At 40.7% G+C, this 57,671-nt stretch carries 43 protein-coding genes, 2 tRNA genes and 3 rRNA genes (2 of these 48 cut by a window edge); 31 read left to right on the top strand and 17 right to left on the bottom strand.

Translation table 11 applies throughout. The features are described from left to right. The 5 genes from ilvD to OM33_RS01695 form a co-directional block, all read left to right on the top strand. Nucleotides 1-1,105 carry the 3' portion of a dihydroxy-acid dehydratase gene (gene ilvD, locus OM33_RS01715; protein WP_038637922.1) on the top strand. It extends 752 nt beyond the left edge of the window, so the window shows 1,105 of its 1,857 coding nt (coding positions 753-1,857); its start codon lies beyond the left edge, outside the window; the stop codon is at nt 1,103-1,105. Then, nucleotides 1,105-2,652, top strand: coding sequence for a threonine ammonia-lyase, biosynthetic (ilvA, locus tag OM33_RS01710; RefSeq protein ID WP_038637919.1), 1,548 nt, complete (start codon nt 1,105-1,107; stop codon nt 2,650-2,652). The genes ilvD and ilvA overlap by 1 nt, the downstream gene beginning before the upstream one ends. Nucleotides 2,653-2,757: 105 nt before the next feature. Further along, on the top strand, nt 2,758-3,933 hold the full coding sequence (locus tag OM33_RS01705; RefSeq protein ID WP_038637916.1) for a methyltransferase: 1,176 nt from the start codon (nt 2,758-2,760) through the stop codon (nt 3,931-3,933). A gap of 23 nt (nt 3,934-3,956) precedes the next feature. Continuing rightward, nucleotides 3,957-4,607, top strand: coding sequence for a carbonate dehydratase (gene can, locus OM33_RS01700; protein WP_038637912.1), 651 nt, complete (start codon nt 3,957-3,959; stop codon nt 4,605-4,607). Then, nucleotides 4,558-5,331, top strand: coding sequence for a substrate-binding periplasmic protein (locus OM33_RS01695; RefSeq protein WP_052140858.1), 774 nt, complete (start codon nt 4,558-4,560; stop codon nt 5,329-5,331). The genes can and OM33_RS01695 overlap by 50 nt, the downstream gene beginning before the upstream one ends. Nucleotides 5,332-5,339: 8 nt before the next feature. On the opposite strand, the gene ubiK is transcribed toward OM33_RS01695, so the two are convergent. Further along, on the bottom strand, nt 5,340-5,600 hold the full coding sequence (gene ubiK, locus OM33_RS01690; RefSeq protein WP_038637909.1) for a ubiquinone biosynthesis accessory factor UbiK: 261 nt from the start codon (nt 5,598-5,600) through the stop codon (nt 5,340-5,342). 129 nt (nt 5,601-5,729) lie between these two features. On the opposite strand from ubiK, the gene rep reads away from it, so the two are divergent. Continuing rightward, on the top strand, nt 5,730-7,742 hold the full coding sequence (rep, locus tag OM33_RS01685; RefSeq protein WP_038637906.1) for a DNA helicase Rep: 2,013 nt from the start codon (nt 5,730-5,732) through the stop codon (nt 7,740-7,742). Nucleotide 7,743: 1 nt separating this feature from the next. Here rep and OM33_RS01680 read toward each other — a convergent pair whose 3' ends face one another. From OM33_RS01680 to elbB, 3 genes are all read right to left on the bottom strand, one after another. Continuing rightward, entirely contained in the window at nt 7,744-10,257 is a 2,514-nt protein-coding gene (locus OM33_RS01680) for a sensor domain-containing diguanylate cyclase (RefSeq protein WP_038637902.1), read from the bottom strand. Nucleotides 10,258-10,526: 269 nt separating this feature from the next. Continuing rightward, on the bottom strand, nt 10,527-10,922 hold the full coding sequence (locus OM33_RS01675) for a c-type cytochrome (protein ID WP_038637898.1): 396 nt from the start codon (nt 10,920-10,922) through the stop codon (nt 10,527-10,529). 157 nt (nt 10,923-11,079) lie between these two features. Next, nucleotides 11,080-11,730 (bottom strand): isoprenoid biosynthesis glyoxalase ElbB, encoded by a 651-nt coding sequence (gene elbB / locus OM33_RS01670; RefSeq protein WP_038637896.1) that lies wholly within the window; start codon nt 11,728-11,730, stop codon nt 11,080-11,082. A gap of 496 nt (nt 11,731-12,226) precedes the next feature. Between elbB and polA the strand changes: the two genes are divergently transcribed. Further along, a complete protein-coding gene (gene polA / locus OM33_RS01665) occupies nt 12,227-14,971 on the top strand; it encodes a DNA polymerase I (protein WP_038637893.1) in 2,745 nt (914 codons plus the stop codon). A gap of 282 nt (nt 14,972-15,253) precedes the next feature. Here polA and yihA read toward each other — a convergent pair whose 3' ends face one another. After that, on the bottom strand, nt 15,254-15,904 hold the full coding sequence (gene yihA / locus OM33_RS01660) for a ribosome biogenesis GTP-binding protein YihA/YsxC (RefSeq protein WP_038637889.1): 651 nt from the start codon (nt 15,902-15,904) through the stop codon (nt 15,254-15,256). 341 nt (nt 15,905-16,245) lie between these two features. Between yihA and OM33_RS01655 the strand changes: the two genes are divergently transcribed. From OM33_RS01655 to hemN, 5 genes are all read left to right on the top strand, one after another. Continuing rightward, nucleotides 16,246-16,878: a c-type cytochrome gene (locus OM33_RS01655; RefSeq protein ID WP_038637886.1), complete on the top strand. Its 633-nt coding sequence runs from the start codon at nt 16,246-16,248 to the stop codon at nt 16,876-16,878. Between the two features lie 574 nt (nt 16,879-17,452). Then, the gene (locus tag OM33_RS01650; protein ID WP_038637883.1) at nt 17,453-18,100 is read left to right on the top strand and encodes a class I SAM-dependent methyltransferase; all 648 of its coding nucleotides are present in this window, start codon (nt 17,453-17,455) and stop codon (nt 18,098-18,100) included. A 36-nt stretch (nt 18,101-18,136) separates the two neighbouring features. Beyond that, entirely contained in the window at nt 18,137-18,718 is a 582-nt protein-coding gene (gene yihI / locus OM33_RS01645) for a Der GTPase-activating protein YihI (protein WP_038637878.1), read from the top strand. After that, complete coding sequence (locus OM33_RS01640; protein WP_038637875.1) at nt 18,718-19,221, top strand: DUF2489 domain-containing protein; 504 nt, start codon at nt 18,718-18,720, stop codon at nt 19,219-19,221. The genes yihI and OM33_RS01640 overlap by 1 nt, the downstream gene beginning before the upstream one ends. A gap of 119 nt (nt 19,222-19,340) precedes the next feature. Beyond that, nucleotides 19,341-20,711, top strand: coding sequence for an oxygen-independent coproporphyrinogen III oxidase (gene hemN, locus OM33_RS01635; RefSeq protein ID WP_038637871.1), 1,371 nt, complete (start codon nt 19,341-19,343; stop codon nt 20,709-20,711). 4 nt (nt 20,712-20,715) lie between these two features. Here hemN and OM33_RS01630 read toward each other — a convergent pair whose 3' ends face one another. From OM33_RS01630 to OM33_RS01620, 3 genes are all read right to left on the bottom strand, one after another. Then, nucleotides 20,716-21,207: a DUF1285 domain-containing protein gene (locus OM33_RS01630; protein WP_038637868.1), complete on the bottom strand. Its 492-nt coding sequence runs from the start codon at nt 21,205-21,207 to the stop codon at nt 20,716-20,718. A 29-nt stretch (nt 21,208-21,236) separates the two neighbouring features. Continuing rightward, the gene (locus OM33_RS01625; RefSeq protein ID WP_038637863.1) at nt 21,237-21,806 is read right to left on the bottom strand and encodes a YceI family protein; all 570 of its coding nucleotides are present in this window, start codon (nt 21,804-21,806) and stop codon (nt 21,237-21,239) included. A 73-nt stretch (nt 21,807-21,879) separates the two neighbouring features. Beyond that, nucleotides 21,880-22,344, bottom strand: coding sequence for a DUF721 domain-containing protein (locus OM33_RS01620; RefSeq protein WP_038637860.1), 465 nt, complete (start codon nt 22,342-22,344; stop codon nt 21,880-21,882). Between the two features lie 348 nt (nt 22,345-22,692). Between OM33_RS01620 and secA the strand changes: the two genes are divergently transcribed. From secA to OM33_RS01565, 11 genes are all read left to right on the top strand, one after another. Continuing rightward, nucleotides 22,693-25,404: a preprotein translocase subunit SecA gene (secA, locus tag OM33_RS01615; RefSeq protein WP_038637857.1), complete on the top strand. Its 2,712-nt coding sequence runs from the start codon at nt 22,693-22,695 to the stop codon at nt 25,402-25,404. Between the two features lie 66 nt (nt 25,405-25,470). Further along, a complete protein-coding gene (gene mutT / locus OM33_RS01610) occupies nt 25,471-25,860 on the top strand; it encodes an 8-oxo-dGTP diphosphatase MutT (RefSeq protein ID WP_038637853.1) in 390 nt (129 codons plus the stop codon). A gap of 143 nt (nt 25,861-26,003) precedes the next feature. Continuing rightward, nucleotides 26,004-27,692: a gamma-glutamyltransferase gene (gene ggt / locus OM33_RS01605; protein ID WP_407681044.1), complete on the top strand. Its 1,689-nt coding sequence runs from the start codon at nt 26,004-26,006 to the stop codon at nt 27,690-27,692. 204 nt (nt 27,693-27,896) lie between these two features. Continuing rightward, the gene (locus OM33_RS01600) at nt 27,897-30,482 is read left to right on the top strand and encodes a family 20 glycosylhydrolase (RefSeq protein WP_038637850.1); all 2,586 of its coding nucleotides are present in this window, start codon (nt 27,897-27,899) and stop codon (nt 30,480-30,482) included. Between the two features lie 314 nt (nt 30,483-30,796). After that, nucleotides 30,797-32,098, top strand: coding sequence for an N-acetylglucosamine MFS transporter NagP (nagP, locus tag OM33_RS01595; RefSeq protein ID WP_038637847.1), 1,302 nt, complete (start codon nt 30,797-30,799; stop codon nt 32,096-32,098). Nucleotides 32,099-32,661: 563 nt separating this feature from the next. Continuing rightward, nucleotides 32,662-34,194 (top strand): 16S ribosomal RNA (locus OM33_RS01590). A gap of 76 nt (nt 34,195-34,270) precedes the next feature. Further along, nucleotides 34,271-34,347: transfer RNA gene (locus OM33_RS01585), tRNA-Ile, on the top strand. A gap of 46 nt (nt 34,348-34,393) precedes the next feature. Next, nucleotides 34,394-34,469, top strand: a tRNA-Ala gene (locus OM33_RS01580). Between the two features lie 277 nt (nt 34,470-34,746). Beyond that, a 23S ribosomal RNA gene (locus tag OM33_RS01575) occupies nt 34,747-37,627 on the top strand. A gap of 136 nt (nt 37,628-37,763) precedes the next feature. Beyond that, nucleotides 37,764-37,878 (top strand): 5S ribosomal RNA (gene rrf, locus OM33_RS01570). Together the 16S, 23S and 5S rRNA genes with 2 tRNA genes alongside form the textbook arrangement of a ribosomal RNA operon. A 715-nt stretch (nt 37,879-38,593) precedes the next feature. After that, nucleotides 38,594-39,319, top strand: a complete 726-nt coding sequence (locus OM33_RS01565; protein ID WP_038637844.1) for a substrate-binding periplasmic protein — start codon at nt 38,594-38,596, stop codon at nt 39,317-39,319. Between the two features lie 33 nt (nt 39,320-39,352). Here OM33_RS01565 and OM33_RS01560 read toward each other — a convergent pair whose 3' ends face one another. Next, nucleotides 39,353-41,386, bottom strand: a complete 2,034-nt coding sequence (locus tag OM33_RS01560; protein WP_038637841.1) for a methyl-accepting chemotaxis protein — start codon at nt 41,384-41,386, stop codon at nt 39,353-39,355. A gap of 167 nt (nt 41,387-41,553) precedes the next feature. Here OM33_RS01560 and OM33_RS01555 point away from each other — a divergent pair, with 167 nt between their 5' ends. Next, entirely contained in the window at nt 41,554-42,288 is a 735-nt protein-coding gene (locus OM33_RS01555; protein ID WP_199922480.1) for an NAD(P)H-binding protein, read from the top strand. A 17-nt stretch (nt 42,289-42,305) separates the two neighbouring features. On the opposite strand, the gene hutC is transcribed toward OM33_RS01555, so the two are convergent. Beyond that, nucleotides 42,306-43,013 (bottom strand): histidine utilization repressor, encoded by a 708-nt coding sequence (hutC, locus tag OM33_RS01550; RefSeq protein WP_038637835.1) that lies wholly within the window; start codon nt 43,011-43,013, stop codon nt 42,306-42,308. A gap of 169 nt (nt 43,014-43,182) precedes the next feature. On the opposite strand from hutC, the gene hutI reads away from it, so the two are divergent. Together hutI and OM33_RS01540 are read left to right on the top strand one after the other, a co-directional pair. After that, the gene (gene hutI / locus OM33_RS01545) at nt 43,183-44,436 is read left to right on the top strand and encodes an imidazolonepropionase (protein WP_038637832.1); all 1,254 of its coding nucleotides are present in this window, start codon (nt 43,183-43,185) and stop codon (nt 44,434-44,436) included. Between the two features lie 24 nt (nt 44,437-44,460). Next, the gene (locus OM33_RS01540; protein ID WP_052140857.1) at nt 44,461-46,260 is read left to right on the top strand and encodes an EAL domain-containing protein; all 1,800 of its coding nucleotides are present in this window, start codon (nt 44,461-44,463) and stop codon (nt 46,258-46,260) included. A gap of 16 nt (nt 46,261-46,276) precedes the next feature. On the opposite strand, the gene OM33_RS01535 is transcribed toward OM33_RS01540, so the two are convergent. Then, the gene (locus OM33_RS01535; RefSeq protein ID WP_038637830.1) at nt 46,277-47,329 is read right to left on the bottom strand and encodes a formimidoylglutamase; all 1,053 of its coding nucleotides are present in this window, start codon (nt 47,327-47,329) and stop codon (nt 46,277-46,279) included. Continuing rightward, the gene (gene rraA / locus OM33_RS01530) at nt 47,319-47,816 is read right to left on the bottom strand and encodes a ribonuclease E activity regulator RraA (RefSeq protein ID WP_038637828.1); all 498 of its coding nucleotides are present in this window, start codon (nt 47,814-47,816) and stop codon (nt 47,319-47,321) included. The genes OM33_RS01535 and rraA overlap by 11 nt, the downstream gene beginning before the upstream one ends. Before the next feature lie 204 nt (nt 47,817-48,020). Between rraA and OM33_RS01525 the strand changes: the two genes are divergently transcribed. The 3 genes from OM33_RS01525 (at nt 48,021) to OM33_RS01515 (ending at nt 51,532) form a co-directional block, all read left to right on the top strand. Further along, the gene (locus OM33_RS01525) at nt 48,021-48,527 is read left to right on the top strand and encodes a phosphatase PAP2 family protein (protein ID WP_038637826.1); all 507 of its coding nucleotides are present in this window, start codon (nt 48,021-48,023) and stop codon (nt 48,525-48,527) included. Continuing rightward, nucleotides 48,527-49,579 carry an MJ1255/VC2487 family glycosyltransferase gene (locus OM33_RS01520; RefSeq protein WP_038637822.1) on the top strand — a complete coding sequence of 351 codons (1,053 nt, stop codon included), beginning with the start codon at nt 48,527-48,529 and terminating at the stop codon, nt 49,577-49,579. Before OM33_RS01525 ends, OM33_RS01520 begins: the two co-directional genes overlap by 1 nt. Before the next feature lie 72 nt (nt 49,580-49,651). Further along, the gene (locus tag OM33_RS01515; protein ID WP_038637819.1) at nt 49,652-51,532 is read left to right on the top strand and encodes a methyl-accepting chemotaxis protein; all 1,881 of its coding nucleotides are present in this window, start codon (nt 49,652-49,654) and stop codon (nt 51,530-51,532) included. On the opposite strand, the gene OM33_RS01510 is transcribed toward OM33_RS01515, so the two are convergent. The 5 genes from OM33_RS01510 to priA form a co-directional block, all read right to left on the bottom strand. Then, nucleotides 51,522-51,890: a gamma-butyrobetaine hydroxylase-like domain-containing protein gene (locus OM33_RS01510; RefSeq protein WP_038637817.1), complete on the bottom strand. Its 369-nt coding sequence runs from the start codon at nt 51,888-51,890 to the stop codon at nt 51,522-51,524. The genes OM33_RS01515 and OM33_RS01510 overlap by 11 nt on opposite strands. A gap of 61 nt (nt 51,891-51,951) precedes the next feature. After that, entirely contained in the window at nt 51,952-53,280 is a 1,329-nt protein-coding gene (gene hslU, locus OM33_RS01505; RefSeq protein ID WP_038637814.1) for an HslU--HslV peptidase ATPase subunit, read from the bottom strand. Nucleotides 53,281-53,286: 6 nt separating this feature from the next. Continuing rightward, a complete protein-coding gene (hslV, locus tag OM33_RS01500; RefSeq protein ID WP_038637811.1) occupies nt 53,287-53,808 on the bottom strand; it encodes an ATP-dependent protease subunit HslV in 522 nt (173 codons plus the stop codon). Between the two features lie 137 nt (nt 53,809-53,945). Next, complete coding sequence (locus tag OM33_RS01495; RefSeq protein WP_038637809.1) at nt 53,946-54,467, bottom strand: SPOR domain-containing protein; 522 nt, start codon at nt 54,465-54,467, stop codon at nt 53,946-53,948. 14 nt (nt 54,468-54,481) lie between these two features. After that, a complete protein-coding gene (priA, locus tag OM33_RS01490) occupies nt 54,482-56,650 on the bottom strand; it encodes a primosomal protein N' (protein WP_038637805.1) in 2,169 nt (722 codons plus the stop codon). Between the two features lie 216 nt (nt 56,651-56,866). On the opposite strand from priA, the gene rpmE reads away from it, so the two are divergent. Both rpmE and OM33_RS01480 read left to right on the top strand, forming a co-directional pair. Continuing rightward, a complete protein-coding gene (gene rpmE, locus OM33_RS01485; protein WP_038637802.1) occupies nt 56,867-57,082 on the top strand; it encodes a 50S ribosomal protein L31 in 216 nt (71 codons plus the stop codon). 398 nt (nt 57,083-57,480) lie between these two features. Further along, nucleotides 57,481-57,671: the 5' portion of a malic enzyme-like NAD(P)-binding protein gene (locus OM33_RS01480; RefSeq protein ID WP_038637799.1), read on the top strand. The gene runs 1,051 nt beyond the window's last position; only the first 191 of its 1,242 coding nucleotides appear in the window; the start codon lies at nt 57,481-57,483; the stop codon falls past the right edge of the window.

Genomic DNA, 57,671 nt, shown 5'->3' with positions numbered 1-57,671 from the left:
TGATTCAGTATTACCGCGCAACATCGCTGATCGCAGCGCGTTTATGAATGCTATGACTTTAGATATTGCAATGGGCGGTTCATCAAATACTGTGTTACACATTATTGGCGCAGCACAAGAGGCGGGCGTTGATTTTGATATGACTCATATTGATCAGCTGTCACGCCAAACACCTTTCTTATGTAAAGTAGCGCCAGCAACACCTGAATATCATATTGAAGATGTACACCGTGCAGGTGGTATCATGGGTATTCTTAATGAGCTTGGTAAAGCAGGCAAATTAGAACTCAATGCAGGCCATGTGGCTGGTGGCACTTTAGGCGAACTAATTGAAAAGTGGGATGCCACTAACCCTGACAATAGCGCCGCGCAAAAATTCTATAAAGCGGGCCCTGCCGGTATTCGTACCACCAAGGCGATGAGCCAAGAAACGCGTTGGCCTGAACTCGACCTAGACCGTGAAAATGGCTGTATTCGCAGCGTCGAACATGCGTTTAGTCAAGATGGTGGTTTAGCGGTACTTTACGGCAACCTTGCGCCAGACGGTTGTATTGTTAAAACTGCAGGTGTTGCTGATGGCATGTTGGTTTTTAAAGGGACTGCGAAAGTATTCGAATCTCAAGATGACGCAGTGGATGGCATCTTAGGCGGCCAAATTGAAAAAGGGGATGTGGTTATCATCCGCTACGAAGGACCAAAGGGTGGCCCTGGTATGCAAGAAATGTTGTATCCAACAAGTTACCTAAAGTCGATGGGCTTAGATAAAGACTGTGCCCTATTAACGGATGGTCGCTTTTCTGGTGGTACATCGGGTTTATCAATTGGTCACGCTTCGCCAGAAGCCGCTAGCCAAGGTGCAATCGCGTTGGTTGAAAACGGCGATGAAATCGTCATTGATATCACCAAACGTAGCATTGATATGGTGTTAAGTGATGAAGAACTCGCTGCACGCCATGAAAAGCAATTAGCTCGCGGTAAAGATGCTTATAAACCTGTAGATCGCGTTCGCAGTGTAACGCCTGCATTAAAAGCTTATGCATTACTCGCAACCAGTGCTGATAAAGGTGCGGTACGTGACCTTAAAAAGTTAGAGGAGCTCAGTTAATGGTCTCCCAAGAGCTCGATTATTTTCGCGCTATTATCCAGGCCAATATGGAGCCCTTGGCAAAAGTAACAGAGGTTAGCCCTGTTACCAGCCTTGAACAGAAACTTGGCAATCATATTTGGCTAAAGCGTGAAGATCAGCAGCCGGTATATTCGTTTAAATTACGCGGTGCGTATAACAAATTGAAGCAGTTACCAAAAGGCGCTCAAGTAGTTACCGCATCGGCGGGTAATCATGCACAAGGTGTGGCGCTTAGTGCCAGTCACCTTGGTCATACAGCACGTATTGTAATGCCAGTGACTACACCGGAAATCAAAGTAAATGCGGTGCGCAATTTAGGTGGTGAAGTGATTTTACATGGCCATCACTTTGATGCAGCGAATAGCTATGCATTAGAAATTGCTGAAAAAGAAGGTGCGGTGTTTGTGCCTCCTTTTGATGATAAAGATGTGATCATCGGGCAAGGTACTATTGCACGCGAACTAATGCAGCAGTTGCCATTACTCGATGCGGTATTTATTCCGGTTGGAGGCGGTGGCTTATTGGCAGGCATGTCAATTTACTTAAAATCACTGCGCCCAGATATAAAAGTGATCGGTGTTGAAGCAGAAGATAGTGCCTGTTTAAAAGCTGCAATGGAAGCAGGTGAACCGGTTGAACTTGAGCGCGTAGGCAGTTTTGCTGATGGTGTTGCGGTTAAAATTATTGGTAAAGAGACCTTTCGCTTAGCACAAAAATACTGTGATGATGTTATTACTGTTTCGAGTGATGAAATTTGCGCCGCGATGCAGGACATTTTTGTCTCAACCCGCGCTGTTGCTGAACCATCTGGTGGTTTGTCATTGGCAGGGTTGAAAAAATGGGTGTCACAAACGGGCGCTAAAGGTAAAAACCTCGCAGCTATATTATCAGGTGCAAACCTTAACTTCGACAGATTGCGTTATGTCGCTGAGCGCACTGCGCTAGGTGAGCATAATGAAGCACTTTTAGCGGTGACTATCAAAGAAGAAAAAGGTAGCTTTAAGAGTTTCTGCAAGGCATTAAACGGCCGTTCAATTACAGAGTTTAACTATCGTTACACAGGCCCTGGTGATGCTGAAATCTTTGTCGGTGTGGGTTTACGTAATGGTGAAACAGAACTTGCGAGTTTAAAGCAGGAGTTAAGTGATAAAGGTTATAGCTTTGTTGATATGACCAATAACGAGTTGGCAAAACTGCATGTGCGTTATATGGTTGGCGGTAAACCGGGTGAGCAGCTATCAGAGCGTTTATTCCGTTTTGAGTTTCCTGAATACCCCGGAGCGCTCGAGCGCTTTCTTGATACTTTGGGTGCAAACTGGAATATCAGCTTATTCCACTATCGTAATCATGGTGCTGCAACCGGTAATGTTCTTGCTGCATTTGAAGTGCCTGAGCAAGATAACGCTGCCTTTAGTGAGCATTTACAGCGCTTAGCTTACGCTTATCAAGAGGAAACCAATAATCCGTGTTACCAGCAGTTTTTGTCGAGTAAGGCACATAACCTTGCGCAAGTAGCAAATAGCTAACCAAATAAAGCTTATAAATGCCTCGATCATTGGGGCATTTTCTATTCTGAACATCACAGCAAGATTTGCTATCATAGCGCTATTCAAATTTAGCCTGTGTTGAAAATGTCTCACACCGCACTTTTTACCGCAATCGATACACTATTAACTAAAACACAAGCCTATTGGCAATGTGTGGCATTTGCCTCGCGCGAAATACCTTGGCCGCATTTAACTGAAACCCTGCTGGCGTTATCTGATGACAATGTTGAAAAGCTTGAAAGCAATCAAGTTGAGTTACAGCGGTACTTGGCTAACCTTATTTCTGAGCTAGATAATGTTGAACGCTTGTTGCAACTGCCAAGGGCAAATAAGCAAACAGTTCAGTTTCCGTTTTGGCTTACCAATGGCATTAAAGGCAGTAAAATTGCTCAGTTAGAAAGCTTTGTGATGCAAACAGCAGAGCAAGACTTACCGCTGCTGGAGTGGTGCGCAGGTAAAGGGCATTTAGGGCGGTTATATCACTTTGCCCACAAGGTGCCAGTACAGAGCGTAGAAATACAGCCTCAGCTGGTGGCTGAAGGGCAGCAGTTAGCAAAGCAATTTGACTTGGATATTAAACTTGCTGAATTAGATGTTTTATCCGAACGTGCGGCAGATTATCTACACAAAGAGCAACACGCAGTGGCACTTCATGCCTGTGGTGGGCTGCACCAAGCACTGATTAAACATGGTGTTGCCAAAGGCACTAAATTAATGAGTATTTCACCATGTTGTTATCACTTATTTCAGCAATCTGAACACTATGTTGCAATGAGTGAGATTGCCATGAAATCTCAGGTTGCTTTTACTGCCAGTGATTTAAAACTTGCCTTGCAAGAAACGGTTACGTCAGGCAAGCGTATTTCACGTTTGCGTGAAATCGAGACAGTATGGCGTTTAGCATTTGATTGTTTGCTTGATGATATCATCGAAAAGGACAGTTATTTACCCGTACCATCAGCTAAAAAAGCGCTATTTAGTGGTGAATTTAGTGATTTTTGTAGTTGGGCTGCTAAGCAAAAAAACATCTCTTTGCCAGAGCAAATAGATTACGAATATTACCTCGAACAGGGCCGATTACGACGTCAAATTACGCAGCGCATAGAATTAGTGCGCCATGGTTTTAGGCGTTTGATTGAGCTTTGGTTAGTACTCGATCGTGTTTTATATTTGGAGCAATTTGGCTACCGCGTTACACTCAGCGAGTTTTGTGAAAAACACATCACACCAAGAAATATATTAATTCAAGCAACTGTCTAACAACTATCAGGAACGCAATACTGATGAATAAACTCGCGCATCTTTTTGTTAAGAATCGCTCGTGGGCAAAAGAAACGACGGATAAAGATCCCGAGTTCTTTAAAATCCTGTCAATGCAGCAAAACCCAGAGTATTTATGGATTGGCTGTGCAGACTCGAGAGTCCCTGCTAATGAAATAGTGGGCTTATTGCCTGGTGAATTATTCGTTCACAGAAATGTAGCAAATATGGTGGTACACACTGATCATAACTGTCTCTCTGTACTACAATATGCAGTAGAGGTTCTTAAAGTAAAACATATAATGGTGGTAGGACACTATGGATGTGGTGGTGTAAAAGCTGCTCTGGATGGCGTTAGATTAGGGTTAATCGACAATTGGTTAAGGCATGTAGTTGATGCGCGCGACAAGTATGAGTTAGAGCTTAATAACACCAGTTGCGCCCAACAAAAATTTGATCGATTATGTGAAATCAACGTAATTGAACAAGTTAAAAATGTGTGCCAAACAAATATTGTAATGGATGCATGGGAGCGAAACCAAGAGCTAGAAGTCCATGGCTGGATTTATGGGTTGGCAGATGGCCATATTAGAGATTTAGAAACCAGCATTAGTGGGGCGAACAATGTGGCAAAAATTTATAACAGTGCCATTCAAGGTGTGTTTAGTCGTTAGTCTTTGCCTAACGTTTTTTAGCGTTAATTTACTGGCTGATACTGATAAAGAAGATGCATTATCCAGCACGCTTAGTCTGCGTTTTGCGGTACCTAACTTTCCCCCTTACATTTATTTGGATGAAAATAAAAAGCTTACTGGGCAGGGTATCGAGCGTGTAACAAAAGTGCTTGATAGTATGAAGCTCAACTACGAATTTGAGCTGGTGGCCAATTACGGCATTGCAATTACTGAACTACGCAGTGGAAATATAGACGGCTTCTTTTTAGCAACACAAAACCAATATCGCGATCGCATTGCTAAAATTAGTGATGCGGTTCTTATCAACAACTGGAGTTGGTTTTATAAAGATAAAAATCAAGTTGATTTAAGTGCCCCGCAATTCAAAACCCAGGCGAAAATAGGCACCTTGTTAAATACCAACACGCAAGTGTGGTTGCAAGACAATAATTACGCCATCACGACACTTAGCAATGATGTTGAAACCTTGGTCGAAATGTTGTTGGCAGATAGACTTGATGCTGTTTTTTTGTCAGAAAGTGTATTTCTACATGCACTTACCAACCACGCGAATGAAAATACTGAAATTGCGAGTAAAACTGAGGCTAGCAGAGACTTTTCTGTTTACTTCTCTAATGACTTTATTGCTGAACATCGCTGGTTTTTAGATGCCTTCAACAGTGAACTTGCAAAATTAAAAGCACAAGAAAAAGAAGCTTTATAGCTTCTTTTTTATTCTGCGTCTTTTTCGGCTAATTTTGCTTCCAGTGCAGCAACGCGTTGCTCTAAGATTGCTAGCTTCTCACGTGTTCTTAATAAAACTTGGCTCTGAACTTCAAAATCTTCACGACTGACAAAGTCCATTTCGCTTAATTTATTTTGAATTGCTTGCTTGGTTTTACCTTCAATTGTGTCTGCAAGGTTTTTTACACCTTGTGGCATATTTTCAGTAATTTGCTTGGCTATTTCTTCAAGTTTTGCTGGGTTAATCATAGTTAAAATCTATTATTAAAAACTATATCTAGTTTAACGCATCATGGCTTGGCAGCAAAGACAATCCTTGCGCCTTGCAATGCGGCATTTTAAAATCCATTTTTTGTTGTGTTAACACAAGCGAATTGAATGAAACTAAACCCGAAACAAGATGAAGCGGTTAAATACATTAGTGGCCCTTGCTTAGTGCTTGCTGGAGCAGGCTCAGGTAAAACCCGTGTAATTACAAATAAAATTGCTTATTTAGTGCAAAAATGCGAATACAAAGCGCGTAATATCGCCGCCGTTACCTTTACTAATAAAGCGGCTAAAGAAATGCGCGAACGTGTGGCACAAACATTGGGTAAGCAAGAAGCGAAAGGCTTATGGGTGTCAACGTTTCATACCTTGGGCTTAGAAATTATAAAAAAAGAGCTTAAGACGCTTGGTTTTAAACCAGGCTTTTCACTTTTTGATGATCAAGACACAAACCAGCTACTTGCTGAACTGACAGAGCCTGAATTAAAAGGTGATAAAGATTTGCTCAATTTGTTAAAAATGCAAATCTCCAATTGGAAGAACGATCTTATTGTACCTAAGCAAGCGATAGCTGAGGCTCGTGAGCAACAAAAAGTGTTATTTGCTCAGCTTTATGCTCGTTTTCAAAATCAATTACGCGCTTACAATGCACTCGATTTTGACGACTTAATAATGATCCCTACGTTACTGCTCGCTGCCAACCCAGATGTACGCGATCGTTGGCAAGATCGTTTTCGTTATTTATTAGTTGATGAATATCAAGATACCAACACTAGTCAGTATCAATTGGTTAAGTTATTAGTCGGCGAACGAGCACGATTCACTGTGGTAGGGGATGATGACCAAAGTATTTATTCTTGGCGCGGGGCAAAGCCGCAAAACCTCGTGTTATTGAGTAAAGATTTTCCCGGGTTACGTTTAATTAAGCTTGAACAAAACTATCGAAGTGCTGGCCGAATTCTTAAATCTGCCAATATTCTTATTGCTAATAATCCGCATGTATTCGATAAAAAGCTATTCAGTGAATTAGCATACGGCGAACAAATAAAGGTTATTGCTACAAAAGATGAAGAGCATGAAGCTGAACGCGTCGTTGCAGAGATTATTTCGCACAAATTTATGAAGCGTACTAGCTTTAAAGACTATGCTATTTTGTACCGAGGTAATCATCAAGCAAGAGTGTTTGAAAAAGCACTGATGGGCAGCCATATTCCTTACAAGATTAGCGGCGGAATGTCGTTTTTCTCACGTGCAGAAATTAAAGATATCATGGCTTATTTGAGGCTGCTGGTGAACCAAGATGACGATAATGCCTTTTTACGTATAGTAAATACACCGCGAAGAGAAATTGGTCCGGTTACGTTAGAGAAGTTAGGCTCACTGGCCAATGAAAAGCACATTAGTTTGTTTGCTGCGTGTTTTGAGCCCGAGCTCTCATCGCGCTTAACCGGGCGAGGTTATAACGCACTTATGGGGTTTGCCCGTTGGGTTGTTGAATTGTCAGATCGTGCAACTCGCGGCGATACCCTAGAAGCCGTAAAAGACATGGTACGAGAGATTAATTACGAAGACTATTTGTATGAATCGTCACCTAGTGCCAAAGCGGCTGAAATGCGTATGAAAAATGTGTCTGAACTATATCGCTGGATCACGGATATGTTGGTTGGCAGCAGTGAGAACCCACCGCTTACGTTACCTGAAGTAGTAATGAAATTGACTTTACGCGACATGCTTGAGCGCAACGAAGAAGAAGATGAGTCTGATGCAGTACAATTACTGACACTGCATGCTTCTAAAGGTCTCGAGTATCCATATGTCTTTATGGTGGGAATGGAAGAAGGTTTATTGCCACACCAAACGAGCATTGATGAAGATAATGTCGACGAAGAAAGGCGTTTGGCATATGTTGGTATTACACGTGCACAGCAAGAGTTGATTTTGACTTACGCCAAAGAGCGGAGAATGTTTGGCGAGACAATTAGTCCAGAATTGAGTCGATTTGTTGCCGAGATGCCACAGGACGACCTCGCTTACGAAATGCGAAAACAACCGCAAAACCAACAACAGCGTATGGAAAAAGGACAGGCGCGAGTTGCTAATCTACGAGCAATGCTAAAAAAGTAAGTTATTGCTTCGCCGATCTACTGCGTGGCTCTTGGTTTGCTTCGGATGCCAAAAGCTGCTCAGTTTCTTGCGTTAATGGGCTTAAAAATAAATTAACCCCAAGTTTCTTCAGTGAGGACTGGAAATTTACAATTGCAGGCCCTGTAGCAACAATATTGCAGGCTGTATTTTGGGTTAGTGCAAGCAGTGCAGCCAGTTGTTGTTGCGCAAGTTTTTCGTTCACTAATTTACGACAGAAATTTAAATCTAATAAAAGGTAGTCAAATTCAACACAGGTTAGTTTTACGAGATCGATTTGTTGGCGAGCGACATCCATTACGCCAATTTTAAAACCATCTTGTTTCAACTTTTTCAAATTTTCAATTTGCTTAGTAGAGAGCTCTGCTAAATTGTTGTCGTTAATCAGCCAGCAGATATTGTGATTTGATTTTGCTAATTGAACGTGAAAGCGTTCAAAGTCTTGAGCCAATATAGCAGTGTGTAACTGCAAATAAACAGGCTCATTTTGCATAACATGTGAGAGGACTCGATTTATCAAGAAATCGCAGTAGTCTATTGCTGGATGCTGTTCTTGAAGTAATTGGTGAAGCGCGATTTTTGCACCTGATTCAAGCGTAATATAGGGATTGATATAGGTTGCGATACCTTGCTCAAGCTGTAAATCAATGGCCTTTGATTTAACAAAACTCAGCTGACCTGCATTGATTAGATCAGAACATATGAAACTATTTTTTGTGATGTGCTCAGGTGAAGCAAGTTTGATTGTACCTTTACCTGATTTTTTTGCTTGGTACATGGCACTATCCGCGTCACGAATAATCTCATCTGTGCTGTCATAAGTCTTATTACTGTATGCAATACCGATACTTGCACCACTTTTAATACATTGTTCGTTAATGCAAAACGGTTTATTCATAATTTTGATAATACGTTTTGCGATTTGTTTTGCTTCATCTTTGTGTTGAAGGTGCGTTAATAAAATTACAAACTCATCACCACCGAAACGCGCTAATAAATCATGTTCACGTATACATGTGGAAAATTCATTGGCGGTTGATTTTAAAAATTTATCCCCAGCATGATGGCCAAGTGTGTCGTTAATATCTTTAAAATTATCCAAGTCGATAAACATCACAGCAAAACAATGGGATTTGTCGCGTTTGTGACGTTGCAATGTTTTATCTAGCTGAGAAATAAATAAACTGCGATTCGCAAGACCAGTCAGATTATCATGATGGGCATCATGAAATAATTGGCGCTCAATTTTTTTTCGTTCTTCAATTTGTAGCTGCAAGTGAATATTGGCTTGTTGTAGCTCAGCCGTTTTCTCTTTAACTCTTTGCTCTAATTGATTATCAGCTAACTGTTTAACAACGACATTTGAAATTTGTTCTGATACAAATGAAATGAGCTCGATATCGGACTGTTTATAGTGGTATTCGCTATTAAATGCTTGGCATGCAAGTACACCGATTACTTGTTGCCTGTGATAAAGCGGCACACCTACCCAAGACGTTGGTAAAGGTGAACTATTAAACTTTGCCGGTAATTCGATATTCCCCTTTGCTACTTCGTTTAAGATCCGGTTTTGATCAAACAACTCGGTGGTACCTGATCGGATAACAAACTCTGTTAACCCTTTTGAAAAAGTGCGCGGTTGATAATCAACAGACATTTCATCCACGGCATACGGACAGCTAATCATATTTTCGCTGTGATCATACAGCGCAATGAAAAGGTTTTTTGCAAATACTTCCTCATCAATAATACTATGAACTAGTTTAAAAAAATCTTGGTTATTCAGACTTTTAGTTGCGAGTTTAGAAATCGCGTACAAAATATTTTGTTTGCGAATGGTTTCTTGATTTCGTGCTACTTCCAAGCGTAACTGCTCTGTACGATCTAAGACTTGTTGTGCCATATATTGGCGTTTTTTAACGCGCTCAACTGCGGTACTAAAATAAAAGGCAACGGTTTCAAATAAGGCAATTTGGCTGTCATTAAATGGTTGATGCACGTCATAGCTTTGAGTTGCCATCACCCCTATTACTTGCCCATCGTGATGAATGGGCACTCCCAGCCAATATTCACAAGGCGTGCCCATTACTCGGCAAATACCTTTTATTTCACATTCGGCAATTTGTTGTTTGTTAAACAACTTAGCTACACCTGTTTTAAATACAAGTCCAGTTAGCGAGTTATCTAACATACCTGTTTGTTGCGCTTGAATAGGAAGATCAATGCCATCAACTTCATCAACAAAGTAGGTTAATTCTAGCTCACCAATATCGGGGTTGAACAAAACGACATAAAAGTTGCGACAGGGAAGACTGCTCTCGAGAATTTGTTGAATTGCAGGATAAAGTAGGGTGAGCTCGGATACTTTGCTCGCTTGCTCAGACAGCTGTAACAAAGCCGTTTGTGTTTGCAAAGACGTTTGGTATTTTTTCACTAAGTGTTTTAGGCGCTTAATTTTTCTTTGATCTTGGCCGTAATTAGTGTGAGCATCTTCCATTGCAATTTCTTATTATTAGTTATTGTGTAACTGGTGTCAGCTAATAATGCTAAAGCTAACTTTGGTTATTTTTTAACCTTTATTTTTTCATCTTTCAATGTAAATAGCAATCTTGTTGTTGATTTAGGTAAACTTGCAAGTTGCTGAAATATATAATTTAATTTTTGGTTTTATATTCCTTTTTTATCTAACAAACAAGATTATTGTTATATCAGTTAGCACCACTAAAAAAGCCGCTCAATGAAGCGGCTTTTTAAAGTGAAATAAGACTAGTTGCCTTTCATCATAAATTCGATAGCATCTTTAATTTCTTCATCAGAACAGTTCATACATGTACCGCGTGGTGGCATTGCATTAAAACCATTGATTGCATGATCCATTAAAACATCCATACCTTTAGCTAAACGTGTGTCCCAGTCAGCTTTAGTTTTTGGTGCACCTAGAGCGCCGGTACCGTGACAACCGAAACAACTTGCTTGATACACTTGTTGTCCTGTGCGAGGGCCGGTTGGTTCAGCAACAACTGGTTCCGCACCTGCTAAATAAACAGTGCCAACTGGTGCGATACGCTTTTTAATCGCTTCTTCAGTTAACGAGTTATCAAAAGGTGCTGCAACTGCAACAGTTGCACTCATCATTAGTAATGCTGCTGTTAATTTTTTCATTTTTTACTTGCTCACAAATTGAGGTGATCAATCACAATAGACGGAAATTAGCACAATTATAACGTCAGATGGCAATTTATAAAATGGTTAGTTATGGCTAATTAGTCTTAAAATATTAAAAAGTTGCGCTAGCGCAACTTTTTCGTCGTAACAAAAGTTAGCTCATTTTAATCAGTTTTGCGATTGCCTTTTCAATGCCACCGGCTGCTTCACTAATATTTTTTGCAAGCATATAGGCCGGAGTGCTAATTACTTTTGCTTTCTCATCTATCACAATATCAGCGACATCACAGTTTTGATGAGTTGCCCCAAGAATTGTCACTGCAGCAGCAGTGTCTTCATCGTTACCTATGGTTGCTAGCGTGCCTTTTGCATATATTTGTGGAATAAGTGCTGGCGCAATACAAATATAAGCCGCAGGTTTTTGTGCATCAGCAAAAGCGCGGCAAGCATTTGCAACATCCTCATTTATATCGCACTCTGCTCCTTTAAAAGCAAAATCACATAAATTTTTTGCTGCACCGAAACCACCAGGCAATGCCAGTGCATCAAAGTCTTGCACATTAAGTTCATTCAGATCTCTGATATCGCCACGAGCAATGCGTGCTGCTTCAATAAGTACATTGCGCTGTTCTGACATTTCTTCACCTGTTATGTGATTCACAACATGATGTTGACTTATATTCGGAGCAAAGCATTGGTAACTAGCACCATTTAATTCAATATGCAGCAGCGTGAGTACCGCTTCATGTATTTCAGCGCCATCAAAAACACCACATCCACTTAAAATTACGGCTACTTTTTTCATTCTTTAATTAGCTCCTAATCAATAATTCTATCGTTGCTATATTCTAGCTATAAAGAAACGATGTAAATAAAAAAAAATTATAAAAAGATCGCTAGGATCTTTGATCTTTTATTGGTAGAGTAACTGCCCTGCTAGAAATTAGGATGTTCCTTTCTAAGTTTTAAGGATTAAAAGTTTAGCAGTTTCCACATCTTGGGAAATTAATAATAATAACAATAAGCTAGCATTTTAGCCTTGTTAACCATTTAATAAATAAGAAATTTTTTAGATTCCTTCTTTGTCTATGCAAAGTCTAGGAAGGCACCGTTACATCTTTACTAACAAACTTATCCACAACTTACCCCCCGCTTTTACTGTTTGATAATTAACCTTTCAGTTGATTGTTTACACAGAAAGTGTATTTCTCTTGCTTTATAGAGCTGAATTCTCGTTTTCTTATCGGGGATATGGCATGCTATCGGCAATTTATTATCAAATCGTTTTAAGGCGAGTGTTTATGGCTCAGGTACCTGAAAATCCGTTAATCTTGGTTGATGGTTCATCATATTTATTCCGTGCTTATCATGCTCCACCACATTTAACCAATTCAAAAGGTGAAGCTACAGGCGCTATTTATGGTGTCATTAATATGCTTAAAAGCCTTGTTAAGCAGTATTCACCAAGTCATATGGTAGTGATTTTTGATGCAAAAGGGCCAACTTTCCGCAATGAAATGTACTCTGAGTACAAAGCGAATCGCCCACCGATGCCTGACGATCTGCGTACTCAAATAGAACCAATTCATAATATTATTCGAGCAATGGGATTACCGCTAATTAGTATTCCTGGTGTAGAAGCTGATGATGTTATTGGTACGCTTGCAAAGCAGGCATCTGAACAAAAACGTCATGTGCTTATCAGCACAGGCGATAAAGATATGGCGCAGTTAGTTGATGACCATGTCACACTGATCAATACCATGACAAACACCATTTTAGATCCTGAAGGAGTCGTGGAAAAATTTGGCATTGGTCCAGAACTTATTATCGACTTTTTAGCGTTAATGGGAGATAAGGTTGATAACATCCCGGGTGTACCAGGCGTTGGTGAGAAAACCGCGCTGGCGATGCTGCAGGGCTTAGGTTCGATTGATAGCCTCTATAATAATTTAGATAAGATCGCAGAACTTGGTTTCCGTGGTTCTAAAACGATGTCTAAGAAGCTTGAAGATAACAAAGAGCAGCTTTTGCTTTCTTATGAGCTTGCGACAATCAAATTGGATGTTGAAGTTGAACAAGATCTTGAATCATTTCAGGTAGCAGAAGCGAATACTGACGAGTTAATTAAACTATACGGTGAATGTGAGTTTAAACGTTGGTTGAGTGAGTTACTTGATGGTAATACCGCGCCTGCCGCAGAAGTCGAAGCTGTGGCTCAAGCAAAGAAAATTGATGCGACTTATGAAACCATTTTAACTGAAGCACAACTTGATAGCTGGATTTCAAAGTTAGAAAAAGCTGAGTTATTCGCGTTCGATACTGAAACCACCAGTTTAGATTATATGCAAGCTGATTTAGTGGGCATGAGCTTTGCCGTTACAGAAGGCGAAGCGGCTTATTTACCATTAAAGCACGATTATTTGGGTGCACCAGTACAACTGGATTTTGATTTAGTATTTAATAAGTTGGGTCCGATCTTAGCCGATCATAACAAAGCAAAAGTAGGCCAAAACTTAAAATACGATAAAAGTGTATTAGCGCGCGCTGGCATTGAATTAAACGGTATTCGCTTCGATACTATGCTGGAATCATACGTACTAAATAGTGTTGGTACGCGTCATGATATGGACTCACTAGCACTAAAATATTTAGGTCATAAAAATATTAGCTTCGAAGAGATCGCTGGTAAAGGTAAAGCGCAGTTGACGTTTAACCAAATTGAGTTAGAAAAAGCAGCCCCATATGCGGCTGAAGATGCGGATATTACGCTGCGTTTACATAATACGCTGTGGCCAATGTTAGAAAAAGAGTCTGACTTGGTTAAGGTATTTAATACCATAGAGTTACCGCTGGTAAGTGTATTATCAAATATCGAACGCACGGGTGTTCATATTGATAGCCAAATGCTTGCAGAGCAAAGTGTTGAAATTGCTGCGCGTCTCGAAGAGTTGGAGAAAGAGGCTTACGAAATTGCAGGTGAGGAATTTAATTTAAGTTCTACTAAGCAACTTCAGGGGATTCTATTCGAAAAACTGGGTTTGCCAGTGTTAAAGAAAACACCGAAAGGGGCACCATCGACTGCTGAAGAAGTACTGCAAGAGTTAGCACATGATTACCCGCTTCCTAAGTTGATTATTGAGCACCGTGGTTTAGCAAAACTTAAGTCCACTTATACTGATAAATTACCAAAGATGGTTGATGAACTTACACAGCGTGTCCACACTTCTTATCATCAAGCGGTTACTGCGACGGGACGTTTAAGCTCTAGTGATCCTAATTTACAGAACATTCCAATTCGGAATGAAGCAGGTCGCCGAATTAGACAGGCATTTGTTGCAGCACCTGGTAAGTTAATTATGGCTGCCGATTACAGTCAAATTGAGCTGCGTATTATGGCACATTTATCTCAAGATAAAGGGTTACTCAGTGCATTTGCGGAGGGCAAAGATGTTCACAGTGCAACCGCTGCGGAAGTATTTGGTGTCCCCCTTGAAACAGTAACATCAGACATGCGACGCAAAGCAAAAGCGGTAAACTTTGGCTTAATTTATGGCATGAGTGCATTTGGTCTGTCGCGTCAGTTAGATATTCCTCGTAATGAAGCGCAACATTATATGGATACTTATTTTGAACGCTTCCCTGGTGTACTTGAGTATATGGAACGTACGCGTGAAGATGCTGCTGAAAAAGGTTATGTCAGTACCTTATTTGGTCGTCGTTTGTATCTACCTGATATCAATGCACGTAATGGTGCTCGCCGAAAAGCTGCAGAACGTGCTGCGATTAACGCGCCTATGCAAGGTACAGCGGCTGATATCATTAAGCGTGCAATGATCAATGTTTCTGGTTGGTTGAAAACGCAATCGTCAGATGATATTGAAATGATTATGCAGGTTCACGATGAACTCGTGTTTGAGATCAAGGCTGAGAAAGTAAGCGAGTTTAGCGAGAAGATATGTGCCTTAATGAGTGAAGCCGCTGAACTAGATGTACCACTATTAGTTGAGGCTGACTCAGGGGATAACTGGGAACAAGCACATTAAACTTTAACGTTTTAATATGATATTTAAATAGCCAACAATCTTTGTTGGCTATTTTTTTATATTAAATTTAGGTTTGCTTGATTTTAATGCAGTTCGTTACATTTCTTTGCATTTTGGCGCGATATAGCTTTATTTTGCGAATCTGCTTTGCTAAAGTGCGCGCCGTCCTATAAGGACATCCTGTTGATGATGTATCTCTTACGGGGTACAGCGTTTTAATAGCTTCTCCCCAGATTGCTATACCCGGTTGGTTTATGCCAACCGGTTTTTTCTAACCTTCTTTTATGACGTGGTTTCGTCATCTTCTTGTTCAGGCGCTACAGCTTCAACTTCACCTAAGTACCAAACATCCAGAGTTTTTGCGAGTTCTGGTAAACCAATGCCTTTAAGAGATGAGAATGCATGAACCGTTATTTTGTCACTTAACTCTTTTAGCTCACGACGAACTTTGAGTACTTCACTTTTGCGTTTTCCTTGCTTTAGTTTGTCCGCTTTAGTTAGCAGAGCAAGAATTTCTAAATCGCTGTCTACGGCCCAATTGATAAGGTCCATATCTAACTCTTTTAATGGATGACGGATATCCATTAAAACCACAATACCTTTCAGGCTTTCGCGTTTTTGCAGGTACTCGCCAAGAGATTTCTGCCACTTCTTTTTCATTTCTAGTGGCACTTTAGCAAAGCCGTAACCTGGAAGATCGATTAAACGCATATTCTCACCTAGTGAGAATGTATTAATCAATTGAGTACGACCAGGTGTTTTACTGGTACGTGCTAATTTTTGATCGGTTAACGCGTTTAAGGCGCTTGATTTACCTGCATTAGAACGGCCTGCAAATGCCACTTCAACACCCGTATCAGCAGGCAGTTTAGTGATATCTGGTGCACTTGTAATAAAGCTCGCTTTTGAATATTGAACCCGTGACTTTAGCAAGGTTAGCTCCTTAAAACGCTGTTAAGATTAAAGGCTAATCCCAATCGAGGGGATTTTTTGCTAGATTGCCTTTAACAAATCTTTTCTTTCTGGGCGCTTATTTTATACTAACAAGAGCTAAATAAGTAATGCTTTGTCTTTTTTAATGGGCATATTTAACCTTGAGAAAGATCAAAGAAAAGCGCCTTTCGGGAGTTTTTTAATAAAAACCCCTATATTTTATATGTTTTATAAAGGCATAAGACGTGCCAGATAAAATTTAATCGTGTAGAATATGGCTACTTTAGCTGGTATTCATTCCTGCTTGTCAGGTTTTAATAGGGTCGAAACAGAGAAATAGCATGAAAAAAATAGCTTTATCTTTAATGATGGTTGCTGGTGCGTTCAGCGTTAATCAAGCTGCTGCTTTTGAAGGCGATATAGAAGCTGGAAAAACGAAAGCTGCGACATGTGTTGCTTGTCACGGTGTAGATGGAAACAAACCACTTCCTAATCACCCTAAACTTGCAGGTCAGCACGCTCAATACTTATTCAAGCAATTAAAAGAATTTAAATTAGGCATGACTTCAGGTGGTGCTGAGGGTCGTATGGATCCGGTTATGAGTGGCATGGCGATGCCTTTATCTGAGCAAGATATGCGTGATATCTCAGCTTATTTTGCAAGCTTAAATATGGAAGCAGGCACAACACCAGAAGACGTAGTTGCTGAAGGCGGTAAACTTTACAAGGCAGGTGATGCTGAGCGTGGAATTCCGGCATGTGCAGCATGTCACGGTCCTCGCGGTAACGGTACGTCATTAGCGGGTTTCCCTAAAGTATCTTTCCAGAATGCTGATTATGTGAAAGCGCAGCTTGAAAAATTCCGCTCTGGTGAGCGCAATAATGATCTTAATGGCATGATGCGTGATCTTGCTAAAAAGTTAACAGATAAAGACATTGAGTTACTTTCTAAGTATGTATCAGGTCTTCACTAATCACATTAATTTAAAAATGTGTTGAAAAAGCAGCTTAGGCTGCTTTTTTTATATCTTGAGTTGTGGGATATATCTCACATTTGGTGTGAGAAAGTGGCTTATGTTAACTGTAAGTTAATTCGCTATTTTGTTTCTATATTATACTTAAGTATATGTTTTTTATTGTTAACAGTATTTTCAAAGAAAACTTTTTTTATTTATTTTCGTTAAATTAGTTGTAACAAATTTATTAACAAGTAAATTATTCACCTGTCGCAAGGGACAAAAAAATAATATGGAAAGCAGTAAAATACGGAAGTGCAGCGACAATTATGTGCGTAGGGGAAAGTAACCACTGGTTACATAATGGAATGCTAAGAAAGCGTTAGGAAGACCGAAAATAAAAAAAGCACGGAAGATAATAATAAAAATACGGATAGTAAAATAATAATAAAATTAGACTTGTTGGTTAAGACAGTCGAAGGGAGAAGTGTCATAGACACTCAGATTAGTAGGCGACAGAGATTTTCTGTCGCCTTTTTATTTGCTTTGAAAAAATTGCTACCATACGCTAAATCAATTTTAGACCGTACTCATGCTAGAACCTTGCCCTTTATGCCATCACCCTGATGTTTCGCTCTTTAGTCAAGATAAACGACGTGCTTACTTTCAATGTAACCATTGCCGACTTGTATTCGTTGCTCGTAGTCAGATGATCTCTTTAACCGAAGAAAAGAAAATCTATGATAGTCACCAAAATGATGTAAATGATATTGGCTATCAACAGTTTTTAAGTAGAGCACTTAATCCATTATTAGCAGTATTAGAAAAGCCGAGTGATGGTTTAGATTTCGGTTGTGGACCAGGGCCTGCACTTGCCAAAATGTTGGATGAAAAGGGTCACTCAACAGCGCTATACGATATTTTTTATTACCCTAATAAGGAAGTGTTGAGTAAGCAATATGACTTTGTCACGTGTACAGAAGTGATAGAGCATTTGGCAAAACCTGATGAAATTTGGGCGCAATTAGTGAGCTTACTTAAACCTAGCGGCGTATTGGTGGTGATGACAAAGCTTGTTATTAACCAAGAAAGATTTAAAAATTGGCATTACAAAAATGATATTACCCATATTAACTTTTTCTCGCCAGAAACCTTTCGTTATTTAGCAAAGCAGAATGGCTTATCACTGACATTTCATGGGGATGACGTGATGCTATTTAAAAAGTCAGCAATAGTGTAAAATACGCTTAGTTTTGTAAAAATTTTAGATTTAATTATGACCAGAAAGAAAAAGTCACGCAAAATCGGCACAGGCGGTAATGGTAGCTTCCGTTTGAGCAAAGAGAAACTTGCCGAATTACGCGCGTTAAAAGAGCAGCGTGTTAAAAAGCGTACTGGTAATAAAGCGGGTACGCGCAATGCACAAGATGCGCTCAACGAGCAGCAAAGCTCAGGTAAGCAACGCAAAGACACGCGCTTAGGCAGTAAAAAGCCTATAAGCCTAGTACCTGAAGTTGCGAGTACTGAGCAACAGCCTGAATTTAAGCGTCATTTAAAGCCTCAAGTAGAGTTACGTAAAGTAAATGAACCTGAATTGTCGCCAGAGCAAGAACTTGAGCAAATTGAAAATGATCAAAAACTGATGTCATTGCTTGAGCGTCAGAATGCAGGTGAAGTACTTGTTGGTAAAGATGCAAAATACTTAAACGCTAAAGTAGCGCGTCACCAAGCCTTGTGTGATTTACTGGGTATTGAAGACGAAGATGAGTTTGATGATGAAGATATGTTAGATCAATTCATGTCAAACGACCTTGCTGATGAATGGCTTAACGACGATGATGAGGAGGATTTAAAATAGTGGAACCGCTATGGGTGATTGCCATTATCCTTGCTGTGGCGATTGTAGCTGGCCTTGCTTTTTACGCTGGTAAGTTGTTATTTCAATTGAAAGTACAAAAAGAAAAGCAGCAAGCTCAATTAGAAAAGTTAAAAGCTAAGGCACTTGAACGTAACGCAAAAATTGCTGATAGCATTAATTTAATTGCGCGTGCGATGAAAGAAAAACAGTGTGAATATTCAGAAGGGTGTCTACGCATTTGGGTATTGATGTCGCAATATCAATTCTCAGAAACGGTTGATCTTGAAACTGAATATGAGCATGTATTTAAAATGTATGATGTGGTAAAAGAAATGCCTACTCATGATGCCCGCAAAAAATACAGCAAGAAAGAAATCTTTAAAATGGATAGTAAGCGTTGGCGCACTGAACAAGAGCTCGAAGAGGGCATTCTTGCTGAAGCTGCAAAACTGGAAGCTTACTTCCCCGCAGATCCAAAAACAAAACATGTTTTTGCTGGGTAACGGTCCCGTTTTTTAAATCTAATAAAGCCAGCACTCGCTGGCTTTATTGTTTTGGATCAAAACCTGATTTTACTTACTTTTGTACACTTGCTAAACCTTAATCGTGTTAGGTCTAAGTCGTGCAAAATTTCGTCGAATGGGATAATTCCCTTATAAAAAAATACAATGTGTCAGGTCCTCGTTATACTTCCTATCCAACGGCGTTGTCGTTTGAGTCTGGCTTTTCTGTTGATTCGGTAACACAGGCGATTGCCAAAAGCGATAATACGCGCTTGTCGCTGTATATTCATGTACCGTTTTGTCACCAGCTTTGCTATTACTGCGGCTGTAATAAAATAATTACTCGCCACCAACATAAAGCAGATGTCTATTTAGACTTTTTAGAGCAAGAAGCAAAGGCACAAGCGGCGCTTTATAAAGATTATAAAATTGAGCAGTTACATTTAGGTGGGGGTACTCCAACCTTTTTAACAAAGGAACAAATGAGCCGTTTAATGGCGATTGTTCAAACGCATTTCAACTTTTCAGATTCAGTGCAATCAAGCATTGAAATTGATCCTCGTTCTTTACCTGATGATATGCTTGGCCACTTACGCTCGCTTGGATTTAATCGAGTATCTTTTGGCATTCAAGACTTTAATGATGACGTGCAAAAAGCGGTAAATCGTGAACAATGTGCAGATAACGTTGCAAACCTTGTGAGTGAAGCGCGTGCCCTCGGTTTTTCATCGGTCAATGCGGATATGATTTATGGGCTTCCATTGCAAACACCTGAGAGCTTTAAAGAGAGCATGGCGCGATTAATTGCACTCTCGCCTGATCGTGTATCGGTATTTAACTATGCTCATTTACCGGATCGCTTTGCTGCACAACGTAAAATTAAAGACGAGCAATTACCAAGTCCAGATCAAAAGCTATCGATGTTTAAAAACACCTTGGCGCAAATGATGGAAGCTGGATACGTAAATATCGGTATGGATCATTTCGCTAAAAGCACTGATTCGCTCGCGATTGCACAGCAAAAAGGTAAGTTACACCGTAACTTCCAGGGTTATACAACCCATGGCGACTGTGACTTATTAGGGTTAGGAGCATCCTCTATTTCACAAGTAGGTGATAGTATCTTCCAAAATCCAAAAGATTTGAAAGACTATTATCAAACCGTTGAAGCATCAGGTGTGCCAGTTGTTAAGGGGCTTACTTTAACCAAGGATGATAAAATTCGCGCCTTTGTTATTAAAGAAATTATTTGCCACTTTAAGCTAAATTTTGCTGATGTTGAGCATAAGTTTGCAATTAACTTTGCAGATTATTTTGCTGATGAGCTCGGTGGACTTACGTGTTTTTCTGAAGATGGCATGGTCTCATTAAATGAAGAAGCACTTATTGTTGAGAACAAAGGGCGCTTGTTTATTCGTAATATATGCATGACTTTTGATGCATATTTAAAACAGCAAGCAAAACTAACACGCTTTTCTCGTGTGATTTAATAGATTAACCAATAAAGAAGTCTTGGTCGCCAGAGCATATTGCAAAGCGGCCATTTTTTTCACTCGCGATTTCAGCCCATTGATAAAATACATTGCGAGTCACTTTTGCCAAAACGCCATGGTGCAGTTGTAAATATGGCACATCATTATGCAGCTCCAGTAAGTGGTTACTACCCAGAATATACTTTCGCTCTAGATTATCACTGCAAATAATATAGCCTTCTTTTTCATACCAATGGGAAATTAAAAAAGGCGCATCTTCAACGGAGATGCGCATTTTTTCAATGGGGGTTTTTAAATAGTATTGGTTGTTTTCTTTGGTAAGTACCTGAGCAAATAATTTAACCATATTAATACGGTCGATTTTTGAACCGTTAAAATACCAATCGCCGTTTGCTTTGATCTTTATATCGATTTCGCCACAGCTAGTTGGTTGCCATGATTCAAATGGCGCAACGATTGTTTCTATTTGCTTTGTTAATTCAGATAAATCCATAGAATAACAAAAACCCTGTTTGATAAGTGCTATTGGGTGAAATGAAGTACAAAAGTGACGGGCACTGCGCGCGCAATATTTGGCAAGCCGGCTACTTTTTGTAATGCAGCAACACCAGTATCTAAATTAAAATCACTCGCGTTGATAATAATAGGTGACATTGCTGTTACTAATAATGAGTTTTTATTGGTACGTGCCGCAAATACATCTATAGCGAGTTCTTTTTTAATGCCGTTTAACGATAAGGTTGCAGGCACAGAAAATACATTACTATTGCCATCAGTAAGCTGCGCTAACTCTTTGCTTACTTTCGCTGTGAGTTTCAGTGTTGGAAATACTTTGGTATTGAATAACATGCTTTGCATGCGTTCATTACGAATTGGAATATTAGTTTCAACTGAGGTTAAATCAATTTCTACTGAAAAATTGCCATCATCAGCGATTTGACCTGACAATGTTTTAAAATGATGCACTTCGCCGATTGTGTCTTTTTTAATAGAAACAAAGCTGACTTTTGAGCTGTTGTTATGAAGTTGCCAATCAGCAGTAGCATTAAAGCAGGCCGCTAATATCGCTAAGCTAGCGAGTTGTTTAAGCATAACGCATACCTTCTAGGGTAATAAATTCAATTGCTACATAATAATAGCAACAATTCTACGCTATAAAAAACCATTATCGATCAGCGAGTTTAGCAAGTCTTTCTAGCTTTTCTTTAAGTGAATCGGGGGCGTGTTCAGCAACTTCCAGTAACGATTGTTGCGCACTTTTAGTTAAACGTTTTTTCTCAGAGTTAGGGGTTTGCTGAGTTGCTTGTTGGCTTTTTGCATTTCTTGGCGAAGTTTGAATTTTTATTTGGCAAAGTTCAGGCAAACCCAAGCGGCGAAAATCACTGAGTATACTCATCTTCATATAGTTTAAACGCATTGCAACAGCTGCTGACTGAGCATTAAGCACCAATGTGCCATCTTGATAATTTGCAATGGCGCACTTAGCTAACATATTAGCATCAAGAATTTGCTCTAGCAGTTTTTGAAGTTGCTTATTCTCTTGATTCTTATTTGAAAACTGTTGTAGCCGATTAGGAAGGTTGGTGAGGACATCCCCAAGTGGTTTAGGTGCGAACCTGTTTTTAGCCATGGTAAAAACCCTCTTTTTTCTTATTGTATTGGCCATCAAAAGTGACAGCAAGTAAAAAGCTGTAAATAAAGCTGAACAAAGGGCAAATTAAACTTGGCTCACTGGGATTAAATGAATAAAATATCGCCCTTGAAATAGACTTAATAGTCTCAATATATAGAAAAATACAGCTGTATCACTCAAGGCTATATTGCTAGTTATCTCAAATAATACTGCTTGCACAGTATGAAGGAGCCATGTTTGGTCGGGTTAACTAGCAATATCGGTGCTCTGCTGATACTGTACGCACAATTAATTTGAAAAGTGGCATGGGTTTTGTCACTAAACTAAGGTTGTAACGGTTTTATCATGATAGCTAACTTACTTACCAAAATATTTGGTAGTCGCAATGATCGAATAATTAAAAATTTACGAAAAACGGTCGCGCAAATTAATGGATTAGAACAACAGTACGAAGCGCTTTCGGATGAAGAGCTAAAAGCAATGACTGCTGAATTTCGTGAGCGTTATGATAATGGTGAAACCTTAGACTCTTTCCTTGCCGAAGCATTTGCGGTTGTTCGTGAAGCTTCTAAGCGTGTTTATGGCATGCGTCATTTCGATGTGCAGCTTATCGGTGGTATGGTTTTACACCAAGGTAAAATCTCAGAAATGCGTACAGGTGAAGGTAAAACCCTAACTGCAACCTTACCTGCCTATTTACATGGCTTAACAGGTAAAGGTGTTCATGTTATTACCGTGAATGATTACCTAGCAAAACGTGATGCTGAAACAAACCGCGAATTGTTTGAGTTCTTAGGTTTGACTGTTGGCTGCAACGTGCCAGGCATGATGCCACAACAGAAAAAAGCAGCATATGAAGCCGACATTACTTACGGTACAAATAACGAGTTTGGTTTTGACTACCTGCGCGATAATATGGCATTTACGCCAGATGAGCGTGTTCAACGTCCTTTATATTACGCAGTAGTCGATGAGGTTGACTCAATCTTAATCGATGAAGCGCGTACACCATTAATTATTTCTGGTCCTGCGGAAGATAGTTCTGAGCTTTACCAACAAATTGACAAAATGGTACCGCAGCTTGAACAGCAAGAAAAAGAAGATGAAGAAGGTGTTGAAGGTGATGGCGATTTCACAATTGATGAAAAAGCTAAGCAGGTTCACCTTACCGAGCGTGGTCAAGTTCGTGTTGAAGAAATCTTAGCAGAGCTAGGCTTAATTGAAGACGGTGATTCGCTTTATTCTGCAAATAACATCACCCTTCTAAGCCACGTTTATGCAGCACTTCGTGCTCACAAACTTTATCAAAAAGACGTAGACTACGTTGTTAAAGATGGTGAAGTAATCATTGTAGATGAGCATACAGGCCGTACAATGGAAGGTCGTCGTTGGTCTGAAGGTTTGCACCAAGCTGTAGAAGCAAAAGAAGGTGTAAATATTCAAAACGAAAACCAAACACTTGCTTCTATTACTTTCCAGAATTACTTCCGTCTTTACGATGTGCTTGCTGGTATGACAGGTACTGCCGATACGGAAGCATTTGAATTCCAGTCAATCTACGGTTTAGAGACAGTTGTTATTCCAACTAACAAACCGATGATCCGTGATGATCGTGCCGATTTGGTTTATTTAACGCAAGAAGAAAAGTACGAAGCAATCTTAGCGGATATTCGCGATTGCCAAGAGCGTGGTCAGCCAGTACTTGTTGGTACTATCTCGATTGAAAGTTCAGAATACTTATCGCAGTTTTTACGTAAAGAAAAAATTAAGCACAATGTACTTAATGCGAAATTCCACCAACAAGAAGCGGAGATTGTTGCAAACGCGGGTCTTGCGGGGGCAGTAACAATTGCAACTAACATGGCTGGTCGTGGTACTGATATCGTGTTAGGCGGTAACTGGAAGATCGAAGCTGAAAAGCTTGAAAACCCAACAGATGAGCAAATCGCAAAGCTTAAAGAAGAATGGCAAAAACGTCATGATGCAGTATTAGAAGCCGGTGGTTTACACATTATTGCGACTGAGCGTCATGAATCTCGTCGTATCGATAACCAGTTACGTGGTCGTTCTGGTCGTCAAGGTGATGCGGGTTCGAGCCGTTTCTATCTTTCAATGGAAGATGCACTGATGCGCATTTTCGCTGGCGAACGCATGATGAACATGATGCGTAAACTCGGTATGCAACGTGGTGAGGCAATTGAGCACCCGTGGGTAAACCGTGCAATTGAAAATGCTCAACGTAAAGTTGAAGCGCGTAACTTTGATATTCGTAAGCAGCTACTTGAGTACGATGATGTAGCAAACGATCAGCGTCGTGTAGTTTATACGCAGCGTAATGAGCTATTAGAAGAAGGTGATATTTCTGAAACAATCACTGCAATTCGCTCAGATGTTCTAAACGGCATTATCGACCAATATATCCCACCACAATCACTTGCTGATATGTGGGATGTCGCAGGTCTTGAAGAGCGTTTACGTGCCGATTTCCTAGTTGAAATGCCAATCCAGCAATGGCTTGATGAAGACAATAAACTTTACGAAGAAAAGCTTCGTGAGCGTATTGAAGAAGGTGTTACTGCGGCTTACAAACATAAAGAAGACCAAGTGGGTGCAGATGTGCTGCGTCACTTTGAAAAAGCGATTATGTTACAAACACTTGACCAACATTGGAAAGATCACCTTGCAGCGATGGATCACTTACGTCAAGGTATTGGTCTACGCGGTTATGCGCAGAAGAATCCAAAGCAAGAGTACAAGCGTGAATCATTCGAGCTGTTTTCTGATATGTTAGAAGCACTTAAAGTGGAAGTGGTTAGCATTCTTGCAAAAGTACAAGTACGTGCTGAAGAAGATGTTGAAGCGGTTGAAGAGCGTCGTCGTCAACAAGCTGAAAATACACCTAAGCAATATCAACATGAAGAAGCCGAGCATGTAGGTGGTGAAACACCAGAAGGTGCAGCGGTTACTGTGCGCAACGATGCAAAAGTTGGGCGCAATGAACCATGTCCATGTGGCTCAGGTAAAAAATATAAGCAATGTCACGGTAAACTTTCTTAATAGTGAGCCGTACAAAGAAAAGCGACACAGAGTGTCGCTTTTTTTATGATTTGAAGTGAGTGGAAAATGAAAAAACAAGTACATGTTGCAGTGGGTGTAATTAAAAAAGATGACTTAATTTTTATTGCTAAACGTCACGAGTTACAACATCAAGGCGGAAAATGGGAATTCCCAGGCGGTAAAGTGGAAGCAGGTGAAACAGTGACGCAAGCACTGGCAAGAGAATTAAACGAAGAAATCGGCATTGACGTAAAATCTTCAACGCCATTTTTAGAAATTCATCATGATTACCCAGATAAATCAGTGCATCTAGATATTCACTTAGTTGAGGCGTTTGATGGAGAAGCGAGGCATCTTGAAGGGCAAGATCATAAATGGGTGGCCATTAGTGATTTAAATAATTACGAATTCCCAGCTGCCAATGTAGTGATTATCGAAAAGCTGCAATCAAACTAGTCCCCAACTTGGTAGCAAAGCATCTACGACTTCGCTACCAACCTGCATTTTATCTACAGATCTTCTCTATTTACCTCGAATTATTGTTTCCTGTTCAGAAAAAGCGCTATGTTAGCTATAACCAGAACAACAGGATAATAATAATGAAATGGCTTAAACCCTCTCTACTGATTATCAGTTTGGCAATACCATCAATCGCCAGTGCATACGATCGCATTACAGGTGAAATGTTTGCCAGTCGCTCAGAAGTCTTTGCTGAAAATGGCATGGCTGCAACGTCACAACCGCTAGCAACGCAAGTTGCGCTCGATATTTTAAAAAAAGGTGGCAGTGCTGTAGATGCCGCGATTGCTGCAAATGCAGTATTGGGGTTAGTTGAGCCTACAGGTTGTGGTATTGGCGGTGATTTATATGCCATTGTGTGGCAACAAAAAGATCAAAAATTGCACGGACTTAACGCATCGGGGCGTTCGCCAGCATCGTTAACGCTTGATATGCTTAAAGCGCAAGGCAACAAAATCCCCAGTTATGGCCCTTTACCGGTTTCAGTGCCTGGTGCGGTTGACGGTTGGTTTGAATTGCACGACAAATTTGGCAAATTACCAATGACAGAGTTATTAGCCCCTGCAATTCACTATGCTGAAAATGGTTTTCCAGTATCAGAACTAATTGCTTATTACCTTGATAAAAGTGTGTCTGTACGTGGAAAGTACCCGGGCTTTAAAGAAGTATTTATGCCAAATGGCCATATGCCAAAAAAAGGTGAAATCTTTAAAAACCCTGCGCTTGGGCAAACTTACCGCAAAATAGCCAAAGGCGGTCGTGATGCATTTTATAAAGGTGATATTGCAAAAGAAATCGACCGTTATATGAAAGCTAATGGTGGTTATTTGAGTTACGACGATTTAGCGTCACATAAAAGTAACTGGGTAGAGCCAGTAAGCACTAACTATCGCGGTTATGATTTATGGGAGTTGCCACCGAATGGCCAAGGCATTGCTGCACTACAAATTTTAAACATTCTTGAGGACTATGATATTGCAAGTATGGGCTTTGATAGCCCTGAATATATTCACACTTTTGTTGAAGCGAAAAAATTAGCTTTTGCTGATCGCGCTAAATACTACGCTGACTCATCATTCAATGACATTCCAGTAAAACAATTAATTAGTAAAGAATACGCTGCAAAGCGTCGCAAGCTTATTGATGCAAATAAAGCGAGCAAGCAAGTGGATGCTGGGCCAGTTGAAGGCGATACCATTTATTTAACCACTGCTGATAAAGATGGCAACATGGTATCACTTATTCAAAGTAACTATCGCGGTATGGGTTCTGGCATGACGCCAGAAAAGTTAGGGTTTGTGTTGCAAAATCGTGGCGAGCTATTTGCCCTTGAAGAAGGCCACTTCAACGTTTATGCACCGAAGAAACGACCTTTTCATACTATTATTCCTGCCTTTGTCACCAAAGATGGCAAACCTTATATCAGCTTTGGTGTGATGGGTGGCGCTACACAACCGCAAATGCATGCGCAAATTCTAATTAATATGATTGATTTTGGTATGAATCTGCAAGAAGCAGGTGATGCACCACGCATTTTACATACTGGTTCGTCACAGCCAACCGGTGAAAAAATGACAAATGGCGGCTATGTTAGCTTGGAAGCTGGTTTTTCAGAAAAGACAAAACGTGAGCTGGTGAAAAAAGGGCATACACTTCAACATGCAGTTGGCCCCTACGGTGGTTATCAAGCGATTATGAAGCAGCTCTCAAATGGCGTTTATGTTGGCGCATCAGAGACGCGCAAGGACGGTATGGCTGCAGGCTATTAATAATTTCAACACGTTAGAGGTATTTTGTAATACCTCTAACTTACTGATATTAAATGTTTTCAGATAAAATTAAGGTTTTTTTTAAGTTGTTTTGATAGCGCTGTCATTAAATAGTCATTATGATTCCTAATAACAAAAACTAAAATTAACGCTTTCGTTGCTCTATGGTTAGAAAGCGCATAATTAACAAGTAAAGGAAGTCTTATGTATTTGAGAAAAACCATACTTGCTACAGCTTTATTGGCAACGCCCTTATTTGCTAATGCCAAGCTATCGCAATCTGACATTAAAGAATTTGCAGCACAAGCGGATCTAAAATTTGGTGTCGTTGATAATTTTCATAACAACGATGGCGGTTACATCGGTAAAATCCAACTTAAAAACACTTCAAAAGTTGCACTACCAAAAGGTGAAAGTAACTGGCAGCTGTATTTTCACAGTATTCGTAAAGTAAAAACCTCTGAAGTAAAAGGTATCGCTATTGAGCATGTAAATGGTGACTTGCATCGTTTAGTGCCGACTAAGGCATTTGCTGGTTTAGCCGTTGGTGAAACGTTAGCACTTGAGTATGAAGCAGCAGCTTATATTGTGTCTTATTCAGATGTGATGCCACGTGCGTTTATCTCACTCAATAATAAAGATGCAGAAGTATTTGCTAGTACAGATACTGAAGATTTAAAACAGTTTGTACTGCCAATTGTTGAAGAGCGCCAATTAAAGAAATTTAACACGCCAAAAGATTTAAGTGTGATTGCCGATGCACAAAACCGTCATGCACTTAATATCAAAAATGAAAAATACACGCCAAGCCAAGAAGACGCTTTAAAACGCATTATTCCTAAGCCACTTGATATTGATTTCTCTCGTGGCGAAGTAACGCTTTCGTCAGATTGGGTTGTTAGCTATCAAGGTAGTTTAAAGCAAGAAGTAACAGTACTGCTTGATGATTTATCAAAACTCTATGGCCTTAAGCTCGAGGCAAATGCAAACCATATCTCAGTTGGCAAAAAACCACATTTATCATTAAAAGTAGATAATTCAATTCAAAACGGTGACGCCGAAAGTTATCACTTAGAAATTGATAAAAACAAAATTACGGTTGTTGGCAGTGATAATGCCGGTGTGTTTTATGGTTTGCAGTCATTATTGGCACTTTTCCCAGCAGACGCCAACGGCAGTGTTGAATTACCACGTGTAGAAATTAAAGATTCGCCGCGCTTTAGCTACCGCGGTATGCATTATGACAATGCACGTAACTTCCATGGTAAAGATGCAATGTTTAAGTTGGTTGAGCAAATGGCAAAATATAAGCTCAATACATTACATTGGCATTTTTCTGATGATGAAGGTTGGCGTTTAGAGATCCCATCATTACCTGAGCTTGCAGAAATTGGTGGTGTGCGTTGTTTTGATTTATCTGAAGATTCTTGTTTATTGACTCAGTTAGGTACAGGTCCACATAAAGACGGATCAGGCAATGGTTATCTTACAAAAGATGATTTTGTTGAATTATTAAAATTTGCCGCTGCACGTCATATCAAGATCATTCCTGAGGTAGAGTCGCCAGGTCATGCGCGTGCATCGATTAAAGCAATGGAAGCGCGTTACCGTAAATTGATGAAAGCAGGCGACGAAGTGGGCGCGAAAGCATACTTACTGAGTGACCCTGAAGATAAGTCAGAATACATCACCGTTCAGAATTACACAGATAACTCTATTAATGCGTGTATGGACTCAAGTTATAACTTTATGGAGAAAGTGACGTACGAGCTTCAACAAATGTATCGTGAAGCAGGTGTACGTATAGAAAACCTGCATTTTGGTGGTGATGAAGTTGGCGCCGGTTCTTGGACTAATTCACCTGCGTGTCAAAAAATGTTTGAAGAGGCTGGTAATGGGGTTGCAGGTCCTGCCGATCTTAAGCCCTACTTTACCCAGCGCGTGGCAAAAATGCTTGCGAAACGTGGTATTGCACCAGGTGCATGGGAAGATGGCTTAATGTATGACCGCGTGAATACATTTAACCGTGAAGAATTCCCTAATCCAATATTTACAGCGAATGCTTGGGATAACATTTGGGAGTGGGGGGTTGCTGATCGTGCTTACCGTTTAGCAAATAATGACTATCAAGTTGTTTTATCACATGGTACGCACCTTTATTTTGATCACCCTTACGAAGCACACCCAGAAGAGCGTGGTTACTATTGGGCAACGCGCTTTATCAGTAATGAAAAAGCATTTGGTTATATGCCAGACAACGTATATGCCAATGCTGATTTTACCCGTACTGGTGAAGTTATCAAAAACCTAGAAGACTTAGTTGGCCGTCCATTACCTCAGCTTGAAAAGCCTGAAAACATTTTAGGTATGCAAGGACAGGTATGGTCTGAAACAATTCGTACTGAAGATCAAGTTCTGGCGATGTTATTCCCGCGAGTGTTAGCAGTAGCTGAGCGTTCATGGCATAAAGCGTCTTGGGAAGGTGAAAAACCAAACGCTGAAAAGCGTGCTAAAGATTGGATGACTTTCTCTGCTGCACTAGGTAGCAAGGAGCTTGCAAAACTAGCTAAGTCAGGTGTGAAAGCTAATCTTGATGTCCCTGGTGGTGAAGTCAATAACGGTACTCTAACAACCAGTGTTGCAACAGCTTACTTAGATGTTGAATACAGTGTTGATAAAGGTAAGTCGTGGCAAACATATCAAAAACCAGTTGTTGTGGGTAATGCCCAAGTGTGGTTAAGAAGTTCATTAAATGACCAAGTTAAGAGTCGTATTACTTCGATTAATTAACTAATTGTAATTAAAACTAAAGGGAGCATTTGCTCCCTTTTTGTTCTAATTAATTCAAAATTCAAACTGGCAATATTTATTCAATTGCATTAAAGTAAAATGACAGCGCTATCATTTTATGGCTTAGGGGAAGCGCTAACTTCCATAAATTGCCATTTAAAAAGTGATAAGCGTTAATAATAAAACCAAGAAAATAAACTGATTGCGTTAACTATCTATATAGTATGCGTCTGCATGATGTGACTACTTAACGCAAACGGTATTTTCATAGCGTAAAGCTATGACATAAGATTAACTGCAACAAGAAGAAGTTTATGGAAGCAACAGTGGAAAACGAACAAAATTCCCAGCAAAGCATCATTCTACCAATGGTACTTGCTGGCTCAATGTTTTTTATACTAGGCTGTATTACCTGGTTAAACGGTGCAATCACACCTTTCTTACAACAAATGCTTGAGCTGTCACCGCTGCAAGCTTCATTTATTATTTCATCTTTCTATATTGCAGTAACCATTGCTGGTATTCCATCGGCAATGTTAATTAAGAAAGTAGGCTATAAGAATGGCATGGCAATAGGTTGTGCAATCATGGCAAGTTCTGCGTTGTTATATATTCCGGCAGCGAAATTGCAAATGATTGAAATTTTCTTATTCGCTCAATTGCTCATTGGTGTAGGTCAAACTGTACTACAAACGGCGGTTAACCCTTATGTTGTTAAAATGGGTTCAGAAAAGTCAGCAGCTGTGCGTGTTTGTATTATGGGCTTATTAAACAAGTTTGCTGGTGTTGTTGTTCCTATTGTATTTGCAATGGTAACGGTTGCCGCAGTTGCAGGAGAGGGTGAAGTACTTTCACAAACGCAAAAAGATGTAATGGCAAATAGTTTAGTTGCACCTTATATAGCAATTGCCGGTTTAATCTTCGCGTTTGCTGCATTCGCAAAATTCTCATCATTACCTGATTTAGTATTTGAAGATGAAAACCCAAATGCAAAAGGTGAAGTGCGTGAAGCACTCAGTCATCCTCATTTAGTATTAGGTGTAATTGGTATTGCACTTTATGTAGCAGTAGAAGTAATCGCTGCAGATACCATTGGTTCATACGCACTTGCGATTGGTGTAGCTGATTACTCGATGATGACATCGTACACTATGGCATGCATGCTAGTGGGTTATGCAATTGGTATTGCACTTATCCCTAAATACATGTCACAGCAAAATGCATTGGTCATGTCGGGTATTGCAGGTTTAATTACAGTTGCTGCTGTTGTATTCGGTAGTAACGAATCAACAACTATCTCAAATATACTACTTGTTCCGTTTGGTGGTCCTGAATTACCTGATCCACTCGTGTGTATTGCGCTTTTAGGCTTTGCTAATGCAATGGTATGGCCTGCAATCTGGCCTTTAGCATTAAGTGGTTTAGGTCGACTAACGGGTACTGCATCAGGTTTACTTATTATGGGTATTGCAGGTGGTGCGCTCGGTCCATTACTTATTGGTCTAGGTAATGTAGCAGGTTTAGGTGCACAAGGTGCGTATGCATTAATGGTACCTAGTTATCTGTTTATTATCTTCTACGCAGTGAAAGGTCATAAAATGCGTAGTTGGAAATAATCAAATTTTCATTAGTATTACACTCCCTAAAACGCCAAACATCAGTTTGGCGTTTTTTTATGCGCAAATGTAGCTTTAGTGTTAATTAAAGTGGTGCTTTGAATACTTAATAATCAAACGATCAAAAAAGATCGCTTTTTTATAAAAAAGGGGTTGATCTGATTTTCGATCTGCCTATAATGCGCATCCACCGACACGGAGCACAGCAACAACAAACGCTGAGTTAAGTGGCCGGGAGTCAAACGGAAAGTTACTTTGAAAAATAAATTAATTTTCTAGTTGACTTTAAAAGTGAAGCGGTTAATATGGCGCTCCACTTCGCAGCGAGAGAGGCTGCAGCAAACACCAAGTTGTTTGCACTGTTCTTTAAAAATTTAAGCAATCATCTGTGTGGGCACTCGTACAGATTAAGTTCTAACATACGCTTTTAGCGTAACAAAATTTAGACTTAATTGAACTGAGTGACCAACAGAATAAAGAAATTTATTCAGCACAGTCAATTCGATATCTTTTGATATCAAAATCAGAATTCATTGAGTCGGACTTATGTCCAAAAACACTTTTAATTGAAGAGTTTGATCATGGCTCAGATTGAACGCTGGCGGCAGGCCTAACACATGCAAGTCGAGCGGTAACATTTCTAGCTTGCTAGAAGATGACGAGCGGCGGACGGGTGAGTAATGCTTGGGAACATGCCTTTAGGTGGGGGACAACCATTGGAAACGATGGCTAATACCGCATAATGTCTACGGACCAAAGGGGGCTTCGGCTCTCGCCTTTAGATTGGCCCAAGTGGGATTAGGTAGTTGGTGAGGTAATGGCTCACCAAGCCGACGATCCCTAGCTGGTTTGAGAGGATGATCAGCCACACTGGAACTGAGACACGGTCCAGACTCCTACGGGAGGCAGCAGTGGGGAATATTGCACAATGGGCGCAAGCCTGATGCAGCCATGCCGCGTGTGTGAAGAAGGCCTTCGGGTTGTAAAGCACTTTCAGTTGTGAGGAAAGGTTAGTAGTTAATACCTGCTAGCTGTGACGTTAGCAACAGAAGAAGCACCGGCTAACTCCGTGCCAGCAGCCGCGGTAATACGGAGGGTGCGAGCGTTAATCGGAATTACTGGGCGTAAAGCGTACGCAGGCGGTTTGTTAAGCGAGATGTGAAAGCCCCGGGCTCAACCTGGGAACTGCATTTCGAACTGGCAAACTAGAGTGTGATAGAGGGTGGTAGAATTTCAGGTGTAGCGGTGAAATGCGTAGAGATCTGAAGGAATACCGATGGCGAAGGCAGCCACCTGGGTCAACACTGACGCTCATGTACGAAAGCGTGGGGAGCAAACGGGATTAGATACCCCGGTAGTCCACGCCGTAAACGATGTCTACTAGGAGTTCGGTTTTTCGGAACTGTCTTCCAAAGCTAACGCATTAAGTAGACCGCCTGGGGAGTACGGCCGCAAGGTTAAAACTCAAATGAATTGACGGGGGCCCGCACAAGCGGTGGAGCATGTGGTTTAATTCGATGCAACGCGAAGAACCTTACCTACACTTGACATCCAGAGAACTTACTAGAGATAGTTTGGTGCCTTCGGGAACTCTGAGACAGGTGCTGCATGGCTGTCGTCAGCTCGTGTTGTGAGATGTTGGGTTAAGTCCCGCAACGAGCGCAACCCCTATCCTTAGTTGCCAGCGATTCGGTCGGGAACTCTAAGGAGACTGCCGGTGATAAACCGGAGGAAGGTGGGGACGACGTCAAGTCATCATGGCCCTTACGTGTAGGGCTACACACGTGCTACAATGGCGCATACAGAGTGCTGCGAACTCGCGAGAGTAAGCGAATCACTTAAAGTGCGTCGTAGTCCGGATTGGAGTCTGCAACTCGACTCCATGAAGTCGGAATCGCTAGTAATCGCGAATCAGAATGTCGCGGTGAATACGTTCCCGGGCCTTGTACACACCGCCCGTCACACCATGGGAGTGGGTTGCTCCAGAAGTAGGTAGCTTAACCTTAGGGAGGGCGCTTACCACGGAGTGATTCATGACTGGGGTGAAGTCGTAACAAGGTAGCCCTAGGGGAACCTGGGGCTGGATCACCTCCTTATACGATTTAGAACTTTTTGTTCGAAGTGTCCACACAGATGATTGTTAAATGATTGAGAACAACAATAATTGATTATGGGTCTGTAGCTCAGCTGGTTAGAGCGCACGCCTGATAAGCGTGAGGTCGGTAGTTCAAGTCTACTCAGACCCACCACTTTCTCCTCCCAGATTAAGTGGCACACATAATCAAGTATCATAGTGGGGCTATAGCTCAGCTGGGAGAGCGCCTGCCTTGCACGCAGGAGGTCAGCAGTTCGATCCTGCTTAGCTCCACCACTTTCTCTCTTCTCAAACCTAAATAAACTAACATCACAGTATGTTTAGTTTTGAGAAGTAATTCTCGATTGCTCTTTAAAAATTTGGAAAGCTGACAAACTTTAAATTAAGTACTTACTTAGTAAGTGCAATATTTAATTTAGAGTTCTCAAAATAAAGTAAAGAAAATATGCCGCATTAATTAATTTTAATGTTGGTATCTACTTTAGTATTCAATATTTAACTTCTGGCGGAGTTAAAAACTGTCTTTGACGATGCAAACCATTTTGGGTTGTATGGTTAAGTGACTAAGCGTATACGGTGGATGCCTTGGCAGTTGGAGGCGATGAAGGACGTATTAACTTGCGATAAGCCTAGTCAAGCTAGTAAAAAGCGCTTGAGACTAGGATTTCCGAATGGGGAAACCCACCACTTAGTGGTATCACTTACTGAATACATAGGTAAGTGAGGCGAACCGGGAGAACTGAAACATCTAAGTACCCCGAGGAAAAGAAATCAACCGAGATTCCGAAAGTAGCGGCGAGCGAAATCGGATTAGCCCTTAAGCTGTAATGTAGTTAGTGGAACATTCTGGAAAGTTTGACGATACAGGGTGATAGTCCCGTACACGAAAACTTATTTACAGTGAAATCGAGTAGGTCGGAGCACGTGAAACTTTGACTGAATATGGGGGGACCATCCTCCAAGGCTAAATACTCCCAACTGACCGATAGTGAACCAGTACCGTGAGGGAAAGGCGAAAAGAACCCCTGTGAGGGGAGTGAAATAGAACCTGAAACCGTATACGTACAAGCAGTAGGAGCAGATTCGTTCTGTGACTGCGTACCTTTTGTATAATGGGTCAGCGACTTATATTCAGTAGCGAGGTTAACCATTTAGGGGAGCCGTAGTGAAAGCGAGCGTTAACTGCGCGTTTAGTTGCTGGGTATAGACCCGAAACCCGGTGATCTAGCCATGGGCAGGTTGAAGGTCAGGTAACACTGACTGGAGGACCGAACCGACTATCGTTGAAAAGCTAGCGGATGACCTGTGGCTAGGAGTGAAAGGCTAATCAAACCGGGAGATAGCTGGTTCTCCCCGAAATCTATTTAGGTAGAGCCTCGGACGAATACTATTGGGGGTAGAGCACTGTTAAGGCTAGGGGGTCATCCCGACTTACCAACCCTTTGCAAACTCCGAATACCAATAAGTAATATCCGGGAGACACACGGCGGGTGCTAACGTCCGTCGTGGAGAGGGAAACAACCCAGACCGCCAGCTAAGGTCCCAAAGTGTATGTTAAGTGGGAAACGATGTGGAAAGGCCCAGACAGCCAGGAGGTTGGCTTAGAAGCAGCCATCCTTTAAAGAAAGCGTAATAGCTCACTGGTCGAGTCGGTCTGCGCGGAAGATGTAACGGGGCTAAACATACCACCGAAGCTGCGGCTGCGAATTTATTCGCGGGGTAGGGGAGCGTTCTGTAAGCTGTTGAAGGTGTGTCGGGAGGCATGCTGGAGGTATCAGAAGTGCGAATGCTGACATGAGTAACGATAAAGCGGGTGAAAAACCCGCTCGCCGGAAGACCAAGGGTTCCTATCCCATGCTAATCAGGGTAGGGTGAGTCGACCCCTAAGGCGAGGCCGAAAGGCGTAGTCGATGGGAAACGGGTTAATATTCCCGTACTTGGAATAATTGCGATGGGGGGACGGAGCAGGCTAAACAAGCATGGCGTTGGTTGTCCATGTGAAAGTATGTAGGCTGGAAACTTAGGCAAATCCGGGTTTCTAAGGCTGAGATACGAGACGACACTCTACGGAGTGGAAGTTGTTGATGCCATACTTCCAGGAAAAGCCTCTAAGCTTCAGATTATTTCGAATCGTACCCCAAACCGACACAGGTGGTCAGGTAGAGAATACTAAGGCGCTTGAGAGAACTCGGGTGAAGGAACTAGGCAAAATTGTACCGTAACTTCGGGAGAAGGTACGCTCTTATCTGTGATGAGACTTGCTCTCTAAGCGGACGAGAGTCGCAGTGACTAGGTGGCTGGGACTGTTTATTAAAAACACAGCACTCTGCAAATTCGAAAGAAGACGTATAGGGTGTGACACCTGCCCGGTGCCGGAAGGTTAATTGATGGGGTTAGCTTCGGCGAAGCTCTTGATCGAAGCCCCGGTAAACGGCGGCCGTAACTATAACGGTCCTAAGGTAGCGAAATTCCTTGTCGGGTAAGTTCCGACCTGCACGAATGGTGTAACCATGGCCACGCTGTCTCCACCCGAGACTCAGTGAAATTGAAATCGCAGTGAAGATGCTGTGTACCCGCGGCTAGACGGAAAGACCCCGTGAACCTTTACTACAGCTTGGCACTGAACATTGACCCTACATGTGTAGGATAGGTGGGAGGCTTTGAAGCACAGTCGCTAGATTGTGTGGAGCCGTCCTTGAAATACCACCCTTGTAGTGTTGATGTTCTAACATAGGCCCCTGAATCGGGGTTGTGGACAGTGCCTGGTGGGTAGTTTGACTGGGGCGGTCTCCTCCCAAAGAGTAACGGAGGAGCACGAAGGTTTGCTAAGTACGGTCGGACATCGTACGGTTAGTGTAATGGTAGAAGCAAGCTTAACTGCGAGACAGACACGTCGAGCAGGTACGAAAGTAGGTCATAGTGATCCGGTGGTTCTGAATGGAAGGGCCATCGCTCAACGGATAAAAGGTACTCCGGGGATAACAGGCTGATACCGCCCAAGAGTTCATATCGACGGCGGTGTTTGGCACCTCGATGTCGGCTCATCACATCCTGGGGCTGAAGTCGGTCCCAAGGGTATGGCTGTTCGCCATTTAAAGTGGTACGCGAGCTGGGTTTAGAACGTCGTGAGACAGTTCGGTCCCTATCTGCCGTGGGCGTTTGAGAATTGAGAGGGGCTGCTCCTAGTACGAGAGGACCGGAGTGGACGAACCGCTGGTGTTCGGGTTGTGATGCCAATTGCATTGCCCGGTAGCTACGTTCGGAATCGATAACCGCTGAAAGCATCTAAGCGGGAAGCGAGCCTCGAGATGAGTTCTCACTTTAACTTGAGTTAACTGAAGGGCCGTTGAAGACTACAACGTTGATAGGCGAGATGTGGAAGTGCTGTGAGGCATTAAGCTAACTCGTACTAATTACCCGTGAGGCTTAACCATACAACGCCAAAGTGGTTTAGACTCGTTAGAAGTTGAATAGTCTCTGAAAAAAGAGACAAATACTAAAGTAGACATTTACTTAAAAAAAGCTTTCCAGATTAAGATTTAAGACAAGCTCTTAAGTCAACCAGATTTGCTTGGTGACTATAGCGTTTTGGAACCACCTGACCCCATGCCGAACTCAGAAGTGAAACGAAACAGCGTCGATGATAGTGTGGGTTCGCCCATGTGAAAGTAGAACATCGCCAAGCTCCTATTTAAAGAAAGCCTCAACACATGTTGAGGCTTTTTTGCGTTTGGGCGTTTAATAAACTCACAGCACTATAATGCATCCATGAAGCTAGGTTATATCGGTCTTCCATGACCTGACCTCATTACACTGTGAAACTTCATTTCGGTTGTAATTCGCCTAATTAAGTAAGGTCGATAAAAGCCCTTCATCCATGAAGCTTGTCGACATTCGTACATCCATGTTCATCAAAGCCCGCCAATGAGCGGGCTTTTTGCGTTTTAAATTGCTTGGAAATTTTTACTAAAAACGTTGCTTCTATTGAATATCTTTATGCTCGATTCACCAAGTTACTAAACATCGATGACGACATATGTTCTGCTTAAGTCACTTCAGAGTAACTTCGCAATGCAAGAATAATACTGAAATTATTATCAATTATTTGCTATTCATTCAGCAAAAGTACTCAAAAGCATTAAACCTCATATACTCTTCAATGGTGTATGTACTAATATATAAACAGCTAAAGAGTAAAGTAGAAAACCATAAAAGGTTGTGAGGTATTACTAAATTCTCCATTCTGCACTTTAATGAGCTTTTAATGCCTTATGCTAGATCTAAACTTTAGGAGTGCTTAGAGAGCAATATAATGAGGGCAGAGACTACTAAATATAAGAATAAGTATAATTATCTGACTCTTACAGTAATTAAATTTTAACGTTTTAAAAAGGGAAGTAATGTATAGATTGCTATTTTTGCTTTTTATATTTTCATTGTTTGAGATTAATGCGAAAGAAATTAGTGTATTGAGTAGTGAGGGGCCGCCACATACCATAAAGCATCAATCAAATAATGGTATCGATCTTGATATTGTTAAGGCGGTTTTAAATCGCTTGGACTATAGGGTCAACTTTCACTTTGTTCCCTTAGGTCGTGCTGAAACATTAGTGAAAGCTGGTCAATTTGAAGTTATGGCTCCGATATTCAGTGCAACTGATGAAGCACAGTTTTTTATCTCTCATCCGATAGTTAAATACGCACCTACGGTCTTTTCCTTGCGAAATAATAAGTTTGCACCTACTTCTTTGGCCCATCTCAATGGTCATTCAATTATCACTTTTCAAGGGGCTCCTGGGTATTTTGGTTCTGTTTTTGCTGAGCTTGCTAAGCAAGAAAGTTATTTTGAATCACCTAGTATGGAAGTGATACCTGAATCACTTTATAAAGGACGTTATGATTACGCAGTGTTAGATAAATATATATTTTATTATTTTTATAGATTGACAGATAAACAGCGTGATTTGAGTATGTTCTCTGAGCACTCACTTATTCCCCCAGTTACTGCCAGTGCTGCTTTTAAGAATGAAAAATTGCGAGATGAATTTAATCGTGAGCTAGTGCTGTTTTTGCTTGATGGTGGGTATCAAAGAGTGGTCGAAAAGTATTTGGGAGAGATAGAGTAATAAGAAAGCGGGTTAACCCCGCTTTGCTATGAGTTAGAGTTTAAACTCGCTTACTGTCTTATTAAGTTCACTTGCTAAACCGCGAAGGATTTGGGCTTCCTTAGCTAATTCATTCGCATGCTCCGATGTATTGTTTACAAGAGCGTTGATTGAATTTAAGTTGTTATTAATATCCTCAGCAACCACCGTTTGCTGTTCCGTTGCGGTGGCAATTTGATGATTTTGGTCTTGCACCTGTGTGACAGATGATGAGATGTCAGTAAAGGCTTGTAGCACTTGCTCTGTTTGTTCACTTGAACGGGATACCTGCTCTTTACCTTGATCCATCATTTGAGTGGCTTGAACGGCAATTTGCTGCAGACGGGTGATCATATTTCTTATATCATCTGTTGATTCTTGCGTGCGGCTAGCAAGTGTTCTTACTTCATCTGCTACTACTGCAAACCCTCTGCCTTGTTCACCGGCTCTGGCTGCCTCTATGGCGGCATTAAGGGCAAGCAAGTTGGTTTGTTCAGCGATGCTATTGATTACATCAACTACACTGCCAATATTATTCGATTCTTGCTCTAATCCTGATACGACCTCAGCTGCATTTTGAATATGTTCAGAGAGTGATTGCATCTCTTTTTTTGCAGTATTTGATAGGGTAACTCCCTTACTGGTTAATTCATTGACTGCATCGGTACCCTCGTTAGCCTGTTGTGCGTTGCGCGAAATTTCAAGCACTGTGGCTGCCATTTCGGTCACTGCGGTGCTGACATTATCTACTTCGTCTTTTTCTTGCAATATTTCTTGATGAGTCTCTTCAGATACTCGGCTCAGCTCTGCTGACGCTCCATCAAGTTGAATTGATTGCTCTTTGGTATTTATGAGTAAACTACGCAGTTTATCAATAAAGGTATTTACATGGTGCGCAAGTTGGCCAACTTCATCTTTGCTGTCGATATGAATACGTTTTGTAAGATCACCTTCGCCTGAGGCGATGTCTTTCATCGTTTCTGTAAGAAGCGAGATAGGCTTAACAATCATTTGGGTTGCAAAAAAGATCATTGCGATGATGATCAGTAAAATCATAATGACGCTTGAAGTGGTTGCCCATGCTGCTTCTTTAACTGGGGTGTTGATATAGCTTTCTGGTACTAATAAACCTAAATACCAATTAAGTTTGGGTTTGTTGAGCTCTAGACGTTGATAAATAACAAAGTATTTCTCACCATTTAAAGTAACTTGGCTCTGCCCAGACTTCTGCTGTTTCATTTGTTGATTTAACTCTATGAATCCCGAGGTGTTTGGCATTTGAGATTCAAGTGCAGAAAGGTCATCTTTTTTGATGCCTTTAGATTCGTCTTCGATTACTGAAAGATTATGATTAGTACGATTAGATAAATGAACGACTTTTTGCTGATCATCTAATAAAAAGCCATAGCCTACATTATTAAACTGAATTTGTTCGATCATTTCCGCAATATTGTTGAGCTTTAAATCAACGCCTCCTACGCCGACTAATTTTCTATTTGCATCGTATACCGTTTGTTGCACTACTGCAGATACATTGCCAGTGGTTAAATCAATTGCAAGCGGGCCAACATATAAGCCATCATGTTGTAATGCGTCCTGCCACCACCCACGTTTATAAGCGAAATATTCAGCTCCGTTATAGTGAGTTGTACGTTCGTTTTCTTTAAAGTAGGCACCGGTATTGGCAGATGCAAAGAACGCAGACAGAATATTGCTGTCATTACCACTGATGCGTAAAAAGTCTTGATTAATGGCGTGGTAACCTTGTGTTTTGTTATGGTCTGCACCTCGTTCAGTCCAGTTTCCAAACCATTCCACTAAGTGAGGGTTAGTAACAAACGTTTCAACCACTCTGCCGTATTGTGAAAAAAATCCCTCAATGTTTATTTTTTCGGTGTTTAAATAACTTTTTGCTTCAGACTCGATGGAAGTGCGAGACAAGTTTGATATGTGGTTTACAAAATATATGGATGAGAGAACAAGTAACACGGTAATGGTGCCACCAATTAAGAATAGAATTTTCTTTCTCAAGGATAAGTTATTTAGCATTATTATTTTCCTGAGGACTAAACAGTTGAATTGTTAAATTACAGAATCCGAAAAGCATGCGAAAAATTATTGTTATATAATCGAATTTTGTTCTTAGACTCTATCTAGTAATGACTCATATTTCAAATAATGGCGTTGTAGTTGGCGCAGGATGGTTGGGAAACCCTTTGGCTAATAAGTTAGCAGACTCAGGTTGGCATGTACTTAAAACAAGCCGATTAAAAAAGAATGAAAAAGACTGGGTTCAATTTAATGTTGAGCAACAAGTTTGTGATATCAATCTCAGCGAGGCGGTTTGGTTTTTTTGTATTCCGCCGGGTAGAACGCCAGAAGCACAAAATGCGTATCGTGAGTATTTAAAAACGAGTTTGTCAGTAGCAAAAACGCAAAAAGCGAAGCGTTTTATTTTTTGCTCTACAACCGGAGTCTACCCAAATAAGCCGATTAGTTTTAACGAAAACCTTGAAATAGACGCAAACACAGACAAGCAGTTGCGATTATTACAAAACGAACAGATCGTTAAAGAGAGTGGATTAAATACAGTCATTGTTCGTTTAGGTGGTCTGATGGGGCCTAAACGTCACCCGGGTCGTTTTCTCAGTGGTAAAACACTTAGTTCCAGTGCCAATGCAAGCGTTAATATGGTGCACCAAGATGATGCTGTAAATGGATTGTTGTTTATTGCTGAGGGCGATTGTCAGCAGCCCATTATTAATTTAGTGGCGCCGCATCACCCAACAAAAGAAGCATTTTATGATAAAGCTACACAATTGTTAGGTGTTTTGCCTGTAAACTTTGAAAAGAATGAATGCGAGCCCCGCATTATTTCAAGTGAGAAAGTACGTAATTTAGGTTTCGAATTTAAACACAAAGATTTATTTGATGCGTTAGAGCATTGCTAAGAAATGCACTGCATCTCTTAGCGTTTGAATGTGAGGTGCCCACCAAGGCGATATTTACTACCAGGTGAAATAAGGCGAGTAAAACTCACAACGCCATTCGATGACCATGTTCGGCGAATAACTTGCAAGCAAGGCTCCTCATTGAACAAAGAGAGCCATTGACTTACTTGTGCACTTGGCATAATTGCTTCAACAGTGTGGCGAGCTTCGGTAAGTGGTGCAACCTCACACAAATATTCATGCGGTGTGGTTTTCTCGAAGTTTTGTTGCAGGTAGCCAGGCGCAAATGCTGGGTTTACGAAGCGTTCTTCAACTTGGATTGGTGTGCCATTTTCTAAGTGAACGAGCACCGAACGGTATACCTGGCTATTTTGCTCCACACCAAGGGCGATAGCTATTGGCGCAATTGCAGGCATTGATTCAAGCACTTCAGGGATACAGCGGTGTTCACTACCTCGTTCTTTTATCTCGTCGGCAATATTGCGAATTTCTAGCAGGTTTGATTGAGATTTAAAGCTGGCGACAAATGTGCCTAGACCTTGAGTGCGGCTTAATATGCCTGCGTCAGTTAGCTCACTGAGCGCTCTTCGAGCCGTCATACGGCTAACGCTAAATTGTTCAGCGAGTTCATTCTCGGAAGCTACGCGGCTATTTTCAGCCCATTCACCCGATTTGATTTTGCTAATGATATATTGTTTTATTTGCGCAAATTTAGGTTGTGCCATAGTAACCGTGTTATTGATTCGTCAATTGTTTAAGCCTTTTACCTAAGCATTTGCGAGTAATCAAGCTATAGTTGATAAAAGATACAATGAAGATGGCATATTTATATTGTATATACAAGTGTTCTTGATAGACTTTCATTTTAAATATGATTCTTATATTGAGTAAGTTATGACAGCCAATGAAGTAAATGCGTCAGAAAAACAGTCTTTTGATTTAGTGATCACAAATGTGCATATTGCCACCATGGACAATGCGATAGATAGTCAATATGGCACAATTCTAAACGCTGCCTTAGGTATTTTAAACGGTAAAATTGCGTGGTGTGGCAGTGCTGCAGACTTTCCTGAGTTTGATAGCTTACAAACACCTGTAATTAATGCTAAGGGTAAATGGATTACTCCTAGTTTAATCGATTGTCATACTCATATTGTGTGTGCAGGAAACCGTGCAAATGAATTTGAAATGCGACTTAATGGCGCTAGCTATCAAGAGATAGCGGCACAAGGTGGCGGTATTATTTCTACAGTTAAAGCCACTCGAGAAGCTGATCACGAAGGGTTGTTTGTTACTGCCAAAGATCGTTTAAATGCATTATTAAACGAAGGTGTCACCACAGTAGAAATTAAATCGGGTTATGGTCTCGATTTAGAAAATGAAATAAAAATGCTGGAAGTGGCAGAGCAGTTAAATCAGCATCACCCAATTGATGTACAAAAAACCTTCTTGGGTGCGCATGCGCTGCCACCAGAATATAAAGATGATGCAGATAGTTACATTGCCTTAGTATGCGATGAAATGATGCCTAAAGTTGCAGAACTAAAACTTGCTGATGCGGTAGATGCATTTTGTGAAGGTGTTGGTTTCTCTAACGAACAAACTCGCCGAGTATTTGATGCTGCTAAAAAATATGATTTATCGGTTAAATTACATGCTGAACAGTTATCAAACTTAAAAGGTGCTGAATTAGTCGCAGAATATAATGGTTTATCAGCTGATCATATTGAGTTTTTAGACGAATCTGGTGTTGTGGCAATGGCAAAAGCGAATACTGTTGCTGTGCTATTACCAGGCGCATTTTATTTCTTGCGTGAAACACAACTTCCACCCATCGACTTGCTGCGAAAACACAAAGTAGCAATGGCAATTGCGACTGACTTTAATCCTGGTACTTCGCCAATTTGCTCAGTGCAGCTGATGTTAAATATGGCATGTACATTATTCAGACTAACCCCTGCAGAATCACTTGCTGGAGTGACTGTAAATGCAGCGAAGGCGTTAGGTTTAACGGATAGAGGCGTTATAAGGGTAGGACTAAACGCTGATTTTGCTCTTTGGGATATTGATTCTCCAGCTCAGTTATCGTATCAATATGGCGTTAACCCGTTGAAGGGACTCTGGAAAGATGGTCAACAATTAAAATAGGAAGCTATTTCAGGTGAGAGACGCATGAAAAGAATAATAGCAAGCACATTAGCACTAACGTCACTTTCGCTTTTTGCTGCAACGGAAACTGTGATGTTTACATTTCCCAGCTTAGTTGCCGGAATGCTGCTTGTAAGTTGGTTTTTAGCCATTTTGCAATCTGGTAATGCCGTAATTCGTGTTTTGGATATTTTATTAGGGGTTGCTACGTTGGCATTTTTGTCAACGCATAATCTTGTTGCGTTGATTATCTGTGCACTCATCCTTGTTGCTGAATGTATTTTTACTCAACAGAAAAAAGCCCAGCGAATGGCCTTATGGCTAAATATTCTCAGTTTACTGTTTTTTGTGGCACTCTCAATTGGTTTTTATTTTGAAAAACTGGCGGCAGCATGGCTTGCTGTTGCCATCGTCTTTCATTATGTTTGCGCTAATGTTTATACATTTATTAGACATGAAAAGCGTTTGCAAAAAGCCCTTGTGGCGAAGATGAAAGGTGCAGAATCGCATAATGATAAACAATTATTATTAGAAAGAAGCGTTTTTCTCAACGGCTATGATAATTGGCAAAAAAATTCGTTGAATCGCGTTTTAGTTTTAATAAAGCTAGAAGGCTTAAGCAATATTAACCGCATGGTTGGTCACGACTTTGGTGATTTACTTATCGCCAAGCTTGGTAAAAAGATTAATGATGAATTAATTGCGCCAGAGGTGCTTTCAGTTTCGATGTTTAATGAATCTGTTCAGCTTTGTTACTTGGGAGGGGTGGATTTTGCCTTTGCAGTTGATACAAGTGTCGAATCACATTTGCATCAACGTCTAATACAACGCATTTATGATTTAGTTCATCAACCTACCAATGTTGATAATATTGACTCAGAGTTAACGCTGCGTGCTTCAATTGTGGAAGACAAACAACAGTTGAAAGGGCACCAGCTATTATCGCAGGCATATTTATCGATAGAATTTACAAGTGAAATCGATTGGCAAGTTACGTTTGAAAAAGAATTTTCAGAGCGAGCTGAAAAGCGTAAACAGTTACTAGCGGATTTGTCTCTGCTTGATTTTGAACGCGATTTCCAACTTTATTTCCATCCTGTTGTTGAACTTGAAACAAATAACATTTTGTTTATAGAGCTTCTTTTAAGGTGGCATCACCCTAAGTTTGGTACCTTAGAAGCGAAACATTTTATTGATGAAATTAATGGCGCGGGGCTGACATTACCGATAGCTCATTGGGTTTCAGAAAAAGCAGCCGAACTCGCATTAGCCGTTAAATTAGAAGATATTCATATTCCAGTGAGTGTTAATCTGTTTGGTAAAGAGTTGCTGCAAGATGAGTTCATTGACCATTTGGCAACGACTTTGGTTGAACATCGCTTAAGTGAGGGTGATATTATTATTGAAGCACCCGCAAATGTTTTTATGGGCTTACCTGATTTTGGTGAATCAATTCTAAGACGTTTAAAAGAAAATAATATCGCAGTATGTTTGGATGATTTAGGCATTGAGCCTCTTCAACTATCAAAGCTTCCACGTTTGGCTTTGAACTACGTAAAAGTGGATGGCTCTATTGTTAAAGAGTTAGCCGAAAATGTGAATACGCGAAGCTTGCTCAGCGGTATTATTGATATGAGTAATAGCTTAGGTATTAAAGTGGTATGTGAAGGTATTGAATCTGAGACTCAGTATACTTACATAAGTAGTATGAAATGCCACGCCGCACAAGGTTATTTGTTTTCTCGACCGTTGCCAAATGTTGGTCTTTTAGGGTGGTTAAAACAGTGGCAAAAACGTTTAGCGAATAAAGAGCGCCCTTATTAGTGCGCTCTTTATAAAATTAAGCTTCTCGACCGCTTAAGTAGCTGGCAACTAATGCCGCTAAAATTTGGCCCGCCTCATTGCTACCTTGGTTAACACCGTTAGCATGCTCACTCGGCGCGGCTTCACATAAATGTAAATAACGCGTGTAAGGGCTGAGTGCGAGTTGATAAACAAATTGCTCAGCTTCATATACAGCTAGGCCGCAGTTTGTAAATGCACTCACTGGCATGTACGAAATACTATCAACGTCAACTTCAATACCCATGGGTAGTTGATAGCTTTGCATTCTTGCTAGGGCTGCTTGATTGGCATCATTTAAAGAAATCTCTTGTCGTACTTTGATTGCTTGGTATGAGTCAAAAGAAAACCCAGCGTCATGCATACCATCAATAATGGCTTGATTATTTTTTAATTCATGCATTGCAATAACATGATAATCGCGCAGGTAATTTTGCTGGTAAGCATAACTAAAACCATTACCACTGTGGCGTCCTTCGATTGCTCTGAAGTCGGCATGAGGGTCCAAGTTGATAGCGCAACACGCTTGCTCTGTACTTTCGCTTAAGGCTTTGATAATTGGGTAGCAGTTGTTGTGACCACCACCAATTACGATTGGTTCTAATCCAGCATCGAATATCATTTTCAAGATAGGACTGGCGATATCATCTATTTCACCACAAAGTGAGCGCAAAGAGTCAAGTTCAACAGGATCTTGGTTACTCAAACCTTTGCCGCGTTTCATAATATCAATGCAGTCTACCTCGCCAAGTAGTAACACTTTATTACTGGCGATAAATTGATTAGCTTGCAAGTTTAAAAACTTTGCTAGAAATGCCTGCCAACCTAATTCAGCGCCGCCATTGCCTAAATTTGCACGCGGGCCAATATCTTCAGGGATCCCTAATAAAACATACTTGATACCATATGCTGAAGCGTCAGTCAGTGCATCAAAAAGGGATTGCTGTTGATTGATAAACGAAATGGATTGCCAAACGCGCTGCTCGCCAGCGCGTGATTGGCATAAATTTGAAATGCTTTGTTCAGTATAAATTGTGAGGTTATTCATCATCTAGATCAATTGATAGCTCTTCTGCTGAAAGAATAATACCAGTACTGTCAGCATAAATGTAATCACCATCAAAAAACGAAACGCCAGCAAAGTTAACAGGTACGCCTGACTCGCCGTAACCTTCGCTGTCTGCGGCAACAGGAATTGATGCGACAGCCTGAATACCAATATCCAGCTCTTCTAAATCACTAACATGGCGCACACTGCCGTAAACAACCAAGCCTTCCCAGTTGTTATCAAGCGCAAGTTCTGCAAGTTCGATATCAATTAATGCACGGCGAGTTGAGCCACCACCATCGATTAGTAACACTTTACCTGTACCATCTTGGGACAATGCTTCGCGGATCAGTTGATTATTTTCAAAACACTTAATGGTAGTTATTTGTCCTGAAAATGCAGTTGCACCGGCAAAATTAACAAATAAAGGTTCTAGTACGTCGATGCTATCAGCAAACTGATCACACAGGTCTGATGTATTGATTTCCATATTAGCTCCAAGGGCTTAATTAGTTTTCTCAGTATACCCTGCAGTGCGATTAATACAATTGATCTAAAGCTGTTTTATCAGGGTTTTATTTGAAGGACTGTCACAAATAGGTCATTAAAATACCATCTTATTTACTTGAAATTGTCACGGCTTTGTTACTTGATGAATCTACAGTCAGCTAATAACTCTTAAAAGAGGGCTGCTATGCAAACTATCTCACAGCTAGACAGAAAAGCGTTTTTTAAATTGTTTAATCATCAAGCATCTAAACGCAGACTGTATACCATTAAAACAGTATCAAAATTAGGTGACGGGTTTCTCTACTTAGCAGTTGGGTTAGTATGCTACCTAGTCGATACACAAGTGAGCAAACTTGCTTTGTCAGCTTTAGTACTGGGCTTTGCATTAGAGCGGCCATGTTACTACTTACTAAAAAATACATTGAAAAGGGAAAGACCAAGCCAAACCATTGTTGAAGGGTTTGTGGTTCCTAATGACCGCTTTAGTTTACCTTCTGGGCATAGTTCCGCAGCATGGCTATTTGCTTCCATCATCAGCTGGTATTTTCCTGAGTTCAGCTACGTATTATTGTTAGCTGTAGCCATTTCACTCTCAAGGGTGATGTTAGGGGTGCATTACCCGTGTGATGTTTTAGTTGGGGCTTTGCTAGGAATTAGCTTCGCAACATTGGCAATTATAGGAGCAAGCTGATGAAAATATTGTATGGCATTCAGGGCACGGGAAATGGTCACATCACACGTGCACGAGCAATGGCAAAAGCATTTGCAAAAACCGATGTTAACGTCGATTACTTTTTTAGCGGGCGCCCTGCGAATAAATACTTTGATATGTCTGATTTTGACGATTATCGTACTCGGGAAGGATTTACGTTTGCCATTGAAAATGGGTGTGTAAATAAATTAGCAACTCTGAAAAGTATTCGTATTGGACAGTTTATTCATGATGTCAAAAAGCTTGATTTATCGGGTTATGATCTTGTGATTAATGACTTCGAACCAATTTCTGCTTGGGCTGCAAAGTTAGCTAAGGTGCCATGTGTTGGCATTAGCCATCAAGCATCATTTTTATCCAATAAAGTGCCGTCGCGAAATGCAAATATGATGACAAGGCTGGGATTAAAGTTATTTGCCCCAGCAAGTTGCTACTTAGGTGTGCATTGGTTTCCTTATCATCAAAATATCATTCCGCCTTTTATCGAGCCGGTGAAAAGTTGGCAACAAGACAATTATATTGAAAACAAAATTTTGGTGTATTTACCTTTTGAAAATCCTCAAAAAATTATTCAAATGCTTAAGCATTTCCCTGAATTTGAGTTTTACTGTTATCACCCGCAATTACAAAACGAAACTATCAATCAACATATTCATTTGCGTTCGCCGTGCAGAATCGGTTTTTTGAATGACCTTGTTTCATCTTCAGGCACTATCGGTAATGCGGGATTTGAGCTTTCAAGTGAAGCATTGCGATACGGTAAGAAATTATTGTTAAAGCCACTGGCGGGGCAGTTTGAACAAGCCTCTAACGCCTTTACGCTAGTTGAGGCTGGGTTGGCCACGAGTATGAGTTGTTTAAATATAGATATAGTCGATGACTGGTTATCGCAGCGAGGTCAACATGCGATTAATTTTCCGAGTGATCCTACACCTTTAGCGGATTGGCTTGCTGGTGGTGCTTTCGATGTAAAATCGTTATCGGACTGTTTGTGGAAAAATGTGCAATTACCTCATTTTTCAACTAGCTAACTTTTAGCACAATTTTTTATAGCAACTATACTTTATTGAGCTTCCTAAAAATTATACATAACAGAGGTTTATATGGAGTTGCTACAAAGGCTAACAATTAAGGCGCGGCTACAGCTAAATGCATTTTTTGTTGGTTTGGCTATGTTGGTTCTGCTATTTGTCATCCTGTATGAAGCATCGGTGATGCTTAAACTAAATAATGCGGTGCAATTAACAGAAGAGCTTGCCATCCATGAGGGGGTTTTGCGAAAGCATGAAAAAAACTTTTTATTCTACAAAAACCAAGATTCTTTAACCTTGTTTGATGATGAATTCAAAGAACTAAAATCAACATCGAGCAATTTGAATACGATACTCAAAGAATTAGATATAGATACAAATACCTTATCTGAATTAAATTCGATTATTGATCAATACAACGCTGACTTTGCAAATGTTGTCGAATTACAAAGAAAAATAGGCCTACACCCAAAGGATGCAGCTTATGGCAATTTAAGAGCTGCAGTACACCAAGTTGAAACGCTACTGAAACAACGCAGTAATTATAAGCTGCTGGCTGATATGCTCCAATTAAGACGTAACGAAAAAGATTTTATGCTGCGTTTGGATAAAAAGTATTTAACCCGTTTTAACGACAACATAGATTCATTTAAAGCAAGCATTAAAAGCTCAGATGAAGATACAGGATATCAATCAGAGCTATTGTCGCTGCTCGATATTTACCAAAGAGAGTTTTCTGCGTTAGTTTCAGCGCAAGAGAAATTAGGGTTGGATTTGAACTCGGGGGCACTCGGTAAAATGTCTGCCAGTGTTGCTAAAAGCGATGTTATTGTCGACAGGCTAGTCGCTGAGACAAAAGCTGCTATTGAAAGCAGTGCTGATTTTTCAAAAACGGCGGCAATTGTTATTTTTGTTATCTCCTCATTTGTAGTGATGACCTTGGTTTACATGACTAGCCGCTCTATTATCGTTCCCGTTAACAAAGTATGTGAAGTAATACACGAAATTCGCAGTTCTAATGACCTAACACGCAGTGTGAAAAGTGTTGGTGATGATGAAATTGCACGCATGACTACAGATTTTGACTCTTTTATTGGTGATTTTAAAAACCTAATTTTCGAGGTGAAACAAGCATTAGGTATTTTAAATACAGCGACAGAAAACCTTGCGAGTACCACTGCAGAGACAAGTGAGGGTATGCGTGAACAATTGCATGAAGCGGATATGGTAGCAACTGCCGCGACTGAGATGCAGGCAACGATTCAAGATATCTCTCACAACACCGAAGCTGCTGCGAAAAAAGCAGAATCGACAAACGAAAATGCAATGCAAGGTAAACAAGAGGTCGATTCTACTGTTTCACGTATTTCCGAATTGACGCACTCATTAACGCATGCGTCTGATGTGGTAACACAATTAGAACAAGATGCAGTTACTATTGGTTCAGTACTTGATGTGATCAGAGGCATTGCAGAACAAACAAACTTACTAGCCCTTAACGCTGCTATTGAAGCTGCACGTGCTGGTGAACAAGGTCGTGGTTTTGCTGTTGTTGCTGACGAAGTACGCTCTCTTGCCCAGCGAACGCAAGATTCAACGCAAGAAATTGAAAGCATAATTTCGACGTTACAACAACGTACTCAGGAAGTTGTGAGTGTTATGGATCGTTGTAAAACGCAAGGGAGCTCGAGCTCTGAGCAAGCGGTTCAGGCAGGGACCTTGCTTTATTCGATTAGCGAAGATGTACAAACTATCATGGACATGAGTACACAAATAGCCACTGCAATTGATGAACAAAATCAAGTTGCTTCAGAGGTTAATAAAAACGTGATTAAGATTCGTGATATTGCTGAACAAGCAGCGACTCACGCGCAAACCAATGCACAAACTAGCGAGGAGGTTTCAGCCCAAGCTGAAGTTCTTCACAAAGCGATTGAAAAATTTAATGTGTAAGCTTAATTGGGATCAAAGCCTCGCGAGAGGCTTTTTTTTGTTTAAGCGTCACGAGATAATCTTGCCATAATTTGTCTTGATGTTCAGCGAGATGCGCTAAATAATCCCAACTGTATAACCCTGTATTATGACCGTCATCAAAAATAATACGTGCTGCATAATGGCCAACTTGTTCTATCGTTGAAATAGCGACTTCCTTTTTATTGGTCACTAAAATGGCATTGCCATGCCCTTGAACTTCCGCTGAAGGGGAGTGAACACGTAAAAATTCAGCACTAAATGTGGTAACAAGTTGATTATCAAAATGTACATCTAATTGCTTACTAATACGGTGATAGTGTAATTTGGCTACTAGCATATCAATTCCAAATAAAAAGGTGCTTTAAAGCACCTTTTTGTGTTTATTAAAAGCGTACTAATTATAAGATAAAACGACTTAAATCTTCATCTTTAACAAGCTCACCTAAGAAGCGCTCAACATAGTTAGCATCAACGATTAGGCTTTCACCTGATTTTTCGCTAGCGTCATATGAAATTTCTTCCATAAGCTTTTCCATCACTGTGTGTAAACGACGTGCACCGATGTTTTCAGTTTTTTCGTTAACTTGCCATGCAGCTTCAGCAATTTTATTGATTGCATCTTCACGGAATTCAACATTTACACCTTCAGTGCCCATTAGAGCTTGGTATTGTTCCGTTAGAGATGCGTGTGGTTCTGTCAAAATACGCTCAAAATCAGATGATGTAAGCGCTTCTAGCTCAACGCGAATTGGTAAACGGCCCTGCAGTTCAGGAATGAGGTCTGATGGTTTTGCCATTTGGAATGCACCTGATGCAATAAACAGAATATGATCGGTTTTTACCATACCGTGCTTCGTATTTACCGTTGAGCCTTCTACAAGCGGCAATAAGTCACGCTGAACGCCTTCACGACTTACGTCTGGACCTGAAGATTCACCGCGTTTACAGATTTTGTCAATTTCATCGATAAACACAATGCCGTTTTGTTCAACAGCGTTAATTGCCTGCTCTTTTAGCTCTTCAGGGTTTACTAATTTAGCCGCTTCCTCTTCCGTAAGCAGTTTAAATGCATCTTTTATTTTAAGCTTACGTTTAGACTTTTTATCATTACCCATGTTTTGGAACATGCTTTGTAATTGATTCGTCATCTCTTCCATGCCCGGAGGAGCCATAATCTCAACACCAACTGGGGCTTGAGAAATGTCAATTTCGATTTCCTTGTCGTCTAACTGACCTTCACGAAGCTTTTTGCGGAATGCTTGGCGGGTAGAGTTATTTTCAGACTCTTGTGATTGCCCCCATGCATCTTTTGCTGGTGGCAATAATGCGTCTAAAATACGCTCTTCTGCAGCTTCTTCTGCTCTGAACTTATACTTCTCGGTTTGTTGTTCACGGGTCATTTTAACTGATATATCAGCAAGATCTCGAATGATCGTTTCAACTTCTTTACCAACATAACCAACTTCGGTGAACTTTGTAGCTTCAACCTTTATAAATGGTGCATTAGCTAATTTAGCTAAACGGCGCGCGATTTCTGTTTTACCAACACCTGTCGGACCGATCATCAAGATGTTTTTTGGTGTTACTTCGCTGCGCAGTGCTTCATCAAGTTGCATGCGTCTCCAGCGGTTACGAAGCGCAATCGCGACTGCTTTTTTTGCTTTATTTTGACCGATAATGTGCTGGTCTAATTCGTGTACAATTTCTCTAGGTGTCATCGCAGACATATCAAATTACCCCAGCTCTTCAATAGTTTGGAAGTTGTTAGTGAATACGCAAATATCGCCTGCAATTTTCAAGCTTTTTTCTACAATTTCACGTGCGCTTAACTCGGTATTTTCGAGTAGTGCAATTGCTGCTGATTGAGCAAAGTTACCACCACTACCAATTGCAATTAAGTCATGCTCAGGTTGCACAACATCGCCATTACCTGTGATTATCAAAGATGCTGTTTCATCTGCTACAGCAAGCAAGGCTTCAAGCTTTCTAAGTGCGCGATCTGTGCGCCAATCTTTTGCCATCTCAACAGCAGCTTTGGTTAAATGGCCTTGGTGCATTTCTAGTTTAGATTCAAAACGTTCAAAAAGCGTAAAAGCATCGGCTGTTCCGCCAGCAAAACCTGCTAGCACTTTACCGTTATAAAGACGACGTACTTTTTTCGCGTTACCTTTCATTACTGTGTTACCGAGTGATACTTGGCCATCACCACCAATCACTACTTTGCCTTCACGGCGCACAGAAACTATCGTAGTCATAAATAAACCTTAGGTTTAATCTGTTAAATTGAATTGCTATTGATATGTGGACAAACGGGAATATTTCAAGGGGGGTTTAGAAACTTGGTAGCAAACTACGCTACCAAGTTTCGCTAAGTGTTTAGTATAGCGAGATACTATTTAGGCATTAAGTAAATCTGACAACGTGACATACGAGCACGTTTGATCTGATTATTTGCACTTTCTGCTAAACGTTTTGTATCAAATGGCTGAATTCTTACACGATACCAAACGCCATTTTTGCCTTCTGTGCGGTCTACGTCGGCAATAAGTCCAGTTTTAAAGGCAATTTGAGCTTTTAATGCTTCGGCATCATCACGATTACGAAGCGAAGCACATTGCATGTAATACGGGCCTTTTTGTTCTTGTTCTTCAACCTCAACTTCTATTTTGGCATTTTCAATTTCATCAATAAATTCAGGTTTTTTGGGTTTAGGTTTTGGCGCTGAAGTCGGTGCTTTTTGTGATGCTTGTTTTGAAGCCTTAACGTCACTGTTTGTTGTGATGAAATAAAGACCATAAATACCAGCCGAAACTAACACGACTGCAACTAAAAGCGCTGCAACAGGAAAAGGGCGTTTATTTGTCGCTGGTTTTTTTTGTGTACGCTTTTTATTTACGTAATCTCTTTGGGCCATTTTTTACTGTTTTCTTATGCCATTGATACAGGATCGATATCAATACTCCAGCGTACTTTTGTTGCTAGCTTACTTTGGCTTATATAGCTAACTAATTGATTTAGGTAACGATGCAATTCTTTGCGTTCATTACCTTGTACATGGAGCTGATAACGGTACTTACCCGCAACGCGCTCAAGCGCAGCAGGAACAGGTCCGAGCAATTGTATACCAGATGGCAGTTGTTCTGGAATAAGGTCATACAAAAAATTATTGATGTCGTTAGGATTGTGCGATTCACAGCGAATAATGGCTAAACAATTAAACGGTGGCAGCTGCATTTCTTCACGTTCAGTTAATGCGTAATGAGCAAAATCTTGATAACCGTTGTTGATCAAGTCTTGCAAAAGTGGATGCTCAGGAAAGTGTGTTTGTAATAATACGGTGCCGGCTTCACCACTGCGCCCAGCGCGGCCTGACACTTGAGTAATTAATTGGGCTAAATGTTCTGTGGCTCTAAAATCATAAGAGTACAGGCCACTGTCCACATCCATTATTACGACCAGTGAAACTTCACTAAAGTGATGGCCCTTGGCGAGCATTTGAGTACCAATTAAAATACGTGGCTCACCTTTATTTATTTCATTTAATGCGGCTTCTAAACTGCCTTTTTTGCGTGTTGAATCTCTATCAACACGTGTAATTGGAGTGTCTGGAAAGGCTTCTGATAAAAATTCAGCGACTTGTTCTGTTCCTTGTCCTGCCGGAATAATTTGTGTGCTGCCACAACAAGGACATTGAGTGGGTACATATTCTTGAGAACCACAATGGTGGCAAATTAAGTTACGAATGTGTTTGTGGTAAGTGGCATTCGCACTGCATCGTTGACATTGACTAAGCCAGCCACATTCATGACAAATCAAACTCGGTGAAAATCCCCGTCGATTTAAAAACACCATCACCTGTTTGCGGCGCTTAAGTTCTTTTTTGATGTACTCTAGGGTTGCTTGTGCCAGGCCTGATTGCTGATGTTGTCCGCGCATATCAAGCAGTACATATTGATTATCAGTTTGGGTTTGTGCTCGCTCTGTTAATGTCAGTAGTTGGTATTTTTGGTTTTTTGCATTTTGCACGCTTTCCAGTGAGGGAGTTGCACTGCCTAAAATCAGAGGGATAGCTAATTTAGCTGCGCGAAAACAAGCTAAGTCACGGGCATGGTATCGAAGTGAGTCTTGTTGTTTGAATGATAAGTCATGCTCTTCATCAACAATGATCATGGCTAATTGAGCAAAGGGTAAAAACACACTTGAACGTGTACCTATTACGATTGCTGCACTTTGGTTTTGTGCAGCGCGCCAAGTTGAAAGACGCTCATGGTCTGTCATTGCGGAATGCCATAACATGATGGGTACATTCGGAAAACGTCTACGAAAACGGTTAACTGTCTGCGGTGTGAGACCAATTTCGGGCACTAATACTAATGCTTGTTGTCCTTGTTGAAGCGGCTTTTCAAGTGCCTGTAAATAAACTTCGGTTTTACCGCTACCAGTCACCCCTTCCAGTAAATAGCATGTGTAACCGGATTGCTGATTGATAGCTGCAAGTGCTACAGCTTGTTCACGATTGAGTTTAGGCTTATCACCCTTTGCTAACGGCTTTGATTGCCAATCACGGTTATATTCAATCGTTTTTTCAATAATGGATTTTTCTAGTAGTGACTTAACGGTGCTGCTGCTAAAACCTAATGCACTTAATTCAGTGACAGGAGTACTGCCCGAGTCTATAAGGTGTTCAATTAATTGGCGTTGCTTTTTACCTGTTACCTTAGTGTTTTGGTCAACTAGTTTGATTATGGGAACTGCAGATTTATCTAGATCCTCACCTTTATTAAGTAGGTTTGGCAGCGCAACTTGATAGCTTTCCCCCAATGGGTTTTGATAATAATGACTGGCAAACTCAACAAGGCTGATTAAGTGACCATCGATAATGGGGTGGCTATCAATCAAACTCGAGATAGGCCTTAGTTTTGACATAAATTCGCTGTCTGATTTGAGCTTAATTACGATACCAATAAGTTGCTGGCGACCAAATTGCACTGCAACTCGGCAACCTACAGCAATATCTGATTGAATATGGGGTTCGATTAAGTAATCAAAATTGCGGTATAACGGCACATTTAACGCAACTTCGGCAACAAGATACATGGAAATTAAGCTTTTATTTAGCGACTGATTTTATGAAATTAAATCACGGCAGGCTATCCGCGGCTAGTATTAAACTTAATTTAAATCACGGTGGTTAAAGATCTTGCTATTACGCAGTTTGTTGGCTAGAATTCGCGCCCTATATATTTTTGTTTAACAACGTATGGTGCCAGACTTCGGGTTTGGAGAGCGATACGGCCTAATTAGAGGTTCACTATGAAAGAAGGTATCCACCCTAAGTACGAAGCAATCAATGCTACTTGTTCATGTGGTAACAAATTTGTAACGCGTTCAACTCTTTGTAAAGACATCCACTTAGATGTTTGTTCAGAGTGTCACCCGTTCTACACTGGTAAGCAAAAAGTGCTTGATACAGGTGGTCGTGTTGATCGCTTCAACAAGCGTTTCGGCGCTCTATCAAGCAAAAAATAAGACGTTTTCGTTCTTATTAAAGAAAGCACCTACGGGTGCTTTTTTTTGTATCTTAATTTCAATATGAATTTTTGTCATCTTTAATGCTTTTTCTATGTCTTTTTATTCTAAGTGGATGGCTATATACTGGATTATAGATGGTTTCAATAGTCACTATTTTTACTATCTGTTGGTCAAATAGTACTTAGTAAGGGTAAAAAAGGGCGTGTGATAAATCTGGTCGGATCTGAATTAACTTCAATCTGGTAATGATTTAGCAGAAAATATCCAAAGCTCATGGTTGTAAATTAAACTATGGTCTTAGGTTAAGATATAACCGCATTTAACTTCTATTTACTCTAAATGCCGTACTATTAAACCAGTATCTCTCACTTTTAACATCGTAGGATAAGGCACGCATGTCTGACATAAGAGAAAAAGCGCTACAATACCATTCTGAACCCGTTCCCGGAAAAATTAGCATTGAACTTACTAAACCTGCAGAAACCGTAAATGATCTTGCATTAGCTTATAGCCCAGGTGTTGCTGAGCCTGTTCGTGAAATTGCTGCAGATCCGAATAATGCCTATAAATACACCGCAAAAGGCAA

The sequence above is a fragment of the Pseudoalteromonas piratica genome, from assembly GCF_000788395.1.
Lineage (GTDB): Bacteria > Pseudomonadota > Gammaproteobacteria > Enterobacterales > Alteromonadaceae > Pseudoalteromonas > Pseudoalteromonas piratica.
The sequence above is the reverse complement of the archived record's forward strand: the minus strand, read 5'-3'. Positions and strand labels throughout refer to the sequence as shown.

Excerpts from the sequence above, each read along its gene's own strand:
- ilvA (WP_038637919.1), top strand. The coding sequence starts at position 1,105 with ATGGTCTCCCAAGAGCTCGATTATTTTCGCGCTATTATCCAGGCCAAT.
- OM33_RS01705 (WP_038637916.1), top strand. The coding sequence starts at position 2,758 with ATGTCTCACACCGCACTTTTTACCGCAATCGATACACTATTAACTAAA.
- can (WP_038637912.1), top strand. The coding sequence starts at position 3,957 with ATGAATAAACTCGCGCATCTTTTTGTTAAGAATCGCTCGTGGGCAAAA.
- OM33_RS01695 (WP_052140858.1), top strand. The coding sequence starts at position 4,558 with ATGTGGCAAAAATTTATAACAGTGCCATTCAAGGTGTGTTTAGTCGTT.
- ubiK (WP_038637909.1), bottom strand. The coding sequence starts at position 5,600 with ATGATTAACCCAGCAAAACTTGAAGAAATAGCCAAGCAAATTACTGAA.
- rep (WP_038637906.1), top strand. The coding sequence starts at position 5,730 with ATGAAACTAAACCCGAAACAAGATGAAGCGGTTAAATACATTAGTGGC.
- OM33_RS01680 (WP_038637902.1), bottom strand. The coding sequence starts at position 10,257 with ATGGAAGATGCTCACACTAATTACGGCCAAGATCAAAGAAAAATTAAG.
- OM33_RS01675 (WP_038637898.1), bottom strand. The coding sequence starts at position 10,922 with ATGAAAAAATTAACAGCAGCATTACTAATGATGAGTGCAACTGTTGCA.
- elbB (WP_038637896.1), bottom strand. The coding sequence starts at position 11,730 with ATGAAAAAAGTAGCCGTAATTTTAAGTGGATGTGGTGTTTTTGATGGC.
- polA (WP_038637893.1), top strand. The coding sequence starts at position 12,227 with ATGGCTCAGGTACCTGAAAATCCGTTAATCTTGGTTGATGGTTCATCA.
- OM33_RS01655 (WP_038637886.1), top strand. The coding sequence starts at position 16,246 with ATGAAAAAAATAGCTTTATCTTTAATGATGGTTGCTGGTGCGTTCAGC.
- OM33_RS01650 (WP_038637883.1), top strand. The coding sequence starts at position 17,453 with ATGCTAGAACCTTGCCCTTTATGCCATCACCCTGATGTTTCGCTCTTT.
- yihI (WP_038637878.1), top strand. The coding sequence starts at position 18,137 with ATGACCAGAAAGAAAAAGTCACGCAAAATCGGCACAGGCGGTAATGGT.
- OM33_RS01630 (WP_038637868.1), bottom strand. The coding sequence starts at position 21,207 with ATGGATTTATCTGAATTAACAAAGCAAATAGAAACAATCGTTGCGCCA.
- OM33_RS01625 (WP_038637863.1), bottom strand. The coding sequence starts at position 21,806 with ATGCTTAAACAACTCGCTAGCTTAGCGATATTAGCGGCCTGCTTTAAT.
- OM33_RS01620 (WP_038637860.1), bottom strand. The coding sequence starts at position 22,344 with ATGGCTAAAAACAGGTTCGCACCTAAACCACTTGGGGATGTCCTCACC.
- secA (WP_038637857.1), top strand. The coding sequence starts at position 22,693 with ATGATAGCTAACTTACTTACCAAAATATTTGGTAGTCGCAATGATCGA.
- mutT (WP_038637853.1), top strand. The coding sequence starts at position 25,471 with ATGAAAAAACAAGTACATGTTGCAGTGGGTGTAATTAAAAAAGATGAC.
- ggt (WP_407681044.1), top strand. The coding sequence starts at position 26,004 with ATGAAATGGCTTAAACCCTCTCTACTGATTATCAGTTTGGCAATACCA.
- OM33_RS01600 (WP_038637850.1), top strand. The coding sequence starts at position 27,897 with ATGTATTTGAGAAAAACCATACTTGCTACAGCTTTATTGGCAACGCCC.
- nagP (WP_038637847.1), top strand. The coding sequence starts at position 30,797 with ATGGAAGCAACAGTGGAAAACGAACAAAATTCCCAGCAAAGCATCATT.
- OM33_RS01565 (WP_038637844.1), top strand. The coding sequence starts at position 38,594 with ATGTATAGATTGCTATTTTTGCTTTTTATATTTTCATTGTTTGAGATT.
- OM33_RS01560 (WP_038637841.1), bottom strand. The coding sequence starts at position 41,386 with ATGCTAAATAACTTATCCTTGAGAAAGAAAATTCTATTCTTAATTGGT.
- hutC (WP_038637835.1), bottom strand. The coding sequence starts at position 43,013 with ATGGCACAACCTAAATTTGCGCAAATAAAACAATATATCATTAGCAAA.
- hutI (WP_038637832.1), top strand. The coding sequence starts at position 43,183 with ATGACAGCCAATGAAGTAAATGCGTCAGAAAAACAGTCTTTTGATTTA.
- OM33_RS01540 (WP_052140857.1), top strand. The coding sequence starts at position 44,461 with ATGAAAAGAATAATAGCAAGCACATTAGCACTAACGTCACTTTCGCTT.
- OM33_RS01535 (WP_038637830.1), bottom strand. The coding sequence starts at position 47,329 with ATGATGAATAACCTCACAATTTATACTGAACAAAGCATTTCAAATTTA.
- rraA (WP_038637828.1), bottom strand. The coding sequence starts at position 47,816 with ATGGAAATCAATACATCAGACCTGTGTGATCAGTTTGCTGATAGCATC.
- OM33_RS01525 (WP_038637826.1), top strand. The coding sequence starts at position 48,021 with ATGCAAACTATCTCACAGCTAGACAGAAAAGCGTTTTTTAAATTGTTT.
- OM33_RS01520 (WP_038637822.1), top strand. The coding sequence starts at position 48,527 with ATGAAAATATTGTATGGCATTCAGGGCACGGGAAATGGTCACATCACA.
- OM33_RS01515 (WP_038637819.1), top strand. The coding sequence starts at position 49,652 with ATGGAGTTGCTACAAAGGCTAACAATTAAGGCGCGGCTACAGCTAAAT.
- OM33_RS01510 (WP_038637817.1), bottom strand. The coding sequence starts at position 51,890 with ATGCTAGTAGCCAAATTACACTATCACCGTATTAGTAAGCAATTAGAT.
- hslU (WP_038637814.1), bottom strand. The coding sequence starts at position 53,280 with ATGTCTGCGATGACACCTAGAGAAATTGTACACGAATTAGACCAGCAC.
- hslV (WP_038637811.1), bottom strand. The coding sequence starts at position 53,808 with ATGACTACGATAGTTTCTGTGCGCCGTGAAGGCAAAGTAGTGATTGGT.
- OM33_RS01495 (WP_038637809.1), bottom strand. The coding sequence starts at position 54,467 with ATGGCCCAAAGAGATTACGTAAATAAAAAGCGTACACAAAAAAAACCA.
- priA (WP_038637805.1), bottom strand. The coding sequence starts at position 56,650 with ATGTATCTTGTTGCCGAAGTTGCGTTAAATGTGCCGTTATACCGCAAT.
- rpmE (WP_038637802.1), top strand. The coding sequence starts at position 56,867 with ATGAAAGAAGGTATCCACCCTAAGTACGAAGCAATCAATGCTACTTGT.